Origin of the sequence: Fulvimarina uroteuthidis, from assembly GCF_034321785.1 — a bacterium.
GTDB lineage: Bacteria > Pseudomonadota > Alphaproteobacteria > Rhizobiales > Rhizobiaceae > Fulvimarina > Fulvimarina uroteuthidis.
In genome coordinates this window covers 1-54,508 of the sequence record NZ_JAXLPB010000009.1, presented here as the reverse complement: position 1 = coordinate 54,508, position 54,508 = coordinate 1, and the positions used below count along the sequence as shown (strand labels likewise).

At 65.6% G+C, this 54,508-nt stretch carries 44 protein-coding genes, 1 tRNA gene and 1 pseudogene; 22 read left to right on the top strand and 24 right to left on the bottom strand.

Annotated elements, in window-relative coordinates; translation table 11 throughout:
- Positions 1 to 909: 909 nt before the first annotated feature.
- The gene (locus U0C82_RS18165) at positions 910 to 2,130 is read left to right on the top strand and encodes an MFS transporter (protein ID WP_322189177.1); all 1,221 of its coding nucleotides are present in this window, start codon (positions 910 to 912) and stop codon (positions 2,128 to 2,130) included.
- A gap of 98 nt (positions 2,131 to 2,228) precedes the next feature.
- On the opposite strand, the gene grpE is transcribed toward U0C82_RS18165, so the two are convergent.
- The 4 genes from grpE to metH form a co-directional block, all read right to left on the bottom strand.
- Positions 2,229 to 2,921 (bottom strand): nucleotide exchange factor GrpE, encoded by a 693-nt coding sequence (gene grpE, locus U0C82_RS18160; protein ID WP_322189175.1) that lies wholly within the window; start codon positions 2,919 to 2,921, stop codon positions 2,229 to 2,231.
- A 176-nt stretch (positions 2,922 to 3,097) separates the two neighbouring features.
- Complete coding sequence (gene hrcA / locus U0C82_RS18155) at positions 3,098 to 4,201, bottom strand: heat-inducible transcriptional repressor HrcA (protein ID WP_322189173.1); 1,104 nt, start codon at positions 4,199 to 4,201, stop codon at positions 3,098 to 3,100.
- A 118-nt stretch (positions 4,202 to 4,319) separates the two neighbouring features.
- Complete coding sequence (locus U0C82_RS18150) at positions 4,320 to 5,135, bottom strand: 3'(2'),5'-bisphosphate nucleotidase CysQ family protein (RefSeq protein ID WP_322189171.1); 816 nt, start codon at positions 5,133 to 5,135, stop codon at positions 4,320 to 4,322.
- A 49-nt stretch (positions 5,136 to 5,184) separates the two neighbouring features.
- Complete coding sequence (gene metH / locus U0C82_RS18145) at positions 5,185 to 8,937, bottom strand: methionine synthase (RefSeq protein WP_322189183.1); 3,753 nt, start codon at positions 8,935 to 8,937, stop codon at positions 5,185 to 5,187.
- Between the two features lie 195 nt (positions 8,938 to 9,132).
- Here metH and U0C82_RS18140 point away from each other — a divergent pair, with 195 nt between their 5' ends.
- Positions 9,133 to 9,753: a Uma2 family endonuclease gene (locus U0C82_RS18140; protein ID WP_322189169.1), complete on the top strand. Its 621-nt coding sequence runs from the start codon at positions 9,133 to 9,135 to the stop codon at positions 9,751 to 9,753.
- Between the two features lie 55 nt (positions 9,754 to 9,808).
- On the opposite strand, the gene U0C82_RS18135 is transcribed toward U0C82_RS18140, so the two are convergent.
- Both U0C82_RS18135 and corA read right to left on the bottom strand, forming a co-directional pair.
- The gene (locus U0C82_RS18135; protein ID WP_322189166.1) at positions 9,809 to 10,747 is read right to left on the bottom strand and encodes an alpha/beta hydrolase; all 939 of its coding nucleotides are present in this window, start codon (positions 10,745 to 10,747) and stop codon (positions 9,809 to 9,811) included.
- A gap of 4 nt (positions 10,748 to 10,751) precedes the next feature.
- Positions 10,752 to 11,843: a magnesium/cobalt transporter CorA gene (corA, locus tag U0C82_RS18130; RefSeq protein ID WP_322189164.1), complete on the bottom strand. Its 1,092-nt coding sequence runs from the start codon at positions 11,841 to 11,843 to the stop codon at positions 10,752 to 10,754.
- Between the two features lie 179 nt (positions 11,844 to 12,022).
- Between corA and U0C82_RS18125 the strand changes: the two genes are divergently transcribed.
- Complete coding sequence (locus U0C82_RS18125; protein ID WP_322189162.1) at positions 12,023 to 12,346, top strand: HNH endonuclease; 324 nt, start codon at positions 12,023 to 12,025, stop codon at positions 12,344 to 12,346.
- Between the two features lie 41 nt (positions 12,347 to 12,387).
- Here U0C82_RS18125 and U0C82_RS18120 read toward each other — a convergent pair whose 3' ends face one another.
- Complete coding sequence (locus U0C82_RS18120; RefSeq protein ID WP_322189160.1) at positions 12,388 to 13,230, bottom strand: DUF1206 domain-containing protein; 843 nt, start codon at positions 13,228 to 13,230, stop codon at positions 12,388 to 12,390.
- Between the two features lie 302 nt (positions 13,231 to 13,532).
- Between U0C82_RS18120 and mnmE the strand changes: the two genes are divergently transcribed.
- The 3 genes from mnmE (at position 13,533) to U0C82_RS18105 (ending at position 17,130) form a co-directional block, all read left to right on the top strand.
- Positions 13,533 to 14,975: a tRNA uridine-5-carboxymethylaminomethyl(34) synthesis GTPase MnmE gene (gene mnmE, locus U0C82_RS18115; protein WP_322189158.1), complete on the top strand. Its 1,443-nt coding sequence runs from the start codon at positions 13,533 to 13,535 to the stop codon at positions 14,973 to 14,975.
- Positions 14,976 to 15,182: 207 nt separating this feature from the next.
- A complete protein-coding gene (locus U0C82_RS18110; RefSeq protein ID WP_416186723.1) occupies positions 15,183 to 16,553 on the top strand; it encodes an MFS transporter in 1,371 nt (456 codons plus the stop codon).
- 64 nt (positions 16,554 to 16,617) lie between these two features.
- Complete coding sequence (locus U0C82_RS18105) at positions 16,618 to 17,130, top strand: DUF411 domain-containing protein (RefSeq protein WP_322189155.1); 513 nt, start codon at positions 16,618 to 16,620, stop codon at positions 17,128 to 17,130.
- A 94-nt stretch (positions 17,131 to 17,224) separates the two neighbouring features.
- On the opposite strand, the gene smpB is transcribed toward U0C82_RS18105, so the two are convergent.
- From smpB to U0C82_RS18085, 4 genes are all read right to left on the bottom strand, one after another.
- Positions 17,225 to 17,698: an SsrA-binding protein SmpB gene (gene smpB / locus U0C82_RS18100; RefSeq protein ID WP_322189153.1), complete on the bottom strand. Its 474-nt coding sequence runs from the start codon at positions 17,696 to 17,698 to the stop codon at positions 17,225 to 17,227.
- A 90-nt stretch (positions 17,699 to 17,788) separates the two neighbouring features.
- A complete protein-coding gene (gene dapA / locus U0C82_RS18095; protein ID WP_322189151.1) occupies positions 17,789 to 18,670 on the bottom strand; it encodes a 4-hydroxy-tetrahydrodipicolinate synthase in 882 nt (293 codons plus the stop codon).
- A 255-nt stretch (positions 18,671 to 18,925) separates the two neighbouring features.
- On the bottom strand, positions 18,926 to 19,744 hold the full coding sequence (eutC, locus tag U0C82_RS18090) for an ethanolamine ammonia-lyase subunit EutC (protein WP_322189149.1): 819 nt from the start codon (positions 19,742 to 19,744) through the stop codon (positions 18,926 to 18,928).
- Positions 19,741 to 21,132 carry an ethanolamine ammonia-lyase subunit EutB gene (locus U0C82_RS18085; RefSeq protein WP_322189147.1) on the bottom strand — a complete coding sequence of 464 codons (1,392 nt, stop codon included), beginning with the start codon at positions 21,130 to 21,132 and terminating at the stop codon, positions 19,741 to 19,743. The genes eutC and U0C82_RS18085 overlap by 4 nt, the downstream gene beginning before the upstream one ends.
- Positions 21,133 to 21,458: 326 nt before the next feature.
- On the opposite strand from U0C82_RS18085, the gene U0C82_RS18080 reads away from it, so the two are divergent.
- The gene (locus U0C82_RS18080; protein ID WP_416186722.1) at positions 21,459 to 23,660 is read left to right on the top strand and encodes a lytic transglycosylase domain-containing protein; all 2,202 of its coding nucleotides are present in this window, start codon (positions 21,459 to 21,461) and stop codon (positions 23,658 to 23,660) included.
- Positions 23,661 to 23,822: 162 nt separating this feature from the next.
- Here the strand turns inward: U0C82_RS18080 and U0C82_RS18075 are convergent, their stop codons facing one another.
- Positions 23,823 to 24,725, bottom strand: coding sequence for a LysR substrate-binding domain-containing protein (locus U0C82_RS18075; RefSeq protein ID WP_322189143.1), 903 nt, complete (start codon positions 24,723 to 24,725; stop codon positions 23,823 to 23,825).
- Positions 24,726 to 24,853: 128 nt separating this feature from the next.
- On the opposite strand from U0C82_RS18075, the gene U0C82_RS18070 reads away from it, so the two are divergent.
- Together U0C82_RS18070 and U0C82_RS18065 are read left to right on the top strand one after the other, a co-directional pair.
- Positions 24,854 to 25,078, top strand: coding sequence for a hypothetical protein (locus U0C82_RS18070; protein WP_322189141.1), 225 nt, complete (start codon positions 24,854 to 24,856; stop codon positions 25,076 to 25,078).
- Positions 25,079 to 25,212: 134 nt separating this feature from the next.
- Positions 25,213 to 25,289 (top strand) — tRNA-Met (locus U0C82_RS18065).
- A 376-nt stretch (positions 25,290 to 25,665) separates the two neighbouring features.
- Here the strand turns inward: U0C82_RS18065 and pdxY are convergent.
- The 3 genes from pdxY to U0C82_RS18050 are packed head-to-tail and all read right to left on the bottom strand — an operon-like array spanning position 25,666 to position 27,883.
- Entirely contained in the window at positions 25,666 to 26,511 is an 846-nt protein-coding gene (gene pdxY, locus U0C82_RS18060; protein ID WP_322189139.1) for a pyridoxal kinase, read from the bottom strand.
- Positions 26,508 to 27,188, bottom strand: a complete 681-nt coding sequence (locus U0C82_RS18055) for an MOSC domain-containing protein (RefSeq protein ID WP_322189137.1) — start codon at positions 27,186 to 27,188, stop codon at positions 26,508 to 26,510. Before U0C82_RS18055 ends, pdxY begins: the two co-directional genes overlap by 4 nt.
- Positions 27,185 to 27,883, bottom strand: a complete 699-nt coding sequence (locus U0C82_RS18050) for a glutamine amidotransferase (protein WP_322189135.1) — start codon at positions 27,881 to 27,883, stop codon at positions 27,185 to 27,187. Before U0C82_RS18050 ends, U0C82_RS18055 begins: the two co-directional genes overlap by 4 nt.
- 89 nt (positions 27,884 to 27,972) lie before the next feature.
- Here U0C82_RS18050 and pdxR point away from each other — a divergent pair, with 89 nt between their 5' ends.
- From pdxR to U0C82_RS18010, 8 genes are all read left to right on the top strand, one after another.
- Positions 27,973 to 29,388, top strand: a complete 1,416-nt coding sequence (gene pdxR / locus U0C82_RS18045; protein WP_322189133.1) for a MocR-like pyridoxine biosynthesis transcription factor PdxR — start codon at positions 27,973 to 27,975, stop codon at positions 29,386 to 29,388.
- A gap of 99 nt (positions 29,389 to 29,487) precedes the next feature.
- Positions 29,488 to 29,664 (top strand): hypothetical protein, encoded by a 177-nt coding sequence (locus U0C82_RS18040; RefSeq protein WP_322189131.1) that lies wholly within the window; start codon positions 29,488 to 29,490, stop codon positions 29,662 to 29,664.
- Between the two features lie 185 nt (positions 29,665 to 29,849).
- Entirely contained in the window at positions 29,850 to 30,869 is a 1,020-nt protein-coding gene (locus U0C82_RS18035; protein WP_322189129.1) for a LacI family DNA-binding transcriptional regulator, read from the top strand.
- A 114-nt stretch (positions 30,870 to 30,983) separates the two neighbouring features.
- Positions 30,984 to 32,237, top strand: coding sequence for an ABC transporter substrate-binding protein (locus tag U0C82_RS18030; RefSeq protein ID WP_322189128.1), 1,254 nt, complete (start codon positions 30,984 to 30,986; stop codon positions 32,235 to 32,237).
- A 77-nt stretch (positions 32,238 to 32,314) separates the two neighbouring features.
- Positions 32,315 to 33,226, top strand: a complete 912-nt coding sequence (locus U0C82_RS18025) for a carbohydrate ABC transporter permease (protein ID WP_322189181.1) — start codon at positions 32,315 to 32,317, stop codon at positions 33,224 to 33,226.
- On the top strand, positions 33,223 to 34,113 hold the full coding sequence (locus U0C82_RS18020; protein ID WP_322189126.1) for a carbohydrate ABC transporter permease: 891 nt from the start codon (positions 33,223 to 33,225) through the stop codon (positions 34,111 to 34,113). Before U0C82_RS18025 ends, U0C82_RS18020 begins: the two co-directional genes overlap by 4 nt.
- 22 nt (positions 34,114 to 34,135) lie before the next feature.
- Positions 34,136 to 36,073 (top strand): glycoside hydrolase family 127 protein, encoded by a 1,938-nt coding sequence (locus U0C82_RS18015; protein ID WP_322189125.1) that lies wholly within the window; start codon positions 34,136 to 34,138, stop codon positions 36,071 to 36,073.
- Positions 36,070 to 37,173, top strand: a complete 1,104-nt coding sequence (locus U0C82_RS18010) for an ABC transporter ATP-binding protein (protein WP_416186721.1) — start codon at positions 36,070 to 36,072, stop codon at positions 37,171 to 37,173. Before U0C82_RS18015 ends, U0C82_RS18010 begins: the two co-directional genes overlap by 4 nt.
- A 371-nt stretch (positions 37,174 to 37,544) precedes the next feature.
- Here the strand turns inward: U0C82_RS18010 and U0C82_RS18000 are convergent, their stop codons facing one another.
- The 6 genes from U0C82_RS18000 to U0C82_RS17975 all read right to left on the bottom strand — a co-directional run bounded on the left by U0C82_RS18000 (position 37,545) and on the right by U0C82_RS17975 (position 45,715).
- Positions 37,545 to 38,699, bottom strand: a complete 1,155-nt coding sequence (locus tag U0C82_RS18000; protein WP_322189123.1) for a mandelate racemase/muconate lactonizing enzyme family protein — start codon at positions 38,697 to 38,699, stop codon at positions 37,545 to 37,547.
- Between the two features lie 4 nt (positions 38,700 to 38,703).
- Positions 38,704 to 39,912, bottom strand: coding sequence for a D-mannonate dehydratase ManD (manD, locus tag U0C82_RS17995; protein WP_322189121.1), 1,209 nt, complete (start codon positions 39,910 to 39,912; stop codon positions 38,704 to 38,706).
- On the bottom strand, positions 39,909 to 41,579 hold the full coding sequence (locus tag U0C82_RS17990; RefSeq protein WP_322189119.1) for an ABC transporter ATP-binding protein: 1,671 nt from the start codon (positions 41,577 to 41,579) through the stop codon (positions 39,909 to 39,911). The genes manD and U0C82_RS17990 overlap by 4 nt, the downstream gene beginning before the upstream one ends.
- Positions 41,579 to 42,721 carry an ABC transporter permease gene (locus tag U0C82_RS17985; RefSeq protein ID WP_322189118.1) on the bottom strand — a complete coding sequence of 381 codons (1,143 nt, stop codon included), beginning with the start codon at positions 42,719 to 42,721 and terminating at the stop codon, positions 41,579 to 41,581. The genes U0C82_RS17990 and U0C82_RS17985 overlap by 1 nt, the downstream gene beginning before the upstream one ends.
- On the bottom strand, positions 42,718 to 43,704 hold the full coding sequence (locus U0C82_RS17980; RefSeq protein WP_322189116.1) for an ABC transporter permease: 987 nt from the start codon (positions 43,702 to 43,704) through the stop codon (positions 42,718 to 42,720). Before U0C82_RS17980 ends, U0C82_RS17985 begins: the two co-directional genes overlap by 4 nt.
- Before the next feature lie 85 nt (positions 43,705 to 43,789).
- A complete protein-coding gene (locus tag U0C82_RS17975) occupies positions 43,790 to 45,715 on the bottom strand; it encodes an ABC transporter substrate-binding protein (RefSeq protein ID WP_322189114.1) in 1,926 nt (641 codons plus the stop codon).
- Positions 45,716 to 45,891: 176 nt separating this feature from the next.
- Here U0C82_RS17975 and U0C82_RS17970 point away from each other — a divergent pair, with 176 nt between their 5' ends.
- Complete coding sequence (locus U0C82_RS17970) at positions 45,892 to 46,611, top strand: GntR family transcriptional regulator (RefSeq protein WP_322189112.1); 720 nt, start codon at positions 45,892 to 45,894, stop codon at positions 46,609 to 46,611.
- 439 nt (positions 46,612 to 47,050) lie between these two features.
- On the opposite strand, the gene U0C82_RS17965 is transcribed toward U0C82_RS17970, so the two are convergent.
- Positions 47,051 to 47,554: a hypothetical protein gene (locus U0C82_RS17965; RefSeq protein WP_322189110.1), complete on the bottom strand. Its 504-nt coding sequence runs from the start codon at positions 47,552 to 47,554 to the stop codon at positions 47,051 to 47,053.
- A 275-nt stretch (positions 47,555 to 47,829) separates the two neighbouring features.
- Between U0C82_RS17965 and U0C82_RS17960 the strand changes: the two are divergent.
- From U0C82_RS17960 to cobT, 4 genes and pseudogenes are all read left to right on the top strand, one after another.
- Positions 47,830 to 48,177 (top strand): annotated as a pseudogene (locus U0C82_RS17960) (aldehyde dehydrogenase family protein); the annotation flags it as partial.
- Positions 48,178 to 48,303: 126 nt separating this feature from the next.
- Positions 48,304 to 48,660, top strand: coding sequence for an aminotransferase class I/II-fold pyridoxal phosphate-dependent enzyme (locus U0C82_RS17955; RefSeq protein WP_322189109.1), 357 nt, complete (start codon positions 48,304 to 48,306; stop codon positions 48,658 to 48,660).
- On the top strand, positions 48,657 to 49,934 hold the full coding sequence (locus U0C82_RS17950) for an NAD(P)/FAD-dependent oxidoreductase (protein ID WP_322189107.1): 1,278 nt from the start codon (positions 48,657 to 48,659) through the stop codon (positions 49,932 to 49,934). The genes U0C82_RS17955 and U0C82_RS17950 overlap by 4 nt, the downstream gene beginning before the upstream one ends.
- A 521-nt stretch (positions 49,935 to 50,455) precedes the next feature.
- Positions 50,456 to 52,369: a cobaltochelatase subunit CobT gene (gene cobT, locus U0C82_RS17945; protein ID WP_322189105.1), complete on the top strand. Its 1,914-nt coding sequence runs from the start codon at positions 50,456 to 50,458 to the stop codon at positions 52,367 to 52,369.
- Positions 52,370 to 52,654: 285 nt separating this feature from the next.
- Here the strand turns inward: cobT and U0C82_RS17940 are convergent, their stop codons facing one another.
- Together U0C82_RS17940 and rpmB are read right to left on the bottom strand one after the other, a co-directional pair.
- Positions 52,655 to 53,350 (bottom strand): queuosine precursor transporter, encoded by a 696-nt coding sequence (locus U0C82_RS17940; protein ID WP_322189103.1) that lies wholly within the window; start codon positions 53,348 to 53,350, stop codon positions 52,655 to 52,657.
- 106 nt (positions 53,351 to 53,456) lie between these two features.
- A complete protein-coding gene (gene rpmB, locus U0C82_RS17935; protein WP_322189101.1) occupies positions 53,457 to 53,759 on the bottom strand; it encodes a 50S ribosomal protein L28 in 303 nt (100 codons plus the stop codon).
- Between the last annotated feature and the right edge of the window lie 749 nt (positions 53,760 to 54,508).

The window sequence follows — 54,508 nt, the reverse complement described above, 5'->3', positions numbered from 1 at the left end:
AAACGCCGGGAGCCGCCCAAACGCCGCCCACGTCTCTCTTTCTTCTCGATTTCATAACCAACTTGTCAAAGATCACGCCAAACCAAATCAGCGCCGGACAACCAACCAAACCCCAAAAGGCCAGCATTCATCCGTTTTTCGGAAAAAGCAGATCAACCCCACCCCGAGATACCCGGGCTGGCGAACCGCTTCGCCGATATAGAGAGACGACACCGAAGGTTCAAGACCCTCGAAACATCCCCGAACCAACTCCGCCGAAACCCCGGAAGAACCAGTCCAGTGCCTGACGCCAGAACGAGCTGGAGAGCTCGCCGGCGGCGCCTGCGCCGTCGATGAGCGGTGTATAGGCCGAACCAATCCAAACCGTCAACACCAAAATCAAAGAAAATCACCCAGCCCAAAAAAACCCCAAACCAAACCAACAGCCCGGAAAATAAGCTCCACCAACGTCACCAATCCGTCACCAATCCAGCAAAACATCACCCCCCAACGCAAAACACAGCCCAGCCAAAACCAAACCTTGAACAATCAGAAGTGCGGGATCACTTGCAAAACGTGTCCGCCCGCTCCGAAGAAAATCCGGGCGATCCGGCGCCAGCGAAGGCGGGACGGCTGACCGCCCCAACCGCACGCAGCCGCATGGGAGAGGCGGACCGGTCTCGCCACGGCGACAGGACGGGCGCCGGGGCGGGCTTCCGATCGTCACTCGGGCGCCCGGCGCGGCACGGCAGTCGGCGACGGAACGGCGATCGGACAGGGGGAGGACATCGGTCCGGGGCGCATTCCGGCCTGCCTCGTCAAAACGTCACTTGCACAATTTGGGCGAACGCGGCACGCGGTGCGGAACGAAGGACGCCGCGGCGGACGGGTCGGCAGCCCGGCCCGCCTGCGGCCGAGGGGGACCGGCAGGTGACAACAGACAAGGCCTCGGACCCGCACACCAGGCTCAGACATGCGCGAATCGCGGTCAGCCTGGCATTCTTCGTGAACGGCTTCGGCCTCGGCAGCTGGACGCCGGAGGTTCCGGTCATCGGCGACAGGCTCGGACTGACCCCCGCGACCTACGGCTTCATGGTGCTGATCTTCGGTCTGGGCGCCGTCAGCGCCATGCCTCTCGTCGGTGCCGCGATCGCCCGGTACGGCTCCAGACCGGTGACGATCGCCATGCAGGCCCTTCTCGCGCTCGCCATCGTCTCGCTGACGGCGGCCCCTCACCCCATCCTCACCATCGTCGCTCTGTTCCTGTTCGGCGTCGGGCTCGGCGGCATGGATGTCGCGATCAACGCCAATGCGGTCTCGGTCGAGCGGGCGCTCTCGCGGGCCATCATGTCGTCCTGTCACGGCTTCTGGTCGCTGGGCGCGTTCGCCGGCGCGGGGGTGGGCGGCACGCTGATCGTCAGCTTCGGCCCCACCGGGCATACGGCGATCGTCGCCCTCGTCTGCACGGCCTGCCTTGCCTATGTCGTCCCGCACCTGTGGGCGGATCGGCGCGCGGAGGCGCCCGTTACCGGCTCGGCTGGCACGAAACCATCCGTCCGGGCCCTGATCGTCAAGCAGCGCGGACCGCTTCTGTTCAGCGTCGTCATCGGCATCATGGCGCTGGCGGGTTTCGTGCAGGAGGGCGTCGTCATCGACTGGAGCGCGGTCTATCTGCGCGAAGAGCTCGGCGTGACGCTCGCCGCGTCCGGCTTCGGCTTTGCCGCCTTCTCGATCGCGATGGCCCTGTTCCGGTTCGTCGGCGACGGCATTCGCGAGCGGTTGGGAGCGGTGAAGACCGTGCGCCTCTCGCTGCTCGTCGCCCTCGCCGGCCTGTCGGTTCTGATCATCGCCGACACGCTCACAACGGCGCTCGCGGGATTTCTGATTCTCGGCGTCGGGCTGTCGAACGTGGTGCCGATCGCGTTTTCGGCCGCCGGCAACGTCAAGGGACTGGCCGACGGGACCGGCATCTCGATCGCCTCGGCCATCGCCTATTCCGGCGGCCTCGTCGCGCCCGCGCTCGTCGGGCTGTTCGCCGACGCGTTCGGCTTCTCGACGATCTTCATGGCGCTCGCGCTGCTGTGCCTCGGGATCATCCTGTCGGCTCATCTCCTTCGCGGAGCCGACCGGGCGAATGCCGCCGAGGTCTGAAGGACGCGTCAACGACCGCACCGCACAACAACGCCCCGCAACCGGACCGGCTGCGGGGCGTCTCGTCCTTCGCGGATCGTCACCGATCGGCCTCGCGCTCAGAGCGCGCTGCCGGGCTCGCTTCCCTGACCGCTGGTCGCATTGGTCTGCAGGTCCTCGCCATCGTCCTGGCCATCCTCGGCCTTGCGGGCACCGGCCTTCGGGCCGCCCTTGGCGACCCCGACCATCGCCGGGCGCAACACCCGCTCGCCGATGGCGTAGCCTGCCTGGACCACCTGAACGACGGTGTTGTTCGGAACGTCCGGGTTCGGAACCTCGAACATGGCCTGGTGGAAGTTCGGATCGAACTTCTGGCCTTCCGGCTCGAGCTTCCTGACGCCGTGCTTCTCGAGCGATGCCTGGAGGCTGCGCTCGGTCATCTCGACGCCCTCGATCAGGGCCGTCATGCCGTTCTCGCCGCCCGCACGCGCCTCGTCGGGCACGGCCTCGACGGCGCGGCGCAGATTGTCGGCGACGGACAGGACCTCGCGGGCAAAGTTGGTGACGGCGTAGATGCGGGCATCCCTCACCTCGCGCTCGGTGCGCCGACGCAGGTTCTCCATGTCGGCCGCAAGACGCAGAAGCCGATCCTTCACATCCTCGTTCTCGGTCTCGAGCGCGACGATGCGGGCCTCGTAGCGCTCGGCTGCCGCCTCGTTCTCTTCCGCCGCCTCGGACTCGGCGTAGGAAAAGGCCTCGTCATCTTCGCCCTCGACGTTTGCGAATTCGCTTCTGCCGGTCTCGCTCATCATGCGTGGCTCTCGTCCTTCGTCAGTCTTCGTGGGTTCGCGCGCCGGGCCCCGACCCTCCTTCGAAGATGGATCATCGCCCCGACGCTCTCGATTCTCATCGCGATCATGTCTCGCGCATATCGAATTGAACGGCCGGAAAATCAAGCCTGCCCCCGGTCGATCGGCATAATCGCCGGTCAGGCCCGGGACAGGAGGCGGGAGACGAGCCGTGCGGTGTAGTCGACCATGGGAACGATCCGGCGATAGTTCAGCCGCGTCGGGCCGATGACGCCGACCGCGCCGATCACCCGCTCCGGGCCGCTGCCCGCGGTCTCGTTGGCGTAAGGGGCGACGACGAGCGAGGATCCGGAAAGCGAGAACAGCGTGTTCTCCGAACCGATGAAGATGCGCACCCCGTCACCCTTCTCGGCCAGCCCGAGAAGCTCGATCATGCCGCTCTTGGTCTCCAGATCATCGAACAGGAGACGCAGCCGTTCCAGATCCTCAGCCGCGGTGACGTTTTCGAGGAGATTGGCCCGCCCCCGCACGATGAGCCGGGACGGCTGGCCGGCGCTCGCACCGGACCACACCGCAAGTCCCTGCTCGACGAGCTGCTGCGACAGGACATCGAGAGCGGCGGTCGTGTCGGTCTTCAACTGCCCGATGCGCAACCGCGCTTCCGCAAGGGTGCGTCCCGCCACATGGGCGTTGAGAAAATTGGCCGCTTCCACCAGTTGCGACGGCGTCACCCCCGCCGGCAGATCGAAGAGCCGGTTCTCGACCTCGCCCTTCTCGCCGACCAGCACGGCCAGCGCCCTTGTCGGCTCCAGCCGGATGAACTCGACATGCTTGAGGCGCAGGTCCGAGGTCGCGGTCAGGACGATGCCGGCGCCGCGCGAGAGCCCCGACAGAAGCTGGCTGGCTTCGGTGAGAAGCGCGTCGAACGGGCGGCCGTCGCCGGCCAGGCGAACCTTTTCCTCGATCTCCTCGCGCTCGGAATGGCCGAGATCGCCGACTTCCAGAAAGGCGTCGACGAAGAAGCGCAGGCCGAGCTCGGTCGGCATCCGGCCAGCGCTGATATGGGGGGAGTAGATGAGGCCGAGCGATTCCAGGTCGCTCATGACGTTGCGCACCGAGGCCGGCGAGAGCGATGTCGTCAGGAGCTTGGACAGCATGCGCGAACCGACCGGCTCGCCCTGATCGAGATAGCTTTCGACGATTAGCCGGAAGATCTCCCGCGAGCGGGCATCGAGCGGATGGGGATGCGGAAGATCGCCGTGCGGGTGCTTCAGTTCGGTCATGGCCTCAGGTGAACAAGCATCGAAGGCCTTAGCATAGGCAGGCCGATGCCGGACTTAAAGCCCGCTTCGAACCGCCGGCCGAAAGATCGCCCGGCCGCCCCGGCCGGAAAGCCTGACGTCAGGACCCGGTGATGATGCCCTTGCGCTTCAGCAGCGCCGGATCGCCGAGCGCGACGAAGAAGCCGTTGGCGAAGACGTCTTCGCCCGGCCGATGGGTCCGGCCGTAGACGAGCGGCTTGCCGGCCGGGGTCACCATGCGCCCGCCCGAAGCGCGCAGCACCGCATCGCCCGCCGCCGTGTCCCACTGCATGGTCCGCCCGAAGCGCGGATAAAGGTCCGCCTTGCCCTCGGCGATCAGGCAGATCTTCAGGGACGAGCCCACCAATTTCATGCGCGCGACGCCGAGACCCTCCAGATAGGTCCTCGTCGGTCCGCTGAGATGATTGCGGCTCGCCACCACATCGAGCGCGGCACCGGCCGTGCGCACGGCGAGCTTCGTCGTCCGGCCGCCCAGTTCGAGCACGGGTTCGAGGCCGAGTCCCCCGTAATAGACGGCGCCGGTTTCCGGCACGCCGACACAGCCGAACACCGGCACGCCGTTCTCGATGACGGCGATGTTCACCGTATAGTCGGGTTTGCCGGCGATGTAGCTTTTCGTGCCGTCGAGCGCATCGACCAGGAAGAAGACCGCGCCGACATCGGGGATGCGGCCTTCGCAGAACCGCTCCTCGGCGATGATCGGCGCCTGGAAACGGGCTTCGAGATGGTTGGTGATCGCCTTTTCGGCGGCCCTGTCGGCGACGGTGACGGGCGAATCGTCCAGCTTGTACTCGACCTGCACCGCCGCCTTCTGGCCGACGATCGCGGCCATGCCGAGCCGGACGGCGGCGATGATCTCGTGCGGATCGATGTCCGCCGTCGTCGGGGGCGTCAAAGGCGGGTCTCCGCGCGGTTTCGTGACGGACGGGTGCGTTCGAAGGCCGCTATTCGGCGGCCTCCGCCGCGACGGGTGCGGCCTGCTTCGGCACGTAGTTGAGGACCGGGCCGAGCCAGCGCTCGATCTCCTCGACCGGCATGCCCTTGCGGTGGGCATAGTCGAGGACCTGATCGCGCTCGACCTTGGCGACGCCGAAATAATAGCTCTCCGGATGGCCGATATACAGCCCCGAGACCGACGATCCCGGCCACATGGCGAAGCTCTCGGTCAGCCGCACGCCGATCTTGGCTTCGGCGTCGAGCAGCGCGAACAGGGTTTCCTTCTCGGTGTGGTCCGGCTGGGCCGGGTAGCCCGGCGCGGGCCGGATGCCGGCATAGGTCTCGGCGATCAGCTCCTCGTTCGAGATCGCCTCGTCCGGCGCATAGCCCCAGAACTCCTTGCGCACGCGCTCGTGCATGCGTTCGGCGAACGCTTCGGCGAAACGGTCGGCCAGCGCCTTCACGAGGATCGCGGCGTAATCGTCGTTGGCCTTGGCGAAGCGGTTGGCGATCGCCTCCTCCTCGATGCCGGCCGTCACGACGAACCCGCCGACATAGTCCTTTTTGCCGCTGTCCCTCGGGGCGACGAAATCGGCCATGGCCACGTTCGGCCGGTCGCCACGCTTGGTGAGCTGCTGGCGCAGCGTGTAGAAGGTCGCCAGCTCGTCGGTCCGCTCGTGGTCGGCGTAAAGACGGATGTCGTCGCCGACGGAATTGGCCGGCCAGAAACCGACGACGGCCTTCGGCTTGAACCATTTCTCGTCGATGATCTGCTTCAGCATGGCCTGGGCGTCGTCCCACAGCGAACGGGCGGTCTCGCCCTGACGCTCGTCCGTGAGAATGTCGGGATAGCGGCCCTTGAGCTCCCACGCCTGGAAGAACGGCGTCCAGTCGATGCAGGCGGCGAGGTCTTCAAGGTCCCAGTCCTCGAACACGCGCACGCCTTCGAGCGCCGGCCGCACCGGCTCGTAAGCCTCCCAGTCGATCTTCACCGGATTGGCGCGGGCCTCGGCAAGGCTCAGGCGCTTCTTGTCGCGCTCGGAGCGCAGATGCTTCTCGGCGACCTCGGCATATTCGGTGCGCACCTTCTCGATCGCCGCGACGCGATGCTCCTTCGACAAAAGGTTCGAGACGACGCCGACGGCGCGGGACGCGTCGTTGACGTGCACGGCCTGGCCGCGCTCGTAGGCCGGATGGATCTTCACCGCCGTGTGGACACGGCTGGTCGTCGCCCCGCCGATGAGCAGCGGAATGTCGAAGCCCTGGCGCTCCATCTCGGCGGCGACGTTCACCATCTCGTCGAGGGACGGGGTGATGAGGCCGGACAGGCCGATGATATCGACCTTCTCGTCGCGCGCGGTCTGCAGGATCCTGGCCGCGGGCACCATGACGCCGATGTCGATGACGTCGTAATTGTTGCAGGCCAGGACGACGCCGACGATGTTCTTGCCGATATCGTGCACGTCGCCCTTCACGGTCGCCATCAGGATCTTGCCCTTGGCTTCCTGCTTGCCGCTCTTCTCCGCCTCCATGTACGGATTGAGATAGGCGACGGCCTGCTTCATGACGCGCGCCGACTTCACGACCTGGGGCAGGAACATCTTGCCGGCACCGAACAGGTCGCCGACGATGTTCATGCCGTCCATCAGCGGGCCTTCGATGACGTGGAGCGGGCGTGTCGCCTCGCGGCGGGCCTCTTCCGTATCCTCGATGATGAATTCGGTGATGCCGTTGACGAGCGCGTGGGACAGGCGCTCCTTCACCGGCTTCTCGCGCCAGGACAGGTCCTTCTCCTTGCCCTTGGAGCCGCCCTGCCCCTTGTAGCGCTCGGCGAGTTCCAAAAGGTTTTCGGTCGGGCTGATCCCGTTCGCCGGCTTGCGGTTGAGGACGACGTCCTCGCACGCCTCGCGCAGTTCCGGGTCGATCGCGTCGTAGACGACGAGCTGACCGGCATTGACGATGCCCATGTCCATGCCCGCCTGGATGGCGTGATAGAGGAACACGGCATGCATCGCCTCGCGCACCGGCTCGTTGCCGCGGAACGAAAAGGACAGGTTGGACACGCCGCCGGAAATGTGGACGTGCGGAAGGGTGTCGCGGATCTCGCGGGTCGCCTCGATGAAGTCGACGCCGTAATTGTCGTGCTCCTCGATTCCCGTCGCGACCGCGAAGATGTTGGGATCGAAGACGATGTCTTCCGGCGGGAATCCGACCTCGTCGACGAGAATGCGATAGGCGCGCGTGCAGATCTCGACCTTGCGCTCCTTCGTGTCGGCCTGGCCCTTCTCGTCGAAGGCCATGACGACGACGGCCGCGCCGTAGTCGCGCACGAGGCGCGCATGCTTGCGGAAAGCGTCCTCGCCCTCCTTCATGGAGATCGAGTTCACCAGCGCCTTGCCCTGGACGCGCTTCAGCCCGGCCTCGATCACCTCGAACTTCGAGGAATCGATCATGACCGGCACCCGCGCAATATCGGGTTCGGAGGCGATGAGGTTCAGATATTCGATCATCACCTGTTCGGAATCGATCAGGCCCTCGTCCATGTTGATGTCGATGATCTGCGCGCCATTCTCGACCTGCTGGCGCGCGACGTCGAGGGCGGCGGCGTAATCGCCGTCCTTGATCAGCTTGCGGAAGCGGGCCGAGCCGGTCACGTTGGTGCGCTCGCCCACATTGACGAACGGAATCTCGGAGGTGAGCGTGAACGGCTCGAGGCCGGAGAGGCGCATCATGGGCTTGCGCGCGGGGACGGCGCGCGGCTTGTACTTCGCGACGGCCTTGGCGACGGCCGCGATGTGATCGGGCGTCGAGCCGCAGCATCCGCCGACGATGTTGACGAGGCCGTCGCTCGCGAACTTCTCGACTTCCGCGCCCATGGCCTCCGGGCTCTGGTCGTACTCGCCGAACTCGTTGGGCAGGCCCGCATTCGGATAGGCGCAGACGAAGGTGTCGGCAACGCTCGCGATCTCGGCGAGATGGTCGCGCATGGCTTCGGCGCCGAGCGCGCAGTTGAGGCCGACGGTGAACGGCTTGGCGTGGCGCACGGAGTTCCAGAACGCGGTCGGCGTCTGGCCGGACAGGGTGCGGCCGGACAGGTCGGTGATGGTGCCGGACAGCATGACCGGCAGCCGCACGCCCATCGCCTCGAAGGTCTCCTCGCAGGCGAAGATCGCCGCCTTGGCGTTCAGCGTATCGAAGATCGTCTCGATGAGGATGATGTCCGCGCCGCCGTCGATCAGACCGCGCAACTGCTCCGCGTAGGCGATGCGCAGATCGTCGAAGGTGACGGCCCGGTAGCCGGGATTGTTGACGTCCGGCGAAATCGAGGCGGTGCGGTTGGTGGGGCCGAGCGCACCGGCGACGAAGCGGCGCTTGCCGTCCTTCTGTTCCGCCCGAAGGCAGGCGCGGCGGGCCAGCCGGGCGCCGTCCCGGTTCAGCTCGTAGACCTGGTCCTCCATGCCATAATCGGCCTGGGCGATGGTCGTGGAGGAAAACGTGTTGGTTTCCAGAATGTCCGCGCCGGCCATCGCGTAGCTGTAATGGATCGCCTCGATCGCCGCCGGCTGGGTGAGGTTGAGGAGATCGTTGTTGCCCTGCAGATGGCAGTCGCAATTGCCGAAGCGATGGCCGCGGAAATCGTCCTCGCCGAGCCCCAGAAGCTGGATCTCGGTTCCCATCGCGCCGTCGAGAACGAGAATGCGCTCCGACACCGCCTTCCGCAGGGCGGCGGCGGCCTCTTTGGGATTGCGCCCCTCGGTCATGGGGCCGAACAGCGTATCGGTCGCGAAGGTCTCGGCGGTGGCGGACATGGTCGTTCCTCGTTCAGGGAGCGCTTACGCTGTCACATAAAGATATGTTTATGTCAACAATCGATGCTGTACGGCTCTGCGTCGTAAGGTGGCCGCTTCTGCCCCGATAATCTAGGCTTGTCCCGCGAAAAGCATTATACTTGGCCCATGTCCGGACTTTCGAACGCCGTCTTCGACCGATACGACACGCCGCCGGGGACCACGCGGGCCGCCGAGGGGCTTGCGCGACGCCGCTTCACGGTCGCGGAGATCGAGGCCTTCGTCGAGGCCGGACTGATCTCGGAGGACGAGCGGTTCGAACTCATCGGCGGGGAGATCGTGCCCATCTCGCCCAAGGGCATTCGCCACAAGCGCCTGAAGATGTGGCTCAATGAAATCTTGATCCGCAATCTTCCCTCTGCCTACGGGGCCAATCCCGAAACCACGTTCCGGCTGTCCGAAGACACGTTTCTCGAACCCGATTTCGTCGTGTTCGATCGGGCATCCGGCCTCGCCGGGCTCAACGGCGAGACCTGCCGTCTCGCGATCGAGATCGGCGTCTCGAGCCTTCGCTACGACCAGGGCCGCAAGGCCGCGATCTACGCCGCCTTCGGCATTCGCGAACTCTGGGTCGTCGATGGCGAAAACCTCACCCTCCGCCTGTTCCGCGAGCCCGGCCCGGACGGCTACGGCCACGTGTCCGATCACGGCGCCGGGGACAGGCTGACGCCGGAGCGCGTGCCGGAGTTTTCGATGCGGCTCGCGGACTATGAGAGCTTCGAAGGCTAGGCTTCGAAGGCTAGGCGCGGCCACATGATCCACGCGCCGCTCGCAAGGCGCCCGTTCATTGCGCCTCCCGCAGGAACGCCGCGACCATCTCCTGCAACTCGCTTCCTTCGTCGATCCAGCCGGCCATCTGGAAGATGCCGTGGATCATCCCGTCGAGGCGATGGCGACGCACGGCGATGCCGGCCTCTTCCAGTCTTTCGCCGAACGCCTCGCCTTCGTCGCGCAAGGGGTCGTGCTCGCACGTCACCAGCAGCGTTCTCGGCAGGCCGGTCAAGTCCGGCGCCATCAGCGGCGAGACGTCGGGCGCGGCGCGGCCTGGTTCATCGGGCACGAACAGGGTGTTCTCGTAGATGAGCGAGGCCTGCGTCATCACATGGCCGGATTCGCTTTTCAGCGAGGCGAAATCCCGGTCCGGCCTCAGATCCGCATTCGGATAGAGCATCACCATCATGTCGGGCAGCGCCTCGCCCGCGTCGCGAAGGGCGATCGCGACAAGGGCCGCAAACATGCCGCCGATGGAATCGCCGCCGATCGCGATGCCGCTGAGCTCGCAGCCCAGTTCGCTCACCCGGTCCATCAGGTCTTTCGTCGCCGCGATGCAATCGTTCTGGGGCATCGGCGAAATGTGCTCGGGCGCCAGGCGGTAATCCACCGATGCGATCACCCGGCCCGAGGCGCGGCAGAGCTGCCGCAGCGCCGTGTCGTGGCTGTCGAGGGAGCCGGCCATCGCGCCGCCGCCATGATACCAGATCAGGAGTTGCGAACGCTCGACCATCGTCGGCTTGTAAAGCCTGACTTTGACAGGCCCCGCCGCGCCGGCGACCTCGATCTCCTCGTCGAGGATCCCGTCGGGGGCGGAACCGGAATAATCGGCCATGGCGCCGGTCATCGCGCGGGCCTGTTCCAGCCTCTGCGCGGCGTCGCGCGGGGTCACCTGGACGGAGGCCTTGCGGCCCAGATCGTCGAGAACCTGTTTGGCTTGCGGTTTCAGCATGGGTTCAGATCCAGCGCCGTTTCTTGAAATAGACGAGCAGTCCGACGGCGATCGTCAGCATGAAGCCGAGCGCCACGGGATAGCCGACGGGCGATTGGGTGAGCGGCATGTTCCACGGCGAGATGTCGGGATTGAAATTCATGCCCCAGAGCCCGGCGAGAAAGCCCAGCGGGATGAAGATCGTGGAAATGATCGTCAAAAGGTTGATCACCTCGTTGGTCTGGGCCGCCGAAAGCGTCATGTGCAGATCCACCAATCCGCTGGCGGTGTCGCGATAGGTGTCGTTCATGTCGATCAGCTGGTCGCAATGATCCTGGACGTCCGCCAGATAGATCTTCGTTTCGTCCGACAGCCAGTGCCGATCGAGCCGGATCAGGGCGTTCAGCGCATCGCGGGTCGGGCGGATGAAACGCTTCAGGGACAGCATCTCGCGGCGTATGGCATGAAGTTCGGGCACCTGGACCGCGTCGACGTTCTGGAAGATCTCGTCCTCGAGCCAGTCGATCCGCGAGGTCTGGAGATCGACGACCGGGAAATAGGCGTCCACCACCGCGTCGATCAGCGCATAGGCGAGATAGTCGGACCGGCCGGCATGAAGCCGCGGCGCGCCCTTCTCGATCCGGTTTCGCACCGGCTCGAAATTGTCGCCCCTGCGTTCCTGGAAGGTCAGGACGAAGCCGTCGCCGAAGAACAGCGACAATTGTTCGGACCCGCCCTCCAGATCCAGCATGCGCATCACGATGAAGACGTGGGATTCATAGGCGTCGCATTTGGGCCGCTGATCGGTGTTGACCACGTCTTCCAGCGCCAGGTCGTGCAGACCGAACGCAGACCCGATGCTGCGAATGAGATCGATGTCGGACAGCCCCGTCAGGTCGAGCCAGACGAGCGGCCAGTCTGCCCGTTTCGAAAGAGCGGTCGCAAGGTCGGTGCCCTCGATCCGCTCGCTGCGCCCGCCCCCGATGCCGAAAAAGGTGAGCGTCGACGCGTCCGCTTCCGGATCGGCGATGAGCTGGCCGGGCGGCGCGCCGATCTGCGAGCGCTTGAGGGTCTCGGTCTTGCGTTTCTTCCGTTTCACGAGGGGGATATGCGCCATTACCGTCCATGCCTGACAATCTGCGTGCGGACTGATCCGCCGTCCAATCCCGTCAACATGCGCGCCTTGCGCTCGGCGGCCAGTCTGCGACTGGAGAAATCGCGGTCGAATGCGGTCGGACCGGGACGCGGCGATGGGTCGCTGGCAACCGGCCGACCCATCGCATATTGTTTGAAACGATGGGAAGAAGAAGCCGCATAGAGGGACCGCCGCCGCCGCGCGAGGACGATGCCGCGCCGGTCGCCTGCTGGCTATGCGGTCGCCCGGTCGGCCGGCGCGTCGAATGGCACCACGCCAAGCCGAAGAGCCGCGGCGGACGCGACACCGTGCCGGTCCATCCGATCTGTCACCGCACCATCCATGCGACCTTTCCGAACCACCAGCTTGCCCGCATGGTGGACGATGACGTGTCGCTTGCCGAACGGCCCGAAATGGCGCCGTTTCTCGACTTCATCGCGGGCAAACCGCCGGATTTTCACGCCCCGACCCGGCGGCGGAAATAATCCGGCGGCCAGCAGCCGTGCCGAACGGGCTGTCGAACGGCCTATTGCGCCATCGCCTTCAGCTTGGCCGCCATCGTCTCGACATCGTCGCCCGAAACGCGCGGCACGATGCGATAGCGCGCATTGACGAAGCAGAAGAGCGAGAAGCCCAGAAGCCCGACGCAGATCGCGGCGACGAGGATCTGGCCGTAGACCTGGCTCGTCAGCCAGGAAAACGCCTTGTCCGAACCGCCCGCTTCGTTCGGATTGTAGTTGAAGCCGGCATTGATGAAGAGAATGCCGACGATGCAGATGACGATGCCCTGCGCGATCAGCCCGGCCTTCAGCACCGGGTTGAAATTCAGCGTGACGGGATTGGCCTGCAGATGTTCGCGATATTTGCCGGCCCAGCCCTTGTACATGTAGTAGAGACCCGCCGCGAAGATCAGTGCTCCGCCGCCCATGACGATCCACCGCCCCCCCGGCAGGCCGAGAACCCATCCGACGATCTTCGGTCCCGACGATCCGCCGCTCTCGCCCGAAGATCCGAGAAACAGAAGCGAGAAGGCAAGGGCGCCGAGGCCCAGATGGATGATGCCGGTGATCGCCATTCCGACGCGCGCGCCGATGCCCTTGAGGCTCGCGCCGCGACATTCCAGATCGTAGAGGGCGGCCACGAGCCGCCAGAGGGCATAGGCGAACATGCCGATGAAGATCAGGAACAGGACGGCCGTGCCCCAGGCCGAGTCCTCCAATTGCCCGAACGCGGACGAGGTGCCCTTGGCCTGCCCGCCCCACCAGATGGCGTAAAGTGAAAATCCCGCCACCACGAGATAGACGATGCCGCGCCCGGCATAGCCCGCCCGCATGACCGGAACGGCCCAGGATAAATCGGTCTGACCCATATGAAACTCCCTGACGCCGCCGCGAACTCCCTTGCCCGGGCGGTTCGTCCCTTCGATCATGAACTCGTGTTCGGCGGCGGTTTGTCGAGGGCACGGCGCGAATAAGGGCTTTCCGACCGCAACCTTGGTCCCGCTGGAAGGCCGTGCCGCGCTGCCGTCTCCATCGCTTCGGAGCCCGGCAGGCCGCCCTGTCGACGCCCGCACAGTCCGATGTCCTTCGCGCGGCCTTGCGCAGGGCCCGCCAAGCTGGTTCTTTCGACAGACGGACCATCCCTCACGACCGACAGCCCGCGAGTTCGCCCATGTATTCCGATACGATCGCAGCCCTTTCGTCCGGCGCCCTGCCCTGCGGCGTCGCGGTCGTGCGGGTGAGCGGGACGAAGGCCAGCGTCGTGATGACGACGCTGGCGGGCGCGCTGCCGACGCCGCGCCATGCGAGCCTTCGAACCTTCCGGGCCCGCGACGGCACCCCCATCGACAAGGGTATCGCCCTCTTCTTCGACGGACCGGCGACGGCGACCGGCGAGGACATCGCCGAGTTCCACCTGCATGGCGGGCGGGCGGTCGTCGCCGCCTTCCTCGACGCAGTGGCCCGGATCGACGGCGTGCGCCTTGCGCAGGCGGGCGAATTCACCCGCCGCGCCTTCGAGAACGGCCGGATGGACCTGACCGAAGCCGAAGGGCTCGCAGATCTCCTCGCCGCCGAGACCGAAGGCCAGCGGCGGGCCGCATTCGCGCAGGCCGGCGGCACGCTGCGGACCCTCTACGAGGGATGGATGACGCGGCTGACGAGGGCCCGCGCAATGGTCGAGGCCTCCTTCGACTTTGCCGACGAGGGCGATGTCGGGGATCGGGCCGACGCCGGCGTGCGGGACGCCGTCGCGGGCATTCGCGAGGCCATCGGCCTTCATCTGGACAAGGCCGGACGCGGCGAGATCCTGCGGTCGGGCTTCAAGGTCGCGATCGTCGGGGCGCCCAATGCCGGCAAGTCCAGCCTTCTCAACGCGCTCGCCGAGCGCGAGGCCGCCATCGTCACCGACGTTCCGGGGACGACGCGCGACGTGATCTCGGTCACCCTCGATCTGGCTGGCGTTCCGGTCATCCTCTCCGACACGGCGGGCATTCGTCATACGCGCGATGCGGTTGAGGCGATCGGGATCGCCCGCGCCCGTGCGGCGATGGCCGAAGCCGACCTGATCCTGGCGCTGGAAGACCCCGCCCAGACGCCGGGGCCATTGTCCCGTCTGAAGGGCCTGCTTTCCTACGTCAAACCCTCGCTCGGAGCGGTCGGTCACGCCATCGAGGAGAACGATCGCGAAAGCGCCAGCGCGGCAGGCGCGCCGAACGCCAAGCGCGATGTCCTGACGGTGCGCACGAAGGTCGATCTGGCCGGCGGCGGCGACACAAGAGGCCACGCCCACCATCTGGAGGAAGGCGGCTACGATTTCGCGATCTCCGCAACGACCGGCGCCGGTCTCTCGGCGCTCGTCGAGGCGATCGCGTCGAAGGCGCGCAGCGCGGTCGGCGATCCGGAGAATGTGATCCCGCTGCGCGTTCGCCAGCGCGAGCTCCTGCAGGATACCGCGCGGATCCTGTCGGAGTTCCTCGCCACGCCCGACATGCCGGCCGAAATAGCGGCGGAGACCCTGCGCCGGGCCTCGAACCGGCTCGGCGCCCTGACCGGCCAGGTCGGCGTCGAGGATCTTCTCGATGTGATCTTCTCGGAATTCTGCATCGGCAAATGAGCGCCGTGACGGGTCACGGGCTGTCCTCGCACGGCCGTTCCCTGGTACGAACTGCTGCCGTCATGCGAACGAAGGTCGACCGCCGCCCTCCCCCGCACGGCCGCTTGCCCGTTCGCCCATCGCCCATCCGGAGACCCGGCCTTGGCCCTCACCCATGAAACCCCGCCCTACGCCGAACCGCTGAGGAAACCCGCCGTATGGGGCTGGATGTCGTTCGATTTCGCGGCCCAGCCCTTCTTCACCGTGGTCCTCACCTTCGTCTTCGGCCCCTACTTCGTGTCGCAACTCGCCCCGGACCCGGCGACCGGCCAGACCGCCTGGAGCCTTGCGGCAACGATTGCCGGTCTCTGCGTCGCCATTCTCTCGCCGGTGCTCGGCGCCGTCGCCGACCGGGCCGGGCCGCGAAAGCCCTGGATCGGGGGGTTCGCCTGCCTCCAGATCGCAGCCCTCGTCATGCTCTGGTTCGTGGCCGCGCCGGGCTCGAGCCTCCTTCTCGCCGCCGCCGTCATCGTCGTCGCGCAGGTCTCGGCCGAATTCTCGATCGTCTTCAACGACGCGATGCTGCCGCGCCTCGTCTCCCGGCGAAAGATCGGCAAGGTGTCGAACACGGCCTGGGGCCTCGGCTATGCCGGCGGCATCGTCTTCCTCGTCTTCGCGCTCGGCTGTCTCGCCGGCTCTCCGGAGACCGGCCTCACGCTCTTCGGGTTCGAACCGCTTTTCGGGCTCGACCCGGCCCTCGGCGAGGGCGCCCGGTCGACGGGCCCCCTCGCCGCGCTGTGGTATCTCGTCTTCCTCCTGCCGCTGTTCTTCCTGACGCCGGACCGCGCCGGCCGCGAGCCCTTGAAGAGCGCGATCGGCCAGGGCCTGTCGGACCTCAAGGCGACCGCGCGCGAGATCAGGGGCCGGATGGAACTCCTGAAGTTCTTCTTCGCGCGCATGCTGTACCAGGACGGGGTCAACGCGCTTCTCGTCCTGGGCGGGGCGTTCGCCGCCGGCATGTTCGGCTGGTCGATCATCGAGATCGGCCTGTTCGGCGTGATCCTCAACCTCACGGCGATTCCCGGCTGCATCTTCGCCGGCACGCTTGCGACGAAGCTCGGCTCGAAGCGTCTCGTGGTCCTGTCGGTCTCGGCGCTCGTCGTCGCGACCCTCGGCCTCGTCTCGACCAGCCCCACGACGACGCTGTTCGGCCTCGTCACGTTCGCCGAAGCGACTGCGACGGGCCTCTTCGCCAGCGGGGCGGAGAAAGCCTACATTCTCTGGGGGCTTCTCGTGGGCGCCGCGTTCGGCCCGGTGCAGGCATCATCGCGGGCCTGGCTTGCCGAGAGCGTCACGCCGGACGAGGCCGGCCGCTATTTTGGCTTCTACGCCCTCATCGGACGGGCGACGAGCTTTCTCGCGCCCGCATCGGTCGCCGGGCTGACCGCGTTCGCGGCGAGCCAGACCGATCCCGTCACCGCATCGCGCATCGGTATGAGCGCGATCGTCGCGTTCTTCGTCGCCGGGCTTCTCATCCTCGCCTTCACCAGGGGTCCTGCGCAGCAGCGACATGATGGCGCTGGGTTCCAGGCACCATGACATCGGCACGATTGCCGGTTACCCATCGCGGCAGGCCATCATCAACAGGACGACGAGGACGAACATGACAGCCCGACCGCTCACCCGCCGCGCCCTGCTTCTGGGAGGCGCAGCCTTCGTCATCGCCTCCACCGGACTGTCGCGCGCCTTCGCGGCGGCCGATCCCGTTGCCGATGGCGGTACCGGGGCCGCCCCGAACCGGACGATCGCGGTCTTCGCCTCCCCCAGCTGCGGCTGCTGCAAGGGCTGGGTCGAGCATGTGCGCGCCAACGGATATGCGGCCGACGTCACCTATGTCGACGACGGTGCGCTGAACCAAAGGAAGGACGCGGCCGGACTGACGGCCGAGACCCGGTCCTGCCACACGGGGTTCATCGCGGGCTACGTCATCGAAGGCCATGTGCCCGCCGCCGAGATCGATCGCCTGCTCGCCGCACGGCCCGAGGCTCTCGGCCTCAGCGTTCCCGGCATGCCGATGGATGCGCCGGGCATGGGCACGGGATCGACGCCCTACGAGGTGCTGCTGCTGAAAGCCGACGGCACGAGCGAGGTGTTCGCGCGCTACCCGATGGTCTGAGGGCGAAACGACGCTCTTGCAAAAGCCGCGAAGCCTTGGGGCTGGCGTGTCACCGATCACTGGCCCCGCGCCAGCCGTGGCAGCCGAACCCGCCTCAGCCTTCCTTCATCAGGCGCTGCTTCTGGCGGTTCCACTCGCGCTCCTTGATGGTCTGGCGCTTGTCGGGGGCGTTCTTGCCCTTGGCCAGCGCCAGTTCCAGCTTTGCCGTGCCATTGTCGGTGAAGTAGATCTTCAACGGCACGAGGGTCATGCCGTCCCGCTGGACGGCGCCGGCAAGGCGGTTGAGCTGGGCCTTGTGGACGAGCAGCTTCCGGCGGCGCTTCGGATTGTGGTTGAAGCGATTGGCCTGCAGATATTCCGGCAGGTTGGAATTGATCAGCCAGAGTTCGCCCTGCTCTTCCGTCGCATAGGCCTCGGCGATCGAGGCCTTGCCTTCGCGCAGGGATTTCACTTCCGTGCCCGTCAGCTGAAGCCCCGCTTCCAGCGTATCGATGATGGCGTAGTTGAAACGCGCCTTCCGGTTTTCGGCGGCGACATTGCTTCCGCTGGACTTCTTCTTTTTCGCCATTCGCTTCTGGAAGAACGCATCCGCGCCTTCGGCCTTTCCGGTCGTCCGTGGGAGTTCGGCCCCTTAAGATTGGGCAAGGACCCGCAAGTTTCAATCGATCAGGCCGGCATGGCGAAGGGCGTCGTCGATGACGCCGGCCGTCTCGTCGGTCACCGGCACCATCGGCGAGCGAAGAAGGTTGCGGCACCTGCCGATCTTCGACAGGGCATATTTCACGCCTGCCGGGTTCGGCTCGATGAACAGCGCCTTGTGCAGGGGTCCGAGCCTGTCCTGATAGGTCAGCGCCTTGGCGTAGTCGCCGGCGGCGCACGCCGCCTGCATGTCCGCGCACAGCCTCGGCGCGACGTTCGCCGTCACCGAGATGCAGCCGACGCCGCCATGGGCGTTGAAGCCGAGCGCCGTCACGTCCTCGCCGGACAGTTGCACGAAATCCGGCCCGCACAGCTGGCGCTGCTCGGTCACCCGGTCCATTTTCGCCGTCGCATCCTTCACACCGACAATGTTGGAAAAATCGTTGGCAAGCCGCGCCATCGTCTCCGGTGTCATGTCGATGATCGACCGACCCGGAATGTTGTAGATGAAGACCGGGATCGAGACCGCCCCGGCGACCGCCGCGAAATGGGCATAGAGGCCGCGCTGGTTCGGCTTGTTGTAATAGGGTGTGACGACGAGGACGCCGTCCGCGCCGGCCTGTTCGGCGAAGGTCGCGAGCGAGATGGCTTCCGCCGTGCTGTTGGAGCCCGCACCCGCCATCACCGGCACCCTGCCGTTCGCGGTCTTGATGCAGAGCTCCACCACCTGCCGGTGCTCGGCATGGGTCAGCGTCGGTGTCTCGCCCGTGGTCCCGACCGGAATGAGCCCGGACGAGCCTTCCGCGATCTGCCAGGTGATGAAGTCCTGATAGCCGGCCTCGTCGAACGCGCCGCTTTCGGTGAACGGCGTGATCGTCGCCGGCATCGAACCCTTGAACATGGTTGCCTCTTCGTATCTCCCGACGAGGCGGCGACATCTTGCGATCGCGAACGCGCCCCGACCGGCCTCTCCCGGCCGTTTGAACCTGAACGAGGCGGATACACCGTCGCAAGGGAAAATGCCAATGGGGATCGGTAATTGCACGGATGGAAGAGACCCGCGCAGGCACGAAACGCTTGGGCATCGCAGCCTTCGGCGATCGGCACCGGGCTTTCGGCAGGAAGCTTCCATCGGGCGCCTTCCCGCCGCGCCGCGTCAGTCCTCGATGCGCTTTGCCTCGTCCCGCCGGGTCACGCCCGCATAACCCCGTTCGCGGGCCGTTTCGATGAGATCGGCGATGCGGCGCGCGGCGTCCCGGGGTTTCAGGCCGCCGCTGCGGATGTTGGAGACGCAGAAGCGCTCGGCGTCTTCCATATCGGGACGCGGCTGGTGGGTGACGTAGGCGCCGAGGGAATCGGCGGCCGACAGGCCGGGTCGCTCGCCGATGAGGACGAGAACGGTCTCGCAGGACAGGGCGATGGCGATATGGTCGCCAAGCGCCACGCGGGCGCCGGTCGCAAGGACGAGCCGCATGTCGAGATCGCACACCGTCTTCAGCGCCTCGACGGTCTCGACCGCGTTGAGATTGACGGCGGTCGCCGAAAGCCCGTCGGCAACGACGATGGCGAGATCCCCGCCGGCCTCGACCTCCAGCTCGTGCCGGCTGTCCACGTCGAGCAGTCTGCCGAGATCGGGCCGCGCCAGATAGTGCGTGCGGTCCCCCGCCTGGCTCGTCGCCCGGAACGGTTCGAAGCCGAGGGCCGCGAACGATGCCGACAGGCTTTCGATGTCGAGCGCGGAATGGACCGCGTCCCGCGCCATGGCATGGTCGAGCGCAAACCTCAGATGCGGCGCGGTCGGCAATCCCGACCGTGCGCGCCCAAGCGCGATCCGCGCATCGGTCCGGTCCTTCAGCCGGGTTAGCCGGTCCGGCGGCGCGACGATGGCGGGCGCCAACGCAACCGCCGCGGTATCGCCCCGCTCGTGCTCGGTGCGCTGGACGTCGTCGCCGTGATCGTCGTGATCGGTGCTCATCTGGCCTCCAGAAGCGTCTCGACCCGGTCGAACGCCGCCGCGAGCGCATTCGGTGCCGGGATCAGGGCGCCATTGTCGTCCATCATGCCCTGGCGCACCATCCAGTCCAGGAATTCCGGTGCCGCCTTCAGGCCCATCGTCTCGCGCGCATAGGCCAGATCGTGATGGGAAAGGCTCTGATAGTTCAGCATGATGTCGTCGGCGCCCGGCACGGTGATGACGAAATTGACGCCGGCGGCGCACAGGAGCGTCAGGAGGACGTCCATATCGTTCTGGTCGGCCTCGGCATGGTTCGTGTAGCAGACGTCGACACCCATCGGCAGACCGAGAATCTTGCCGCAGAAATGGTCTTCGAGCCCGGCCCTTATGATCTGCCGGCCGTCGAAGAGATATTCCGGACCGATGAAGCCGACGACGGTGTTGACGAGGAGGCAGTCGAAGGCTCGGGCGAGCGCGTAGGCACGCACCTCCATCGTCTGCTGGTCGACGCCGTGATGACCGTTGGCCGAGAGCGCCGAGCCCTGGCCGGTCTCGAAATAGAAGCAGTCCGACCCGATCGTGCCCCGGTTGAGGCTGCTGGCCGCGTCCTGCGCCTCGCGCAGGACGCCGAGGCTGACGCCGAACGAGCGATTGGTCTTGGCCGATCCGCCGATCGACTGGAAGACGAGGTCGACCGGCGCCCCGGCCTCGATCGCCTCGATCGCGGTCGTCACATGGCCGAGGCAGCAGGTCTGGGTGGGAATGTCGTAGGCCGCGCGCACATCGTCGAGAATGCGGCAGACGCGGCCATAGTCCTCGACGCTGTCCGTCGCCGGATTGACGCCGAGGACGGCGTCGCCCGAACCCATGACGAGCCCGTCGACAAGGCTTGCCGCAATGCCGAAGCTGTCGTCGGTCGGATCGTTCGGCTGGTTGCGCGCCGAAAGCCTTCCCGGCAGGCCGACGGTCGAGCGGAAGCGCTTCACCACCTTGCGCCGGGCGGCGATGGCGATCAGATCCTGGTTGCGCATCAGCTTGCAGACCGCCGACACCATTTCCGGTGTCAGCGCATAGGTCAGGCGTTCGAGTTCGGCGGGGTCCGCGCAGAGCAGATGCTCGCGCAGTTCGCCCACGGTCAGCGAGGCCACGCGCGAAAACGCGCGCGCATCGTGCTGGCCGGCGATGAGGTCGGACACCCAGTCGTCGACCTCGGGCATCAGCTCGAGTCCCGCGAAAATCTTCAGCGGCATGTCGGCGAGGCAATGCTGGGCCGCGACGCGCTCGAGCGCGCTCGACGCGGCGATGGCCGCCAGATGGTCGCCCGATCGCTCGGGCGAGGCCTTGGCGAGCAGGGTTCGCAGGTCGGCGAAGGCGAAGGTCTGCCCCGCCAGGGAGGTTTTCAGTGCCATTTCGGGTTCCGGTTCAGGTTCCGCATGGGGCCGACGGGAGCTTCGCGCGCCCGCCGGCCGAACACAATGGTTCGCAAACCGCCACCCTGCGCAAGGAGAAGGCAGCCCGCTTCGATCGCGCAACCGTGAACGGCGCGTCGTCGCAGGTCTTAAAAGAAGCCGTAACGGCTCCTTAAGTGTAGTCGTGAGAGATTTCGCAACCATCCCGACGCCGCAGGGCGATCTTCGGTGTTCGTGGTTTCACGGGTGTGAAGCGCACGACGCAAAGGTCGGCCCGGGACGCGGCACACGCGAAACACGCCAAGAAAAGACGTTCCTCGCCCATGATGCCAGCCGCCTCCTTCCGCCGCCGTCTGCTTCTTACCGCCGCGCTTCTGGCCGCCGCCGCAACGCCCGCCTCCTCGCAAGGGGTGCCGGTCCCGGTCGACCGTCCCGGCACGACGGATCGGATCACCACCGGCTCGACGGTTCTGGCGACGGGCGACCTGCGCACCGGCGGATCGGGCCTCGACCCGTGGCGGTTCGGGCGCGAGGTCACCGCCCCGGCGAACCCGCTGACGCGTGCGGCACCGTCCGCGCTCCCCGCATCGGCAGGCGCCTTCGCCGCCTCGCTTGCGGCGACCGGCGCCCGCACCAGCGCCATCGCGCCCATTCGCGGCGGGCTGAAGGACGGGCTCCAGGCGCTTTCCGACCGTAACGAGACGAGGGCCCGCGCCATCCGCGAGGGGCTCGCCCGCGGCACGCTCGATCACAAGATCCTCACCTGGGCCATCGCGCTCTCGGGCGCCGCCAACGTCCCGTCCTACGAGATCGCGGCCGCGTCCGCCGAGCTTGCGGGCTGGCCGGGCATGGCGACCTTGCGCGAGAACTCGGAAAAAGCCCTCTGGCGCGAGAAGCAGCCGGCGGCCAACGTGCTGCGCGCCTTCTCCACCGGCGCTCCCGAAAGCCCGGAAGGCACGATGGCGCTGGCCAGGGCCCATCTGCAGAGCGGCAATACCAGCCAGGCGAGGACGATCATCTCCCGCCTCTGGCGCGAGGACCGGATGGAGCGGGCGAACGAAACCGCGGTCCTGTCGAATTTCGGATCGCTGCTGACGCGCGACGATCACCGCCACCGCATGGCCGCGCTGCTTTATCGCGATCGCATCGCCGACGCGGACCGGGTGCGCAATCTCGCCGAGGCGACCTCGCTCTTCCGGGCCTGGTCGGCGGCGATTCGCGGCGACGGCAATACCGGCGCGCTCCTGTCCCAGGTGCCGCAGGACCAGCGGGCCACCGGCTACCAGTTCGCCACGCTCGAGCATCTGCGCAAGTCCGGCCGCATCTCCGATGCCGCCAACCTGCTTCTGAACGCGCCGCGCGATCCGCGCGTTCTCATCAATCCCGACGCCTGGTGGAACGAACGCCGGATCATCGCCCGCGATCTCCTCGACCTCGACCAGCCCAAGCTCGCCTATCAGGTGGTCGCCGGCCATTCGGCCGAGGACGATGTCGAGCGGGCCGAAGCCGAATTCCACGCCGGCTGGATCGCGTTGCGCTTCCTGCGCGACGCGCGCAAGGCGCACGGCCATTTCGCCAACATCCTGAAAGTCTCTTCCAAGCCGATCTCGCTGTCGCGCGGCTATTACTGGCTCGGCCGGGCGGCCGAAGCGGGAGGCGGCGGCAACGCGGCCGGCTATTTCGCGGAAGCTGCGCGCCACTCGACCACCTATTACGGGCAGCTTGCGGCCAACCGGCTGGGCCGTTCGCCCGGCCAGATCGCCTATCCGAACCCTTCGGGCGCCGACCGCCAGCGCTTCGACCGGCGCGAAGCGGTGCAGGCGATCCGCCGCCTCGAGGCGATCGGATCGCACTGGCGGGCCGATACCTTGTACCGGGATCTTGCACGCGAACTGGACAGCCCCGGAGAGCTCGCCCTGCTCGCCGTGATGGCCGAACGGCGCGGCGACCACAATCTCTCGCTCACGGTCGGCAAGCTTGCCAGCTATCGCGGCGTCGATGCGCCGGCGCTGGCCTATCCGGTCGGCGTCATTCCGGCCTCCGCCAACATCTCGTCCGCCGGCAAGGCCCTTGCCTATTCGATCGCGCGGCAGGAAAGCGCCTTTAATCCGAACGCCCGGTCGGGCGCCGGTGCGCTCGGGCTTTTGCAGCTGATGCCGGGAACCGCCCGCGCGGTGGCCGGGCGCGCCGGCCTGCCCTATTCGCAAGCCCGCCTCACCAGCGATCCGGGCTACAATGCCACGCTCGGCGCGCGCTTCCTCGGCGAGCAGATCGCCGATTTCGGCGGCTCCTATGTCCTGACCTTCGCCGCCTACAATGCCGGCCCGCGCCGGGCGAAGGAGTGGATCGACCGGTTCGGCGATCCGCGCGGCAAGTCGCTCGACGAGGTCGTGGACTGGGTCGAGCGGATCCCCTTCGGCGAGACCCGCGCCTATGTGCAGCGCATCATGGAGAATTATCAGATCTACAAGATCCGCCTCGGCGCCCCGTTCTCGATCGAGAAGGATCTGCGCTTCGGGCGTTCGTGAACCGGGCGCCCGCCCGAACCTTCGGCCCTGCCGGAGCCTGACCGACCGTTCGGTGTCGCTCGCCGGCGCCCCGGGGCACCGGACCGGCCCGCAGCTTCGATCGTCCGCGCAGCCGATGCGGGATCGCGAAAACCGATCGCGCGCGGTGACGCCGTGACGCCGTCAGGCGGCGGCCATCACCGCCTCGAAGCCCGGCCGTTCCGCAAAGGTCGCGGCAATGACCTCCGCCAACGCCTCGACGGCTTCGCTTGGCCGATCCCTTTTCAGCAGGGCCACCTCGTAGCGCGCGAGCGGCGGAAGCCCCTCCTCCTCGCCAAAGCGGCGAAGGGGCGCGGCGACATGGCTTTCGGGCAAGGGGGCGATGGCGAGATCGGCAAGGGCGGCCGCGATCTGCGGCTGGGAATGCTCGCTGGAATAGGCGATGCGGAAATTGCGCCCGGCCTCCTCCAGCGCCTTCAGGGCGATATCGCGCCACGCGCATCCGGCTTGCGCGAGCGCCAGCGGCAAGGGGTCCCGCTCGACCGCGACCCCATGGCGCAAGCCTGCCCACACCAGTTGCTCGGTGTGGACGATGCGGTGCGCGCGCGTTCCGTAATCGGTGCAGGACATGACCGCGAGATCGAGACTGCCCCGGTCGAAAAGCCGACGCAGCTCGTCGCTCGTCCGCAGGCGCACGTCGATCTCCACATGCGGATGGATCGCGGCGAAGCGCTGGAGGATCTGCAGTATCGCGATATGGCCGATATCGTCCGGCGCGCCGAAGACGATCCGCCCTTCCATCGCCGGTTTCAGGAAGTGACCGACCGTCTCGGCGTTGAGCTGCAGCATGCGGCGGGCAAAGCCGCAGAGAATCTCGCCGTCCGCCGTCGGCGTGACGCTCCGCCCCTGCCGGATGAACAACTCGCGCTGGAGCACCGCCTCGAGCTTCTTAACCTGGACGCTGACCGCAGAAGGCGTGCGCCCGATCCTCTCGGCCGCCCGGGTGAAGCTCGCGGTCTCGCAGATCGCCACGATGGTTTGCGCGACATCGATCTCGATCAGGATGTTCGGGGAGACGGCGTTCATGTTCAGGCAATCCGGACCATGTCATGGATGAATTTCATTCACGGCATCTATGCGCTCTTTTCGCTGGATTCAACGAATCGAGTGTGTGAGGTGACCACGAAAATGGCATGCAGCAAGGAAATAAGGCAGTGTGGTTCAATCATAAGACGGTCATCTTCGGCGCCAGCAAGCCCCGCACGCCCGGGACGCCCGCCCCGTCCGGCAAGCCCAGGTTCACGGCCGATCCCGGCCGCGAGCAATTGGCCGATCTCGGCCTGGAAGCGAACGGTTCGTTCGCGACCAAGGCGACCATTGCCAGCCGCATCCTTCACGAGTGCCGGTTCACCGGCTATCGCGGCGAAACGCTCGCCTGAACGGCGGTTTTCCGGCAAATCTCCGGCCTTGCGAAAAAGACTGGAGATTTCGTGTCACGAGGGGTTCACATTCTGCGAACCCTCGCATAGATAGGGCTCACCGAACGAAGCGCGATTCGCAAGTTCGGCATTGGCGCGGGGTGGAGCAGTCCGGTAGCTCGTCAGGCTCATAACCTGAAGGTCAGAGGTTCAAATCCTCTCCCCGCAACCAATCTTCCTGAACCGGACCCCCGACTGAGCCCGCTGCGAGCGGGCTTTTTCATGTGTCGTGATCCATCGACACGCACTTCGCTCGAACCCTCTGCATCAAAAGGGTTCCGCGGTCTACTTCAAATGAGTTGCAAGATCGAACTGGCACTCCAGGGCACATGGATGGCCCATGAAACGCCGGGTTTGTTCGCGGCTTGTGCGGCAGCTCCATGCGATATGGAATGCGACCTGGCGAAGTGCGGCAAGGGCGGGGAACAGAAGCTCCTTTTTCGATCTTGGAAGCGGCAACCTTTGCGGTCGATGCCGCAATCTCATCGACAAGGGGCTCATGCCACCGACCTACACGTCATCGGTCGCGGGTCTGACATGACCCCCATTCAAAAATCGAGCGTCAGAAGAGCGCGCCGGAACTCCGGTTCGCTGAGAACCACTTCCCCGGCGCCGAGGGCACGGGCGTGGTCAAGCGCGCGGGAGGTGAGCCGCTGCGCTGCTTCGACGCTTTGCATCAGGGGAAATCCGCGTGCGAGCCCGGCGACGATCAGCCCTGCGAACAGATCGCCCGTTCCCGGAAGCGCGATCGGCAGGTGCTCCACCGGATGACGGCTCGCGCCGCCGGCTCCAAGTATGACGCTCTCAATGTGGCCGGCGGGCGTATCGTCGAGCGCGCACCCCGTGGCGATGAGATGGGCTCCGGGCGCGATGCGGAGAAAGGCTCGCGCGGCTTCGAGGTCCGCCATGGTCGCGATCGGCTGCCCGGTCAGCCAGCTCAGTTCGAACGGGTTCGGCGTCGCGATGTCGGCCATCGGCAGCAATCGGTCGCGCATGACGCCGGCAATGGCTTCCGGCACATAGAGCCCGGGGCCCGTGTCGCCCATCACCGGATCGCAGAGATAGACAAGGCGCGGATTGACGGCCTTGGCCTCGGCCACGAAATCCGCGACCATCAGCGCCACGTCGAGCGAGCCGATATAACCGGTCAGGATGAAATCCGCGCGTTCCGGCAGGCCGCGCTCGCGTGCGCCCTGCAACAGGTCCGAGAAGAATTCCGGCGGCAGCGCTTGGCCACGCAGCGTCGGATAGTCGGGCGTGTTGGAGAAGATGACCGTCGGGATCGCCGCCACCTCCAGCCCAGCCGCCAGCATCGGAAACACGGCCGCGGAATTGCCGACATGGCCGAACACGACCTGGCTCTGGATCGATATCACGAAGGGAGGAGAGGTCATGGCGTGCCGTCCAGTCTGTTGCGCCAATCTTCCACCCGGCCGCTCTCGAGCCGCCGCACCGCATAGTTCCGCCAGCCTTCGGCCAGCACGTCGAGGGCTGCGATGCCCTTCAGTTCGTCCAGGTTCAGCCGGTCGACATAAAGCGCATGCCAGAGCCGGCGGAGCGTCCAGTCCGGCGCGACGCGATCGACCAGTTCGACCCGGTCTCCCGTCTTCACGAGTCCGTCTTCCAGCACCCGGTAATACCAGCCTGTGCGGCCGCTCTGCTGCACGCGGCGGGCCATGTCAGGCACCGCGAAACGACGGTTGAGTTTCCAGCAGGGCTGCCGCCCCTGCGAGACCTGCAGGAGTGCCGTGCCCAGCCGGAAAACACCCCCCACTGCGACGGAGGTTTCGGTCGGGCCGGATGCCGAGATGTTCTCGCCAAATCCGCCGGGAGCGCCAAGCGGCGGCAGGTCGCCGAGTTCTTCACGCCAGAGCGGATAATGATCCAGCGGATAATGATGCACCGCCTTTTCGACGCCGCCATGCACCCGCCGGTCCGCCTGCTCGTCGTCTTCGAAGCCTTCGGGGCCGAGCCGAAGCGGCCTGTCTACCATCGTCTTCATGATGCCGCTTTGCGCGTCGCTGCCCACCAGCGGCCTGGCGCGCCCGGTCAGAAGGGTGATCGCGGTCATGCCGGCAAGTCCCGCAGCCACGCCCGAAGCATGGATTGGCCGGCACGCCTCAGCGCCGGACCATGCGCGATGGCGTCGCGGCGCAGGCTGGCCGGGTCGATGCGGGCCTCAGCCAGTTCCACGCTGTGGCCGATCAGCCAGCGTTCGAAGGCGGGCAGCTCGCCTGCTTCGGGATGGAATTGCAGCCCAAGAATGGTTGGGCCCATGGCAAAGGCCTGGGTCGCGCAGGCCGCCGTTCCGGCGAGACTGTCCGCGCCATCCGGGATATCGAAGGCTTCGCCGTGCCAGTGGAGAACAGGCCCATCCCGCAAATGGCGAAGCGGACTGTTGATGCCTCTCTCCGTCAGCGTCAGGGCGGAAAAGCCGATTTCCTTGCGGGGCATCGCGGCGACCCTTGCGCCCAGCGCCGCCGCCATGAGCTGTGCGCCAAGGCAGATGCCGAGTGTCGGGCGGCGGGCGGCCAGACGGGGGGCCAGCCAGATGCGCTCTGTCTTCATGCAGGGATAGGCTTCCATGTCATTCACCCCGATCGGGCCGCCGAGCACCACCAGGAGATCGGTGCCGAGCGCATCCGGCAAGGCATCGATGCCAGCTTCGGCATGGCTCAGCCGGTAGCCTTCGTCCTCGAGCACCGGGCCAAGGCCGCCAAGGTCCTCGAAAGCGAGATGGCGCAGGATCAGGGCGGATTTCGACATGGGGACCTCTTGTGTTTCGTCATGTCTCTCGCGAAAATCCGGCCTATATAAAAGAGCCAGTTCTGAAAATTTGAGATAGGCCGGTTTGCATGGCATCCGACCCGCTGGCCTTGGAGATCGAGAAAGACGCGCCCGGCCCGCTGTTTCTGGCGATCGCCGGGGCAATCACCCGCGACATCATGCGTGGCCGCCTCAAACCCGGCGCCCGTCTGCCCGGGACCCGGGCCCTGGCGCGCCAGCTCGGCGTTCACCGCAATACGGTCGATGCCGCCTATCAGGAGCTCACGATGCAGGGCTGGCTGCATGCCGAGCCGGCACGTGGCACGTTCGTTGCGCAGGATTTGCCGGAGAGCATGGCGGAGCCGGTTCCGGTACCCGCTCCGTTGCGGTCTGCGCCTGTTCGTCCGCGTCTCGCCTTCAGCGATGGCGCGCCCGATCCCAGGCTGGTGCCGGACAAGGCGCTCGCGCGGGCCTTCCGCCGGGCATTGCTGTCGCCGGCCTTCCGCGGCGGGACCGATTATGGCGATGCCCGCGGCACATCGGTCCTGCGTCACGCGTTGTCGTCCTACCTCGCCTCGGACCGGGGCGTGGTCGCCGATCCGGCACGGCTGCTGATCACACGCGGCAGCCAGATGGCGCTGTTCCTGGCGGCCAAGGCGGCGGTAAAGCCGGGTCAAGTCATTGCCGTGGAAGATCCCGGCTATCCGTTGGCCTGGAAGGCCTTCAGGGCCGCGGGTGCTGCCGTGCGCGGCATTCCCGTCGATGCGGGCGGGCTGTCGGTCGCGGCGCTCGATGCGGCAATCGAAGACGATCCGCGCATCGCTGCCGTCTATGTCACGCCCCATCACCAATATCCGACCACGGTCACCATGGGCGCGGCGCGACGGCTGCAGCTCCTGGATCTGGTCGAGCGCCACGGCATCACGCTGATCGAGGACGACTACGATCACGAATACCGCTTCGAGGGACGCCCGGTCCTGCCGCTTGCGGGCCGCGCCCCTGCCAATATGTCACTGATCTATGTGGGTTCGTTCTCCAAACTGCTCTCGCCGGGTCTTCGCCTCGGCTATGCCATGGCCCCCGAGCCGCTGCTCGGCCGCATGGCGGCCGCCCGTGCGGCCATCGACCGGCAGGGCGACACCCCGCTTGAGGCCGCGCTGGCGGACCTGATCCGCGACGGCGATCTCGGCCGCCATGCGAGGAAGGCGCGTCGCATCTATCGCGCCCGGCGCGATGTCCTGACGTCGGCGCTGTCGGCGCATCTGGATGGGCGGATTGTCTTCGATCGTCCTGCGGGCGGATTGGCGCTGTGGCTGCGTTGCGTGGACTTTTCAGCCGAAAGCTGGGCGAAGCGCGCCGAACCGGCCGGGCTCGCGCTTCTGCCCGGACCACGCTTCGCCCTTGATTTCGCCGCGCCGCACGCCCTTCGTCTCGGCTACGCGGCGCTGGACGAGGGGCAGATTGCCCGGGCGGTGGATATTCTCGCCCGAAGCCTGCCCGATTGAAACCAGGCCCTGTTGGCGACGTGGAATCCCACGTCATCGGGAGCATGATTCAAGACTGCCTGTTGAGAGGCGAATTTGGCTCGCGGCGACCTGACGGACATGGAACGGCGGATCGCCACCATGCGTGGCCATGTCGATCGCTGCCATGATGAAATCCCGCTCAACTCGCCTGCCACCCGCTTTTTCGCGAACGAATGGGCCGAAAGGCAGGGAAACCATGCGTGCGGCAAGCGAACAGGTCTTGACTATGCCTCGTGCGATGCCGGGCGATCGTGATCAGACAATCGAGACCCTCGGATTCCACGCGGCTCACGGCTTGACAGCGCATCGGGTTTGCGCAAACGTTATCTCAACAGATCTTTCGCTGGCTCTGGGAGGAAGAAGCGCATGATCGAATCCCGCTTCCATGGCTATGATTGCAGGCCTCGCCTGTTCGCCGGGCCGGTTGCATGACGGCCCGCGTGACCATTCGCGACGTGGCGGCGGCGGCGGAGGTCAGTGTGGCGACCGCCTCTCGCGCGATCAACGGCACCGGTCGCATGGCGGACGAGACGCGTGTGCGCGTTCGGGAGGCCGCGCTGTCGATCGGCTATCGCCCGAACATGATGGCCCGTGGGCTCGTGCAGAAACGCTCCTTCACGATCGGACTGGTTACCAACGATACCTATGGTCGCTTCACCCTGCCTGTGGCGGCAGGTCTGTCCCAGGCGATGCACGATCGCGGCGTCTCGGTCTTTCTCGCCTCCACGCAGGACAATCCGGCTCTGGAACTCAGAACCTTCGAGGCGATGGAGGAGAAATGTGTCGACGGGCTGGTCGTCGCCAATCGCCGCGTCGATCGCGGCCTCACCTTGCCGGAAACGGTCAAGTCGATCCCGACCGTCTATGTCATGTCGGCCTGCCCGGACGGGGCGATCGGCTTCAACCCCGACGATGTCGGCGCTGCGCGCGCGGCCACCGAACATCTTCTGTCGATCGGCCGCACGCGAATCGCCCATATCACCGGTCCGAAGGATTTTGCCGCCGCGCGCTACCGCGAGGAGGGATGGCGCGCCGCGTTGGCCGAAGCCGGTCTGAGCGCGCCGGCACCGGCAATCTACGGCACCTGGTCGGAGGCCCATGGCTGGGACATGGCGCAACAGCTGCTGACGACCGCCGCGCCCGACAAGCGGCCCGATGCCGTTTTCTGCGGCAACGACCAGATCGCGCGCGGCTTCATCGACGGTGCAACGCGGCTTGGCGTGGGCATTCCCGGGGACGTGGCCATCGTCGGCTTCGACAATTGGGAGATCTTCGCAGCCGCGACGCGTCCACCGTTGACGACGATGGATATGGGACTTTTGGATCTCGGTCGCAGCGCAGGGCTCTCGCTCCTCGACATCGTCGACGGGAAGCGGGTCGAACCGGGTCTGCGGCATCAACCATACCGGATCGTCATACGGGGATCTTGTGGAACGGCGAAAACCGCCGGGACCGCATGACTCCCCGATGAGGCATACGGTCGCTCGATCGGTTGAGCAAACGTTTAACCAGATTGATTCGATCCAACCCGGCTTTGCCAAAAGCCGACACGTTCGAAGCAGGGAGGAGACAGCATGAAACATCAGATCACCGGCGCGGTCATGATGGCCGCACTCGCATGGAGCGGCCTCGCCCGCGCCGAGGAGTTCTCGCTCTGGGTGCGCTCGGACGGCTCGGAATACATGCCGAAGCTTGTGGACGCCTTCAACGCCAAGGGCGAGCACACGGCCAAGCTGCAGATCGTTACCACCGACGAGCTCGTGCAGAAATATGCCATCGCCTCGGCGGGCGGCTCGGCCCCCGACGCCCTGTCCCTCGACCTCATCTACACGCCGGCCTTCGCGGAGGCCGGCCAGTTGAAGGACATGACGGATTTCGCCAAGTCCCTCGACTATTTCGACAGCCTGTCGAAGGCCCATCTCTCGGTCGCGACCTTCGAAGACAGGATCTACGGGCTGCCCTTCTCCGGCGATGCCTCGATTCTCCTGTGGAACAAGGACCTTTACGAGAAAGCCGGCCTCGATCCGGAGAAGGGTCCGAAAAGCTGGGCCGAAATCGAGGACCAGGCCAGGACGATCGCCGGGCTCGGCGATGATATTTACGGCTTTTATTTCTCCGGCCAGTGCGGTGGCTGCGCCATCTTCACCTTCGCGCCCTTGATCTGGGCCTCCGGCGGCGACCTGCTTCAGGAGAACGGCCGCAAGGCGACGCTCACCGATCCCAAAATGGTCGCGGCCGTGGAATTCTATCGCGGCATGGTCGAGGACGGCCTTGTTCCCGCCGGGGCGGAGACCGACGGCGGCACCAACTTCTTCTCGGCCTTTGCCAACGGCAATATCGGTATCGCACCCTCCGGTTCCTTCGCGATCGGCGCGCTCGACAACCGGTATCCCGATCTGAATTTCGGCGTGACCTTTCTTCCCGGCCAGACGGAAGGCGAATGGTCGTCCTTCGCGGGGGGCGACAATATCGTGATCTCGCACGGCACCCCCGACGAAAAAGTGTCGGCGATCGAAGCCTTCATCCAGTTCGCCTATTCGCTGGAAGGTCAGACGATCCTTGCAAACAACGGCGTCGTTCCGGTCCGCGGCGATATCGCCAAGGAAGCCCTGAAGGATCTCGACGATCGCTATGCCATCTCCGCCGAGGCCATGGCAGGCGGGCATACGCCGTACACAACGCTCTTCAACGATCTCATCAACTCGCGCAACGGTCCATGGATCACCGCGCTCAGCGCCGCCTGGTTCGCCAGCAGCGCGGATAAGGCGAAGGCCGCCCTCGAAGCAGGTGAAGAGGAAATGCAGTCGATCATCGATTCGGCGAACTGAACCCAGATCAGCGACCGGCGGCTCCGGCTGCCGGCTCCTGAGCGGTCCTGCGGGAGGAAACACAGATCATGCAACAGATGGCCGATTCGCCATTGCCCGAACCGACGCCGCGCCGGTCGCAGCGCTCCGGATGGATGGGCCTTGTCTATCTTTCCCCGGCGCTTTTCCTGGTCGCGGTCTTCTTCCTCCTTCCGGTGGGAATGACGATCTGGATGTCGCTCCACGATTGGCCGCTGATCGGCAAAGCTCGCTGGATCGGCATCGCAAACTATACAAGGCTGTGGGGCGATGCCCGTTTCTGGGACGCGCTCTGGTTTACGGTTCAATACACGTTCGCGGCGACCATCGGGCTTTTGGGCGTTGCCTTCGCGCTGGCCCTGATGGTGCAGAGAGAGGGGCGCGCCGTCGCCTTCTACCGGACGGCCTATTTCCTGCCGGTGGTGACCGGGTTCGCCTCGGCCTCTCTCCTGTGGGTCTGGCTTGCCAATGTCGATTCGGGGCTGTTCTCGCCGGCCGCCGACGCGCTCGGCCTGACCGACGGCCGGGTGAACCTTCTGGCGAGCTTCACGCCGGCCTTCCTTCTGGTGACCATCATGGTCGTGTGGAAGATGGCCGGGTTCTACATGATCATCCTGATGAGCGGCCTGCAGGCGATCCCGTCCGACTATCGGGAGGCAGCCCGCATCGACGGGGCGGGCCGAATGCAACGGTTCCGCTGGATCACCATGCCGCTGGTGCGCCAACCCTTCGCGCTGGCGCTGATTCTGTGCGTGTCGAGTTCGATGCTCGCCTTCGACCAGTTCTACATCATCCTGAGCGGCGGTCCGCACAATCAGACCGTCACCGCCGTCTACAAGATCTTCAACGAAAGCTTCGTCTCCTTCCGCCTTGGCTATGGCGCCGCCCTGTCGATGGTGCTGCTGGCGATCCTGATGGTGCTGAGTGTGATCCAGCTCATCCTTCTGCGCGACCGGGAGCCCGGCAAATGACGCTCACGTCTCTTCATCCGGCGGCACAAGACGGGCCGACGAACCGCAAAGGGCGGATCCGCTATCACGATGTGCTGTTCCACATCACCGGCATTATCGTCGCGATCATCTTTCTGGCACCGATCGTCTGGGTGGTTCTGGCCGGCTTCCGGCCAGGTCCGGAAGCGCTGCTTCCGCCTATCCCGCCCTGGCCGGCGGGTGCGCCGACGCTGGACAGCTATGTCCGGCTCGAACAGTTCGGCCAGTCCGTCCTCCATTACACGATGAACTCGGTCTTCGTGTCCGTCGGCACCGCGATGCTGACGATCGTGGTTTCGCTTCTGGCCGGGTACGGATTCTCGCGCTTTCGCTTTCCGTTCCAGAGCCTCGCTTTCGTGGTGATCCTCGCGACCATCATGATCCCGTTCCAGTCGATCCTGACGCCGCTCTTCCTTCTCCTGGCGAAAATGGGTCTCCAGAACACGCTTTTGGGTCTCGTCCTCATCTACACGACGCTGCAACTGCCGTTCTCCGTCTTCATGATGAAGAACGCCTTCGATGCGGTTCCCAGGGAGATCGAGGAAGCGGCCCGGATCGACGGGATCAAGGGGCCAGCCATGCTCTACAAGGTGATGTTGCCGCTGGTGACGCCCGGTATGGTGACGGTCGGACTCTTTGCCTTCCTCAACGCCTGGAACGAGTTCCTGGCCGCCCTCGTCCTGCTGACCGACCAGGACAAGTTCACCCTGCCGGTCCTGATGACCGCAGTCTATTCCGGGCGCTACGGCTCGGTCGACTGGGGCGCTGTCCAGGCCGGGGTCACCATCATGATGATCCCCTGCCTCATCCTCTTTCTCATCCTGCAACGCTCCTACATCCGCGGCCTGACTGCCGGCGCGGTGAAATAAGCCTGTCCGAAGGACCATTGTCATGAACCTGCACAAAACCGGCATCGCCACTCCGTCCACGAAGGCGAAGTTCCGCCCGCTCTCGCTCGACAAGGTCAGGGTCGGCGGCTTTTTCGGCCCCCGCATCGATACGATCTGCGCGACCACGGCCCGCACCCTGTTCGACCGCTGCATAGAGGCGGGAATGCTCGATCAGGTGGACCCGGATCGGCCCAATCCCGGCCAGGTCATCCCCTTCACCCACAACAGCACGGTCACCACGCAGATGTTCTGGGACAGTGATTTCGGCAAGTCGATCGAGACCGCCGCCTACGCGCTGAACCACCGTGAAGACGGCGAACTGGAAGCCCTGTGCGATACGGTGATCGCCGCCTATGGCCGGCTGCAACAGGCGGATGGCTATCTCAATTCCTGGTATATCCGCATCGAGCCCGGCCAGCGCTGGACGAATCTGCGCGACCGGCACGAGCTCTACAATGCCGGCCACATGATCGAGGGTGCGATCGCCTATTACCACGCCACCGGCAAGCGGGCCTTCCTCGACATGCTGTGCCGCTATGCGGACCATATCGACGAGACGTTCGGCCCTGAAGCCGGGCAATTGCGCGGCTATCCCGGCCATCCGGAGCTTGAGCTCGCGCTGGTCAAGCTTGGCCGCGTCACCGGCGAACGGCGCTATCTCGAACTGGCGAGGTTCTTCGTCGACGAGCGCGGCCGGGACCCGAAATATTTCGATATCGAGGCCGCGCGTCGCGGCGAGCGACCCGATGCGTTCCATTTCGGAACCTTCGAATATTGCCAGGCCCACCAGCCGGTGCGCGAACAGACAAGGGTGGTGGGTCACGCCGTGCGGGCCGCCTATCTCTATGCCGGCATGGCCGATGTGGCGACCGAATTTTCCGATGACAGCCTCACCGGACCGCTCGATACGCTCTGGTCCCATCTCACCGACCGCAATCTCTATATCACCGGTGGCTTTGGCCCCTCGGCCGACAATGAAGGCCTGACCTTCGATTACGACCTGCCGAACGAGACCGCCTATGCGGAGACCTGCGCCTCGGTGGCGCTCGTCTTCTGGGCAAGCCGCATGCTGGGGCGCGGCGCCGACGGCCGCTATGCCGACATCATGGAACAGTCGCTCTACAACAACGCTCTTGCGGGCCTTTCCCTCGACGGAACGCGGTTCTTCTACGACAATCCGCTCGAAAGCCGCGGCGGGCATCATCGCTGGACCTGGCACCGCTGCCCCTGCTGCCCGCCCAATATCTCCCGCCTCGTCGCCTCCGTCGGCAGCTATATTTACGGCGTGGCCGATGGCGAGGTCGCGGTGCATCTCTACAATGCCAGCGAAGCAGAGATCGAGGTCGGCGGCACATCGGTGAAGCTCGTCCAGACGACGGACTATCCCCTGAAGGGGGCGGTCGATATCGCCGTCGAGCCGACCACCGCCTGTCGTTTCACGCTGTCCTTGCGCGTTCCCGCCTGGAGCCGGTCGGGACGCGTGTGGATCAATGGAGAGCCTGTCGATGTGGCCGTGAAGGCCGGCTATCTAAGGCTTGAGCGCAACTGGGCACCCGGCGATCGCGTCGGTCTCGAACTCGATCTCACCCCGCGCCGGGTCTATGCCAATCCGCGCATCACGGTCGATCAGGGCCGCACGGCGCTCATGCGCGGGCCCTTCGTCTACTGTCTGGAGGAAACCGACAATGGCGCCGACCTCAATGCGCTCGTTCTGCCGGATGCAGCCCCCCTCCTGGAAGAAGATGTCGATGATCTGGGCGGCATCGTCCGCCTGACGGCGAGCGGTTTTCGCGAGACATGGCACGGTGAAGGCACCCTCTACAGCCTTGCGCCGCCAACCCGCGAAGCGGCGCAACTGACCGCCATTCCCTACTATGCCTGGGACAATCGGGAGCCCGGCGCCATGCTGACATGGATCAGACGGGAGGACACGAAATGAACGCCATGACCGGTGTTGGCGGCAGGTCCAAGACTGCCGGCCTCAAGCTGAGACGCCTGCACAAATCCTTCGGGACCTTTGAGGTTCTGCACGATATCAGCCTCGACATCGAAGCGGGCGAGTTCGTCGTCTTCGTCGGACCGTCAGGTTGCGGCAAATCCACACTTCTGCGTCTCATCGCTGGGCTGGAGGCGGCCTCGGCCGGCGACGTCTTCATCGGCGGGACCGATGTGACCGAGCGCGACCCCTCCGAAAGGGGCATCGCGATGGTCTTCCAGACCTACGCCCTCTATCCGCATATGACGGTCGGCGAGAATATGGGCTTCGGCCTCAAGGCCGCGAAGCGCCCGAAAGCGGAAATCGAGCGGAAGGTGCGTGAAGCCGCAGATGCTCTCAAGCTGACGGACTATCTCGATCGCCGGCCGGGCCAGCTTTCGGGTGGCCAGCGCCAGCGCGTTGCCATCGGCCGCGCGATCGTGCGCGAGCCGGACGTCTTCCTCTTCGACGAGCCGCTCTCCAACCTCGACGCGGAACTGCGCGTCGACATGCGCATCGAGATCGCCCGGCTTCATCGCCAGCTCGGCAACACGATGATCTATGTGACGCACGATCAGACCGAGGCGATGACACTGGCCGACAAGATCATCGTCCTGCGCAGCGGGCGGATCGAGCAGGTCGGCTCGCCCCGCGCCCTTTACGACGATCCCGATAATGTCTTCGTCGCAGGTTTCATCGGCTCGCCCGCAATGAACATTCTCGATGCCGTCGTCGATGAGAAGGGTGGCCTGAGGATCGGTGAAGACCGGTTGCCGGCTGACCCCCAGCTTCCGCCGCTGGCCCCCGGCCGCCGGGTGAAAGTCGGAGTCAGGCCCGAACATCTCCTTGTGGGTTCCAGCCAGAAAGAGGGTATCGCCATGGATGTGGAGTTCACCGAATTTCTCGGCGGCACATCCTATCTCTACGGTGTCGTGGCTGGTGGACAGCGCTTGACGGTGGAAAGCCGGCGCGGCTTCGTCGCAAAAACCGGAACGATGCTTCGCCTTACCGCCGAAGCGGCCGATCTGCGTTTGTTCGACGAAAACGGCGAGCGCATTCGTTGATCGACGATCTCCGACTGGAGGCATGACGGGCAGCCGGTCACCTTGGCAGCGATTGGTTTTGCGGGGCCCGGAAGGTCGCGGACAAGTTTGCGCCCATCCCTGGCCCGCGGCTCTCTCCGTCGTTCCGGAGCTGTCGAGAAGCAGCTGCGCCCTGTTTGGCGATCCCATTGCGGCGCCATCCGGATCGACGAGACCGACCTGAAGATCCGAGCCGTGTTGAACGACCGCAATCCGCCAATCCACGGCATGGCCTTTTTCACCCGGACACGATCGCTCTCGATCCCCTGCCGGCGACGCTTCGTGACAGGATGCCCCGGATCGGGTGCCAGCAGCCGATCCTCGACGGCTGAACGGATCGCGAACGGTTCACGCTACCAGTTCGTGATCGAGCCATCGCGGCGGGTCAGGTGCGGCGCCTCCCAAAACGCGAATGCACTCGCCCGCACCCGGTCCTCGTCCACCTCCACCCCGAGGCCAGGAAGGTCGGAGACGGGATAGACCGCGCCGTCGAGCCGCGGCTGCACCGGGAAGAACTCGGCGCTGTCGAAGCCGAGATGTGTCTCGGCAGGGCTGGAGCGGGTCTCGAGCCACGAGAAATTCGGCACCGCGGCAGCGAAGTGAACCGTGGCGGCGGTGCAAATGGGGCCAAGGGGGTTATGGGGCATCATGTCCACATAGTGGGCCTCGGACCAGCCGGCCACCTTCATCGCTTCGGTCAATCCGCCGACATTGCAGATGTCGATGCGATTGAACTGATGGATGTCGCGCTCGATATAGGGCAGGAACTGCCACTTCGAGGCGAATTCCTCGCCGATGGCGAACGGGATGTCGGTCATCCGCCGCAGCGCCTCGTAGGACGAGGGGCTCTCGTCGCGGATCGGCTCCTCGAGGAAATCGAGCGTGCCCGCGGGCATCTTCTGACAGAAGCTCGCGGCCTCGGCGACGGACAGGCGGTGGTGCCAATCGATCCCGAGCACCACGTCGCTGCCCAGTTCCTCACGGGCGCGGGCGAGCCAGTGAGCGGTCTTGCCGATATGCTCGCGCGGCTCGAATATGTCCGGATTCTCGTGCCCCGACGGCGACAGGCGGATCGCCGTCCAGCCGGCGGCGAGCAGATCCCTGGCCTGGGCGATCATCTCTTCACCCGGGGGCGCGGAGGTGGTGGCAAAGGTCGGGACGTGGTCGCGCTGCCGACCGCCGAGCAGGTCGTAGACCGGTACACCGAGCGCCTTTCCCTTGACGTCGTGCAGCGCGAGATCGATCGCCGACATCGCGGCCGTGAGGACGCGACCGCCCTCGAAATACTGGCTGCGGTACAGTTCCTGCCAGATTCGGCCGATGCGGAAGGCGTCCTGCCCGACGAGCCACCGGGAAAAATGCTCCAGCGCGCCCATCACGGCCCTCTCGCGGCCGGACAAGCCGCTTTCGCCCCAGCCGAAGACACCTTCGTCGGTATCGATCTTCACGAGAAGCTGATTGCGGGTGCCGACGCGGATGGCGAACGGGGTTATCGTCGCGATCTTCATTCGCTCACCAGTGCCAGAGCGTGCCGTCCTCGAGCCGGTTCACCGGCAGGAAGGCGCGCTGATAGGGATGTTTGGCCGCCTCGGTCTCGTCGAACTCGACGCCATGGCCAGGAGCGTCGCCGGGATGCAGGTATCCATCAGCGAAGCGCCAGGCGTGCGGGAAGACCGACAGCATTTCGTCGGTGTATCCGGAATATTCCTGGATACCGAAGTTCGGCGCCCAGAGGTCGAGATGCAGGTTGGCGCCGAGGCAGATGGGCGACATGTCCGCTGCGCCGTGACAGCCGGTGCGCACATGGTGCAGCCCGGCGAAGTCCATGATCCGGCGCAGTGCCGTGGGACCGCCGGCATGGACGCAAGTGGCGCGAATATAGTCGATCAGCTGCTCCTCGATCAGCAGCTTCGCGTCCCAGATCGTGTTGAACACCTCACCCACCGCCAGCGGCGTGGTCGTGTGCTGCCGGATCAACCGGAAGCCCTCCTGGTTCTCCGCCGGGACCATGTCCTCGAGCCAGAACAGCCGGTAGGGCTCGAGGTCGCGCCCAAGCCGCGCAGCCTCGATCGGCGTTAGCCGGTGATGGCTGTCGTGCAGCAGGTGGACTTCATCGCCGTGCGCGGCGCGCAGCGCGTCGAAGAGCTGCGGAATGCGAGGCAGATATTTCGCGGTGGACCATGTTTCCTCGGGCGGCAACGCGTTGTCGGCGGCGGTATTCGTCACGGTATTCGCACCGGTTCCGTAGACATTCGCAAGCCCCGGAATACCGACCTGGACACGCACCGCGCTATAGCCCTGGTCGAGCCGCGCCCCCATGGCGTCGACGGCTTCGGAGATTTCGCGGCCCTGCGCGTGGGTGTAGCACAGCACCTTGTCACGGGCGGCACCGCCGAGAAGCTGGTAGAGCGGCATCCCGGCGGCCTTGGCCTTGATGTCCCAGAGCGCGGTATCGATACCGGCGATGGCAGCCATCGTGACCGGACCTCGACGCCAATAGGCCCCGCGGTAAAGGTAATGCCAGATATCTTCGCTGCGAAAGGGATCTCGTCCAATCAGGCAGGGTGCCACATGCTCTCGTAGATAAGCGGCGACCGCGAGTTCGCGGCCGTTCAAGGTGGCGTCCCCGAAACCGGTCAGCCCCTCGTCGGTGCGCACCCGCACGGTGACGAAATTGCGTCCCGGGCAGGAGACGAAGACGTCGATCTCGGTGATTTTCATGCCGGGGCCTTCTCGGGGTCGTAGCGGAAGCGCTTGTGGATCCGGCGCGCCTGCGGATCAGGGTGCGGGATCGCGGAGAGAAGCGCGCGGGTATAGGGATGCTCGGGTGCGTTGATGACGCGGTCGGTGGGGCCGGCCTCGACGATCCGGCCGCGATACATCACCGCGACGCGGTCGCAGATGTAGCGGATCACCGACATGTCGTGGCTGATGAAGATGAAGGACAGGCCCAGCTCTTCCTGCAGCTGCACCAGCAGGTCGAGCATCTGGCTGCGCAGCGAAACGTCGAGCGCCGACGTCGCCTCGTCGGCCACGATGAGCCTCGGTTTGACCGCGATGGCACGGGCGATTCCAATGCGCTGACGCTGCCCGCCCGAGAGCGCATGAGGAAAGCGCTCGCGCCATTCGGGAGGCAGCCCCACTTGCCGCATCAGATCTGCGGTTCGCTCGTCGACCTGGCGGGCGCTGCCGAAGCCGGAAAGGTTCAGCGGCTCGGCGATGATCTGGGCTATGGTCTTGCGCGGATTCAGCGAGTTCACCGGGTCCTGGAAGATCATCCGCATCTCCCGGCGCACCGACTTCAGTTCGGAACGATCGGCGGTGGCGATATCGACGACGGAGCCGTCGGCACGGCGGAAATCGATGCGCCCCGCGTCGGGTTCGTGGATGCGCAGCAGGCAGCGGCCGATGGTCGTCTTGCCCGAGCCGCTCTCGCCAACGATTCCGAGTGTCTCGCCGTCATTCAGTGTCAGCGCCACGTCCTGGATGGCGGCGACGTCGCCAAAGCGCTTGGTCAGGCCGCTCACCGTCAACAGCGGCGCCGCGGCGGGTACGGCGCGGTTCTCGAGCCCCTCGGCACGGTGTTCGAGCCGGGTGACGGAGCCGATGAGCATCCGGGTGTAGGAGTCCTCTGGTGCATGGAAGATGCGCGCCACCGGGCCGCGCTCCTTCACCACGCCGCGATACATCACGAGCACATCGTCGGCGATCTCGGCGACCACGCCCATGTCGTGGGTGATGAACATGACCGCCATGTCGTGCTCGCGCTGGAGCCTGGCGATCAGGTCGAGGATCTCCGCCTGGGTGGTGACGTCGAGCGCGGTGGTCGGCTCGTCGGCGATCAAGATCCGCGGGTTACACGCCAGCGCCATCGCGATCATCGCTCGCTGCCGCATGCCGCCGGAATATTCGAACGTGTAGCGGTCGATGGCGGTGTCGGGGTTCGGAATTTCCACCTGCCGGAGCAGTTCGATCACCCGCTTGCGCCGCTCGGCGCGGGGTGTGCCGAAGTGGATCCGGAGGCTCTCGCCAATCTGGGTCCCGATGGTGTGGACCGGCGACAGCGAGCTCATGGGCTCCTGAAAGATCATCGCGATGTCCTTGCCGCGGACGTCACGGATCTCTCTTCCCCGCGGGGCCAGCGCCGCGAGATCGACGACTTTGCCGCCCCGATCGAGAAGGATGCGCCCGCCGGTGATGCGGCCCGGCTTCTCGACGATCTGCAGGATGGAGCGGGCGGTGACGGACTTGCCGGACCCGCTCTCGCCGACGACGCAGAGGGTCTTGCCCGGCTCCAGCTCGAAGGAAACGTCGTCGACCGCGACAAAGTCGCCGGTGCGGGTGGGAAAGACGGTGGTGAGGTTCTGAACCTTCAGGATCGGCGACATCAGGCTCTCCCGTAGGGGTCGGCGGCGTCGCGCAGGCCGTCGCCGAGGAAGTTCAGCGACAGCACCGCGAGGACGATGGCGCCGGCGGGGGTGAACAGCAGCCAGGGAGCCTGGCTGACCGCGCGGATGTTCTGGGCCTCCTGCAGCAGCACGCCCCAGGAGACGATCGGCGGCTGCAGACCGATGCCGAGGAAGCTGAGCGCGGTCTCGCTGAGGATCATGACCGGGATCGAAAGGGTCAGAACAGCAATGATGTGCGACAGGAAGGACGGCACGAGGTGGTGCAGGATGATGCCCATGTCGCTCATCCCGTCGAGCCGAGCGGCGATGACGAAATCCTCGTTCCTGAGCGACAGGAACTTGCCCCGCACCTCGCGGGCGAGCCCGGTCCAGCCGATCAGCGACACGATGATCGTGATCATGAAGTAGACCCACAGCGGCGGCCAGGAGAGCGGGATCGCCGCGGCGAGACCCATCCAGAGCGGGATCGTCGGGACCGAGCGCAGGAACTCGATGACGCGCTGGATCACGGTATCGATCTTGCCGCCGAAGTAGCCCGAGATCCCCCCGATCAGGACGCCGAGCACCAGGCTGAGCGCGACACCGACAAGGCCGATGGACAGCGACACCCGCGCTCCGACAACGGTGCGGCTGAATATGTCGCGCCCGAGCCGGTCGGCGCCGAGCAGGTACATCGGCGACCGGGGCCCGACCTCGACCGGGCCGATCAGCTTGCGCGACATGGGAATGAAACCCATGAGCTCGTAGGGCTCGGTCTCGACGAAGAATGCCACCGGCACCGGGTTCTCGGGATTGCGCACGAATTCGCGGCGCATGGTGTCCCGGTTGAGCGTCATGTCGAGCCCGTCGACATGGAGCATGAACGCCCCGTCGTGAAAGAACTGCAGCGGCTGGGGCGGTGCGTAGGTGTAGGTCGCGGCGGTCTCGTTCGGGTCGAACGGCGCGACGAACTCCGCCAAGGCGGCAACGAGATAGAGGAACAGCACCACGAACAAGCTGGCCACGGCGAGATGGTGCTTGCGGAACTTCAGCCAAAACAGGCGCCATTGGCCGGCGACGGCGAGATCGACCTCGGGGCCGGGCATCTCGGCCTCGAGGTTCGGGTCGGTATGCAGCGTCATTCGAGACGGATCCTCGGATCGGCAATGGCAAGAAGGATGTCGCTCAGGATCGTGCCGATGATGGTCAGTACGGAAATCAGCATGATGAGCGTTCCGGCGAGATACATGTCCTGGCTGAGCAGCGAGCGCAGCAGGAGCGGCCCTGTGGTGGGCAGCGACATCACCACCGACACCAGAATTTCGCCCGAGATCACCGTCGGCAGGATCCATCCAAGCGTCGAGATCAGCGGGTTCAGCGCGAGCCGTACCGGATAGCGCATCAGCAGCTCGAACTCCGACAGCCCCTTGGCGCGGGCGGTTGTGACGTAAGGCTTGGACAGTTCGTCAAGGAGGTTCGCGCGCATGATGCGCACCATCGAGGCCAGCGCGCCGGTTCCGATCACCACGATGGGCAGCCACGCATGGTTGGCGAAGTCGAGGAACTTGCCCCAGCTCCAGGGCGCGTCGATGTAGTGCGGCGAGAACAGCCCCCCGACGCTCTGGTCGAAGAAGGCGGCGAGAACATACATCGCGGCGAGCGCGAGCACGAAGTTCGGCAGCGCCAGGAAGAAGAAGGCGAAGAAGGTCGCCAGGTAGTCGACGATGGAGTACTGGCGCACCGCCGAAATGATCCCGATCGGGACGGCCAGCGCCCAGACGAAGATCAGCGTCAGGAAGGCGAGCAGGAACGAGTAGCCTAGGCGGCCCCAGATCAGCTCCGTCACCGGACGATTGAACTCGAAGGAAATGCCGAAGTCGCCCCGGGTGACGATACCCGAAACCCACTTGAAATATTGCACATAGATCGGCTGATCGAGCCCGTAGCGGTCGCGCATCGCCGCCATGGTGCCCTCCTCGACGGCGCCGCCCTGGGAGGCCCAGTCGGCCATCAGCGTCGACAGATAGTCGCCGGGCGGCAGCTGAATGATGATGAAGGCGAGGATCGACACCGCTATCAGCGTCGGAATCGCGTAAAGCAGCCGTCTGGCCATGAAGCGAAGCATCGCGTGCCCCTCTTGCCTGGAATGGAAGAATAGACGCCCGGCGGCGGGGGGAAACGAATCCGGCCCCCGGGGATCCGTCAGCGGCTCAGCGGTCAAACCACCACTGGGTGAGCGTTGGAGCGGGGTGCCAGAGATTGCCCGTGATCGGGATGCCCTCCACCACGTTGCGCAGATTCTTCGAGACCATCATGTATTTCGGCATGGGCCGCGAAATCCCGATGGTCAGGAACTCGTCCGCCGAGAGTTCGAGGAACTCCTGCATTTCGGCGAGACGGCTTTCGTCGGTGGCGGCTGCATTGACGTCGTCGTAGGCCGCCATGAGCGCCTGAACCGACTTTGGCGGCTCTTCGCCGGTGGAATGATCGGTGTACCAGTCCGCCCATTCGGAGGCGAAGAAGATGTCCGCCTTGAGGAAGGGCATGTAGCAGCGCGGATCGGTATAGGCTTCGGACAGACCGCCGACGCAGTTCCAGATGTAGGCTTCATGCTCGTTGGCGTACCACATCGTGTTGAGCCGGGCCCGGTCGGTCGTCCGGATCTGAATGTCGATCCCGACGTCGCGGGCATATTGCTGCACGATCTGCATCACGTCCGGATAGGACATGCCGAAGACGTCGGCGACCATGAAGTTGATCACCATCGGCTCACCATTCGGCATCAGCCGGATCCCCGCGGCGTTCTTCTCGGGCATGATCTCGTCGAGCATCCGGTTGGCCAGATCGGGATCGAACTTTGTGAACTGGCTCGCGAGCCGCTGGTTGAAGAGCTCGTGGCCCGGCTGGATCGCCACCTGCGCCGGAGCGCCCTGGCCGACATAGATCAGGTCGATAATCTCTTGCCGGTTGATGGCGTGGCTGAAGGCGATGCGGAAGTCCTTGTTCTGGAGGATGTCGCGCTTCTGGTCGTCTTCGACATTGAGGTTGAGCAGCACGACGGCGTCGTTCGCCGGCAGGTCCAGCACGTCGACGAAGCGGTAGTTGCCGCTCTCCTGCCCGTCGTAGAGAACAGAGCGGAAGGTCGCGCTGTTGATGTGCCGGAAGGCGAAGTCCAACTCGCCCGAGGTCATGCGAAGGGCCATGAGTTGCGGGTCGTCGATCTTGGCCCAGGTGATCTCGTCGATGTAGGGGAGCTGGTTCCCTTCCGGATCGACCTTCCAGTACCATGGGTTGCGCTTCGCGACGACACGCTCCTCGTCGGCGTAGGGCGTGGTGAGCACCCATGGGTTCATCGTCGGCAGCTCGAGGTTCTGCCAGTAGGACGGCTGGAAGGTGAGCGAGACCTTGGAGTTGAACAGCGCCACCCAGTCGGCCGCCGTCGGGTCGGCGTCGATGAGCTCCTGCAGGTTGCCGCTGTCATAGTCCGCGTGGAACTGGCTGAGATAATGCTTGGGATAGATCACCGGATGGTGGCCTTGGCCGTAGGCGAGCTGCTGCAGGAACAGACCGTAGGGCGAGTTGAACTTGAACTCGACGGTGCGCTCGCCGGTCCGGGTCACGACCACGGGCTCGCCGTCGACGACGAAGGTCGGGCTCTTCGACGGGGTGAGCTGCTCGTTCATGAAGACGTCTTCGTACCAGAACATGATGTCTTCGACGGTGAACGGCTCTCCGTCCGACCAGTGCAGCCCCTCGCGCAGCGTGAAGGTGTAAGTGGTCGCGTCGTCGGAGACCGTGAAACTCTCCGCAAGACTCGGCACCACGTCCGACCATGTCGGATCCCAGCGCACCAGGAGCTCGTTGGCGATGGTGCGGGTCAGGTTGTAGTGGTCGCCATTGGCAAGGATCGTGGTGCGCAGCGTGCCGCCGTACTCGCCCACGCTGTCAACCATCTCCTCGACATAGGGCTCAGCCGGCAGGCGCTCTTCCACGGGCGGCAGCGTGCCGCTCTCGACGAGCGCGTCGAGGCTCGGCGCCTGGTCGTAGTCCTGCGCGATCGCGGCCGTGGTGGTCAGCAGCAGCGCGGTCAGCGCCAGCCGCCCTGCCCGGACCGGGCGTGCGTCGTCGAGTCTCATGATTGGGTCTCCTCCCCCTATGCGCGCGCCCTCCCGCGGCGCCGAATGCGGTTCGGGCACATACCAAACCATTTCATACACGAATTTTGATAAATCGTGCACGATATGTCAATGATTGAATTTCTTTTTCCGCGCGGATAAGGATGGCCAACACCAGCAGCATGATCAGCGGACCGATGACCGATACACCCATAGCCTTGGAGCCCCGAACGGGGGCCGAGTTGGCCGTCCACGAGCTCATCCGTGAGGATATCATTACCGGGCATCTGCGCCCGAACGAGCGGCTCAAGGTCTCTGACCTGGCCCGGCGCCACGGCGTCTCGACGAGCCCCGTGCGCGAGGCGCTGCAGATGCTGCGCGGCGAGGGCTTCGTCGTGATGAACATGAACCGCGGCGCTCGGGTCCGACCGATCGACGAGGCGTTCATCCGCAACATCTACGAGGTCGAGACCGTCATCGAACCGTACCTGCTGCGCAATTTCATGCAGCTGGTGACCGAGGAGCAGATCGTCGAGCTCGAGCGCATCCAGAGCGAAATCGAGCGCAACGATTTCGCGGACTCGAAGCGGCACAGGGACCTCGACTTCGAGTTCCACCTCGTCACCTACGGGCGGCACTACAACACGCACGCGCTCGAACTCTGGCAGAAGCACCGCGACATCCTCGGCGCCATCGGCGACCGCTATCCCATCGCCCTCGGCCGCCGAAAGACCGTGCTGCGCGAGCACCGCGAACTGCTCGCCGCGATCCGCGACCAGGATATCGATACCGCCTGCACGGTCATCGCCAGGCATGCCGAGGGTTCCGGAAAGCATACGATCGAGCAGATGCGCACCCACAGCGATGCGCAGGCGGGCAGCCCGCCGCGGATACGGGCCGCGACGACGAGAGCTTGATCTGCAGCGGCGGCGTCAGACCTTTCCGGACAAGCCATGAGCTGGCGCGGCGCGACTTCCCGGCGGGCTCTTCAGGGTGACGGCGACGCATACCGCCAAAATTCCCCCGGCTCGTCATGTCCGAAATCCGCGGCAAGACCTCCGCCATCGGCGCCGCCAGCCTGCCGCTCAAGGACGTCTTTTTCTGAAATGGCGTGCGTCCCGGAAGAGAAGGAACTTCGACGCCCCGACGTGAAACTTGCTTTCGCGACCGGGCCTCACGCTCTCGTCTTCCGTTCGCAGATCGGATGATCCGGAAACCCCGTCGCTTGCACGACATTGGCCGGATCGAAGAGACCCCGGATCGATGAGGCCTGTGTGACGGTGCGCGGCCAGCCGGGGCTTTCGCGTCTCGGGGGCGAAGTTGCGACACGCCCGTCACGAGGGGCGCGGAAATCCGCTAAAGCTTCGCTTGAGCATTCCGCTCGATGAGCTTTCCTAGATCGACCATGAGAAAAGCCATCGCCTCGTCGAGTGAGATGCCGGGGCGATCAGCTTTGATCTTTTCCAGCATCCGATACGTGCGTTCAGGATCCGCAAGAGCCTGTTCCTTCAACCGTTCCCCGGCGGCCTTATCATTGGCAATGGCCTCCCGGTAATCGATCTGATACCCCATCGCCGCCATCAGGTTGGACATCACGCTCTCGACTTGGGCGTGATCGCGATCGATGTAACTCACAACCTCGCCCATGGCCGCGTCCACCTTCTCAGCCATATCCACGACGGCATTGAAGATGGCTGAACTGGCACCGGATCCGGGACCCGCATGCGATCTCTCCGGTGCGAGAGCGATGTCCGCGATGGACGGAACAGACGCGGAGTTCGGTCCGACCGTCGAAGCATTGCTGTCGACGGTTGGCCGAAGCAACCTGGATGCAGTTTCGAGACCGTGAATTGCGACCATTGCCCGATGTCTTTCAAAAGAATATCGTTGTCGTTGGAAGAGTTTCCCGCAAATGAGCGGTGTCGACGTCCTCAGTCAGAACGATCTCGCCCGCGCAGATCGTCGGGCTCGAAAAGATCAACGTCGCCACCATTCGTGGCCATGGCGATCGATGCCATCGTGAATTCCCCAGGAGTCGCGTTCCGCACGCCTAAGTAGCGCTCGACCACACAAAAGGTCTCGGTCAAATATGCGCGAGACAAGTAAACGATTCATGAACGCGTGCCGTGTGCTGCGAGACCTTCGCGCCGATCCTTTATGTCATGAAATATTCGGACTTCGACGACGCGATCGAGCAGCATAATGATGTGGGCGGCGGTCTCTCCTCCTCGATCTTCACGACCGATCTGCGCGAGATGGAGACCTTCCTGTCGGCGCGCGGCTCCGATTGCGGCATCGCCAACGTCAATATCGGCACGTCCGGCGCCGAGATCGGCGGCGCCTTCGGCGGTGAGAAGGAGACCGGCGGCGGACGCGAGAGCGGATCGGACGCCTGGCGCGCCTATATGCGCCGCTCCACCAACACCATCAACTATTCGCGCGAACTCCCCCTCGCCCAGGGCGTCAGCTTCGACATCGGCTGAAGCGGGAATGATCGAGGCGTGGACATTCATCCGGCGCCTCACCAAGGCTATCTTGATCGGGCGGCCGATGGTCGCCCGATCATTTCGATGACCTGGCATTGATTACCGCTCGAGGAGGACGACAAGATGACGGTACGTCGAACGTTCAAACGATCGCAGCGCATCGCCTCCCTGGAGATTTCCGAGATCGTCCAGATCACGGAGCGGGCCGCTTCGCTCCGGGCGGAGGGCAACGACAACGTAACCGGCGCGATGGAGGCTGGGGGCTACGGGACCTGCGCGGATTTCTGTACGGCACTGCTCGAGAGGCAAGGCCTCGCGCTGGTGCCCGGAAGGGCCTTCGGGCTTCCGGGCCTTTTGCGGCTGTCCTTCGCCTATTCGCAGGCCAATCTGGAAGCGGGGCTCGACCGGCTGGAACGGTTCCTGTCGCCTCTGCCCGCGCCGGCAGGCGAAGAGAGCCCGGCCACGGAGTCCGTTTCATGAGCACCACGAGGAACCTTTGGGACAAGTCCTGCCGCGAGCATGTGGAGAGCCGACCGCTCACCGCCGATGCCCAAGCCGATCTCGTGGTGATCGGCGCCGGGTTTACCGGAAATTCCGCCGCGCTCGCAGCCTCGCGGCGTGGAGCCTCCGTCGTGCTTCTGGAAGCCGAGCGGGTCGCCCATGGCGGATCGGGCCGCAATGTGGGCCTCGTCAATGCGGGCCTCTGGCTGCCGCCGGAGGATGTCATCTCGGCCATGGGCGAGGCGGCGGGAAGCCGTCTTCTGTCGGCCCTTGGTGAGGGGCCGCGCACCGTCTTCGAGCGGATCGAGACCCACGGCATCGATTGCGAGGCGACGCGCAAGGGCACGCTCCATCTCGCCCATTCCGCCGCCGGCTATGCGGAACTCAAAAAGCGCTGCCGGCAGGGCAACCGGATCGGCGCGCCGCTTCGATTGCTCGATGCCGGGGAAACCGCCGCGCGGACCGGCAGCCAGGCCTTTCACGGATCTCTCCTCGATCCGCGCGCCGGCACCATCCAGCCGCGCGCCTATTGCACGGGACTTGCCCGCGCGGCCGTCGAGGCCGGGGCTCGGCTTCACATCTCTTCGCCGGCAACACGGGTCGAGCGCGGTGACGGCGTCTGGATCGTGCATGCGAATGGTCACAGGGTAAGGGCGAAGGCGCTCCTTCTGGCAACGAACGCCTATCACCGCGATCTCGCGGGGATCAAGGCGCCGCATTACGTGAAGGTGGCCTACAGCCAGTTCGCGACGGCGCCACTCAGCCCCGGGATGCGTGAGCGCGTGCTGTCCGGCGGCGAGGGGTGCTGGGATACGGCGATGGTGATGTCCTCGTTCCGGCTCGACCGGGAAGGCCGGATGATCATCGGCGGCGTCGGCAACGCGGCGGGGCCCGGAGCCCCGATCCACGCCAACTGGGCGCGCCGGAAATTGCGCAGCCTCTTTCCCGAACTCGTCGATCTCTCCATCGAATTTTCCTGGCAGGGCTTCATCGCGATGACCAGCGACCACATTCCGAAACTCGTCGAGTTCGGCCCCTCGGCCTATGCCGCCTTCGGCTATTCGGGACGTGGCATCGCGCCTGGCACCGTCATCGGCGCCGCCGCCGCCGAGGCGCTGCTCGAGGACAGACCCGAGGCTGTTCCGCTTCCGGTCCAGAGCAGTCATTCGGAGCGGTTCCGAAGCGTTCGCGGCGCCTGGTACGAGCTGGGAGCGACCGTGAACCACGCTCTTCCGACGCGCCTTCGCAACTGACGCTCGCCCTTTCGACGCGTTCTTGATCGGACAATTGCAAGACGGTCGCCGGCGATCCGTGCGAGGCGAAACCGGAGACATGCCATGATTGATGACATTCCCGGCGATATGGGCCGTACCGCTGCCGGTGGCTGTCTGCGAGCCACGCTCTCGCCAAGCCAGCAGGTGTCACCGGGACCGATCGGGCGGCGGCACGGCAAAAAGACGTCGATTGCGGTCAGGACGGGATCAAATGAGCCGATAAAACGGAGATCATCGGTTTCCGGAGATGTCCTTCCTGAACCGGACCACCGACCGAGCTCGCTGCGAGCGGGCTGTTTACGTTCAAGGCCCCGGTCCTTCGCACACCGGCCTCCTCCCGTATCGGACGCCCGGCGCGGGCCGACCGGGTCGCGGACCCGGCCGGCGCCTGGCCTTGCGCGGGTCAGCGACGGAAAACGGTTGCGTGATCGCGCGCTTTTCGGTCACGGGGACCTTGATCCGACTTGCCCCTGACGCACCGAACCCCTTATCTCGATAGCATGAGCAAGATCGGCGACAACAAACGACCCGCACCCTCCCATTCGGCAAACCGCGAGCCCTTCCGGCGCTCCCTCGCCAACACGCTTCGCGCGATCGCGGGCGATGCCGAGCTGGAGGTCACCTTTTCGGCCGATCGGCCCGGCATGGCGGGAAACTCCGCGCGTCTGCCGGAACTGCCGAAGCGCGCGACCGCCAACGATGTCGCCGTCACCCGCGGCGTTGCCGATGCCATGGCGCTGCGAAAGGCGCGCCATGATCCCAAGCTGCATGCCAGACTCTCGCCGGACGGCACCAGCGCGCGGGCGGTGTACGATTCGGTGGAGCAGGCCCGCTGCGAGGCGATCGGCGCGAACGCCATGTCGGGCGTCGGCGACAATCTCGCCTCCATGCTGGAAGACAAGTACGCCCGCTCCAACCTGTCCGAGGTGACGGACCGCAACGAGGCGCCGATGGAAGACGCCGTCGCGCTGATGGTCCGCGAGGCCATGACCGGGAGGCCGGTGCCGCCGAGCGCCAGGGCGCTCGTCGAGGTGTGGCGCGGTCTCGTGGAGGAAAAGGTCGGCGCGCGCTTTTCCAATCTCCTGAAAGTCGCCGAGAACCAGGAGGCCTTCGCCCGCGCCATGCGCGACGTCCTCGTCTCGCTGGAAATGGCCGAGGAGCTCGCCGAGCCCGAAAAATCGGACGAGGACGAGGAGGACAGCGACGAGGAACAGGGCGACAACCAGGTTCGCGACCAGGAGGAAGGCGGCGCCGAAAAGGAAGACGGCACCGAGAACACCCAGAGCGAAGAAGCCGAGAACGAGGGCGAGAACGACGAGACGGCGGAAGCGGAGGATTCGGACGTCACCGGCGACGATATGGTCGACGAGGGCGAGGAAACCTCCGAGACGCCCGGCGATGCGCGCCGTCCCGAGCCCAAGGATCTCGATCCGCTCCTGAAGATCGAATACGACGTCTACACCCGCGCCAACGATGAGGAGATCGGCGCCGAGGAATTGTGCGACGAAGGGGAACTGGAGCGCCTGCGCGGGTTCCTCGACAAGCAGCTCACCTCGCTTCAGGGCGTGGTCGGACGCCTCGCCAACCGTCTGCAACGCCGCCTGATGGCCCAGCAGAACCGGTCGTGGGATTTCGATCTGGAGGAAGGCTATCTCGACACCGCGCGCCTGACGCGCGTCGTGATCGACCCGTCCCAGTCCCTGTCCTACAAGATGGAGCGGGACACCGAGTTCCGCGACACGATCGTCTCGCTGCTGATCGACAATTCCGGCTCCATGCGCGGGCGGCCGATCACGGTCGCTGCGACCTGCGCCGACATTCTGGCGCGGACGCTCGAGCGCTGCGGCGTCAAGGTCGAGGTGCTCGGTTTCACCACGCGGGCCTGGAAGGGCGGACAGTCGCGCGAAGCATGGCTGAAGGCCGGCAAACCGCCGCGCCCGGGCCGGCTCAACGATCTGCGTCACATCATCTACAAGAGCGCGGACGCGCCCTGGCGGCGCGCCAGGCGCAATCTCGGGCTGATGATGCGCGAAGGCCTCCTGAAGGAGAACATCGACGGCGAAGCGCTGATCTGGGCCCATTCGCGCCTGACCAGACGCCCCGAGCAGCGCCGCATTCTGATGGTGATCTCGGATGGCGCGCCGGTCGACGATTCGACGCTCTCGGTCAATTCCGGCAATTTCCTCGAACGGCACCTGCGCGCGGTGATCGACGAGATCGAGACCCGCTCCCCGGTGGAGCTCCTGGCGATCGGCATCGGTCACGACGTGACGCGCTACTATCGCCGTGCGGTCACCATCGTCGATGCCGAGGAACTGGCGGGCGCCATGACCGAACAGCTCGCCGCCCTCTTCGAGGACGAGGGGCCGGCGCGGCAGTCGACCTATCGCCGGCAGGCCGGCGGGCTGCGCTGAACGGCAGGGAAAGGGCGCGACAGGGATGATCTCGACGACGCTTCGATCGACCGGTCCCGCCATGTTGCCGCGTGTCGTCTGCGCCGGGCTGCAGGCGTCGGCCGCGGCCTTGGCGGTCCGCATGGCGGTGAACTCGGCGAGCAAGGTCTGATTCGGCGGCTCGGCCTTGCGGTCGCGGATCTCGTCGGCGAAGTTCGGGCGTCCGCCCTCTTCCGCAGCGTTCCTACGCCGGTTGGGCCCGCTCGCCTGTGCCAGGCGATCGCCGACGGCGTGGATCCCGCCCGATCACGCGCCGGCTCGCACGCTCGCATTCTGCGCCGGCAGCACCCGGCCGATGATGATCCGGTACGGCACGAGGGCGAACACGGCGATCGAAAGCTTCAAAGCGAGATCGCCGAGCGCCCAGGACACCCAGCGCGGGGCGTCGGCCGCGGCGAGGCCGAAGAACGGCGCGGCCTCGAGGGCGAAATCGTCGTTCGGGCCCAGAAACAGGAAGACCGGCGCGAAGGCGATGCCGAAGAACACGGCCGTGTCGACCAGGGACCCGGAGATGGACGAGGCTGCGGGCGCCCGCCACCACCGATCCTGACGCAGGCGGTTGAAGACGAAGATATCGAGAAGCTGGGCGATCAGGAAGGCCGATCCGGACGCGAGCGCGATCCGCGAGATCCGCGCTGCGCCGGCCTCATAAGGCACCAGGCCGAGGTCGAACAGGATCGGCGGCAGGGCGAGCGAACAGATGACGGCGGCGGCAAAGCCCACGAAGACCACCTTGCGCGCGGTCGCCGGCCCGTAGATCCGGTTCGTCAGGTCCGTCACCAGGAATGCGAACGGATAGACGAAGGCGCCGTAGGTGAGGATATCGGCCAGGTCGAGCGACCCGAGGGTCAGGAAGATCGGATATTGCACGGCGATGTTCGCGCCGAGCACGATGAGGCTCATCGCGAGGATCGCGAGCCAATGGGTCTTGATGAAGGTCATTTTTTTAAACCTGGGTGATGGAACCAGAAGACAGGACATATGAGAACGCCGCAGGGGCCGTGAGCCGCTGCGGCGTTGGACAAGGCGATCGAACGTTGCGGATGCCTTACGCGGCGGCCTGCGTCGTCTCGGCGAGCTTCTTGGCGATCTGACGCTTGAGAAGACGGGCGCGCTGTGACAACTCGTTCTCGCTCGCCTTCAGCAGGAAGGCGTCGAGGCCGCCGCGATGCTCGACCGTGCGCAGCGCATGGGCCGACACCTTGAGGCGGTAGCGCTGGCCGAGAGCATCGGAAATCAGCGTTACGCTGCACAGGTTCGGCAGGAACTTGCGACGGGTCTTGTTGTTCGCATGGGACACATTGTTCCCGGACATGACGCCCTTGCCGGAGAGTTCGCATACGCGCGACATGTGGTTCACCTTCTCTATAAGTCTGAAACGCCCATCGAACCCGCGCCGCCGAAACCGGCGCGATTCATGCTGACAGGCATGATCGGAAAATTGGGCTTGGCTATAGTCCGAGACGCGCGATGCGTCAAGCCAAGCGTTAGGGCGACATAGCATGATCGGCTCGTCGTGCCAAACGATTACGGCGCTCGGCGCCCAGGGCGATTACGGCGCTCGGCGCCCAGGGCGATTACGGCGCTCGGCGCCCAGGGCGATTACGGCGCTCGGCGCCCAGGGCGCGGCGGCGAGCCCAGGCCGTTCGCCCGGGTTGGCCGAAGAGCGGCGGCCCGGCGCACGCGGCCGCCATGCGCTCGACGACCCTTGGCGGGTGGCTTGCGGCGGCTTCGGGTCTCGGCCCTCCGTCTGCGACGCGCGACACCGTCTTCGGGCGCCTGTGACGGGGCCGCGCGCGTTGCGCAGCGGATCCGGGTCCTGCCCGGCCCTGGCCGGTCATTGGCGCTGGCTCTGGCGGGTCGAGGGCGGTTGCGGCGCACGATCCTTGCACGATGCTAAGACCGGCAACGCTTGATTTGGATCTCGGAGACGCGTCCGGCTTACCCCGCGCGCGTTCCCGGCGCCTGTCCCCTTTCCCCCTTCCCCGGTCTTGTAATGGGGTGTGCTGTTGGCTTGTTGTCCGTCTGGATGGGCAGCGGCGGTTTTTGTGGGCGGGGCTTGTTTTGGTGAGCGAGGCGGGGCGCCTTGGTGTCCTGGGA

Excerpts from the sequence above, each read along its gene's own strand:
- grpE (WP_322189175.1), bottom strand. The coding sequence starts at position 2,921 with ATGATGAGCGAGACCGGCAGAAGCGAATTCGCAAACGTCGAGGGCGAA.
- hrcA (WP_322189173.1), bottom strand. The coding sequence starts at position 4,201 with ATGACCGAACTGAAGCACCCGCACGGCGATCTTCCGCATCCCCATCCG.
- metH (WP_322189183.1), bottom strand. The coding sequence starts at position 8,937 with ATGACCGAGGGGCGCAATCCCAAAGAGGCCGCCGCCGCCCTGCGGAAG.
- U0C82_RS18140 (WP_322189169.1), top strand. The coding sequence starts at position 9,133 with ATGTCCGGACTTTCGAACGCCGTCTTCGACCGATACGACACGCCGCCG.
- U0C82_RS18135 (WP_322189166.1), bottom strand. The coding sequence starts at position 10,747 with ATGCTGAAACCGCAAGCCAAACAGGTTCTCGACGATCTGGGCCGCAAG.
- corA (WP_322189164.1), bottom strand. The coding sequence starts at position 11,843 with ATGGCGCATATCCCCCTCGTGAAACGGAAGAAACGCAAGACCGAGACC.
- U0C82_RS18125 (WP_322189162.1), top strand. The coding sequence starts at position 12,023 with ATGGGAAGAAGAAGCCGCATAGAGGGACCGCCGCCGCCGCGCGAGGAC.
- U0C82_RS18120 (WP_322189160.1), bottom strand. The coding sequence starts at position 13,230 with ATGGGTCAGACCGATTTATCCTGGGCCGTTCCGGTCATGCGGGCGGGC.
- mnmE (WP_322189158.1), top strand. The coding sequence starts at position 13,533 with ATGTATTCCGATACGATCGCAGCCCTTTCGTCCGGCGCCCTGCCCTGC.
- U0C82_RS18110 (WP_416186723.1), top strand. The coding sequence starts at position 15,183 with ATGTCGTTCGATTTCGCGGCCCAGCCCTTCTTCACCGTGGTCCTCACC.
- U0C82_RS18105 (WP_322189155.1), top strand. The coding sequence starts at position 16,618 with ATGACAGCCCGACCGCTCACCCGCCGCGCCCTGCTTCTGGGAGGCGCA.
- smpB (WP_322189153.1), bottom strand. The coding sequence starts at position 17,698 with ATGGCGAAAAAGAAGAAGTCCAGCGGAAGCAATGTCGCCGCCGAAAAC.
- dapA (WP_322189151.1), bottom strand. The coding sequence starts at position 18,670 with ATGTTCAAGGGTTCGATGCCGGCGACGATCACGCCGTTCACCGAAAGC.
- eutC (WP_322189149.1), bottom strand. The coding sequence starts at position 19,744 with ATGAGCACCGATCACGACGATCACGGCGACGACGTCCAGCGCACCGAG.
- U0C82_RS18085 (WP_322189147.1), bottom strand. The coding sequence starts at position 21,132 with ATGGCACTGAAAACCTCCCTGGCGGGGCAGACCTTCGCCTTCGCCGAC.
- U0C82_RS18080 (WP_416186722.1), top strand. The coding sequence starts at position 21,459 with ATGCCAGCCGCCTCCTTCCGCCGCCGTCTGCTTCTTACCGCCGCGCTT.
- U0C82_RS18075 (WP_322189143.1), bottom strand. The coding sequence starts at position 24,725 with ATGAACGCCGTCTCCCCGAACATCCTGATCGAGATCGATGTCGCGCAA.
- pdxY (WP_322189139.1), bottom strand. The coding sequence starts at position 26,511 with ATGACCTCTCCTCCCTTCGTGATATCGATCCAGAGCCAGGTCGTGTTC.
- U0C82_RS18055 (WP_322189137.1), bottom strand. The coding sequence starts at position 27,188 with ATGACCGCGATCACCCTTCTGACCGGGCGCGCCAGGCCGCTGGTGGGC.
- U0C82_RS18050 (WP_322189135.1), bottom strand. The coding sequence starts at position 27,883 with ATGTCGAAATCCGCCCTGATCCTGCGCCATCTCGCTTTCGAGGACCTT.
- pdxR (WP_322189133.1), top strand. The coding sequence starts at position 27,973 with ATGGCATCCGACCCGCTGGCCTTGGAGATCGAGAAAGACGCGCCCGGC.
- U0C82_RS18040 (WP_322189131.1), top strand. The coding sequence starts at position 29,488 with ATGGAACGGCGGATCGCCACCATGCGTGGCCATGTCGATCGCTGCCAT.
- U0C82_RS18030 (WP_322189128.1), top strand. The coding sequence starts at position 30,984 with ATGAAACATCAGATCACCGGCGCGGTCATGATGGCCGCACTCGCATGG.
- U0C82_RS18025 (WP_322189181.1), top strand. The coding sequence starts at position 32,315 with ATGGCCGATTCGCCATTGCCCGAACCGACGCCGCGCCGGTCGCAGCGC.
- U0C82_RS18020 (WP_322189126.1), top strand. The coding sequence starts at position 33,223 with ATGACGCTCACGTCTCTTCATCCGGCGGCACAAGACGGGCCGACGAAC.
- U0C82_RS18015 (WP_322189125.1), top strand. The coding sequence starts at position 34,136 with ATGAACCTGCACAAAACCGGCATCGCCACTCCGTCCACGAAGGCGAAG.
- U0C82_RS18010 (WP_416186721.1), top strand. The coding sequence starts at position 36,070 with ATGAACGCCATGACCGGTGTTGGCGGCAGGTCCAAGACTGCCGGCCTC.
- U0C82_RS18000 (WP_322189123.1), bottom strand. The coding sequence starts at position 38,699 with ATGAAGATCGCGACGATAACCCCGTTCGCCATCCGCGTCGGCACCCGC.
- manD (WP_322189121.1), bottom strand. The coding sequence starts at position 39,912 with ATGAAAATCACCGAGATCGACGTCTTCGTCTCCTGCCCGGGACGCAAT.
- U0C82_RS17990 (WP_322189119.1), bottom strand. The coding sequence starts at position 41,579 with ATGTCGCCGATCCTGAAGGTTCAGAACCTCACCACCGTCTTTCCCACC.
- U0C82_RS17985 (WP_322189118.1), bottom strand. The coding sequence starts at position 42,721 with ATGACGCTGCATACCGACCCGAACCTCGAGGCCGAGATGCCCGGCCCC.
- U0C82_RS17980 (WP_322189116.1), bottom strand. The coding sequence starts at position 43,704 with ATGCTTCGCTTCATGGCCAGACGGCTGCTTTACGCGATTCCGACGCTG.
- U0C82_RS17975 (WP_322189114.1), bottom strand. The coding sequence starts at position 45,715 with ATGAGACTCGACGACGCACGCCCGGTCCGGGCAGGGCGGCTGGCGCTG.
- U0C82_RS17970 (WP_322189112.1), top strand. The coding sequence starts at position 45,892 with ATGACCGATACACCCATAGCCTTGGAGCCCCGAACGGGGGCCGAGTTG.
- U0C82_RS17965 (WP_322189110.1), bottom strand. The coding sequence starts at position 47,554 with ATGGTCGCAATTCACGGTCTCGAAACTGCATCCAGGTTGCTTCGGCCA.
- U0C82_RS17955 (WP_322189109.1), top strand. The coding sequence starts at position 48,304 with ATGACGGTACGTCGAACGTTCAAACGATCGCAGCGCATCGCCTCCCTG.
- U0C82_RS17950 (WP_322189107.1), top strand. The coding sequence starts at position 48,657 with ATGAGCACCACGAGGAACCTTTGGGACAAGTCCTGCCGCGAGCATGTG.
- cobT (WP_322189105.1), top strand. The coding sequence starts at position 50,456 with ATGAGCAAGATCGGCGACAACAAACGACCCGCACCCTCCCATTCGGCA.
- U0C82_RS17940 (WP_322189103.1), bottom strand. The coding sequence starts at position 53,350 with ATGACCTTCATCAAGACCCATTGGCTCGCGATCCTCGCGATGAGCCTC.
- rpmB (WP_322189101.1), bottom strand. The coding sequence starts at position 53,759 with ATGTCGCGCGTATGCGAACTCTCCGGCAAGGGCGTCATGTCCGGGAAC.